We start from the raw sequence: 56,206 nt of genomic DNA, 5'->3' as shown, positions 1-56,206 counted from the left end.
ACCAACGTAGCGCTGCTGCTGAACAGCCATCCTGAACTGCACAGCAATATCGCCCGTATCGTCATCATGGGCGGGGCAATGGGGCTGGGGAACTGGACGCCAGCCGCGGAGTTCAACATCTTTGTTGACCCGGAAGCCGCAGAAATCGTCTTCCAGTCGGGCCTGCCGATTGTGATGGCGGGGCTGGACGTTACCCACCGCGCACAAATTATGGCGCAGGACATCGAACGATTTCGTACTGTGGGTAACCCGGTTGCAACAACCGTGGCAGAGCTGCTCGATTTCTTTATGGAGTATCACAAAGCCGAGAAGTGGGGATTCCACGGCGCCCCGCTGCATGACCCATGCACAATCGCCTGGCTACTGAAGCCGGAAATGTTTACCACGGTCGAGCGTTGGGTTGGTGTGGAAACACAGGGGAAATATACCCAGGGAATGACGGTGGTGGACTATTACTCGCTGACGGGAAACAAGCCGAATACCACAGTGATGGTGGATATCGATCGGAAAGCGTTTGTGGATTTGCTGGCGGAGAGGCTGGCTTATTATATTTAGGCCGGCAAGCAAAAAAACAATTGGGCATTCCAGGCAGTTCTGTCGCCTGATGCCACGACATATCTCTCTCCTGCAAAGAATCTCCTGAAATCAATGTTCATAAAGTAAGCAAATAAAAAATCCTTTATGATTTTAGCTAACCCCTCAAGCTTTCATTCATAACAACAATTATTACTTACGACCAATTCAACTCAATAATAAATAGGAGACATTTTTTGCGATTTTTTTCAAAAATGAGATAAGCATCGCTTTGTTTAATAATGACATGCTCGATGATCGAATGATCATAGCAAAGGAGCAGTTATGTATTACAGCGAAGAGATCATTAAGCGCATTGGAACTGATAAAGAGCTAGCTGTTCGTTTAGATAAAGCATTAATGGGGGTTAAACAGGGTGTTGTAGATTATGTAAACGGTCTTGGTGACGCCACAACACGGTTACTTTATTATACATCCTGTCTTACAGACAACTATCAGGATGTATGTAAAAAACTTGGGTCTGAAGATATAAGGTTTATTTGCGCTCTGTATGAACTTATCAAGCATAGAGATATTATATTCAGGATGTTGAAAATATATATTGAAACTATCCTAAAAAATAAAAACGAGACCGAAAAGAAAACAATTCTTCAGAAACTAACACCATTTACAACAAATTATTCTATTAAATACATTTCAAAAAATGGTTTAATTTACGCTGTAGCGTCGTATATATGCTACGGGAACAAGATGAATTTAGCTGTACAAAATGCATTAATGAAAAAAAATAGTAAGCAGAGTCGGGTGGATTGTAGGGGGATTAAATATTTATGGAATTGTACAACGTGCTGCTGAGAGTGCAGATAATCTGAAAAATTTCTGTCCTTTATTTTATAATGCATTATACATGGAAGGTTTAGAAATGATGTATTTTTTAATAGAGCCCATAATCATGAAGTCAGGTTATTTAAATATTAACACGGCATCTGATGAAGAAATTGTCAGAGCACTAAAAAGAATGATGTGACAATGCTTACTTTAATAAATAGCTTTTTGAGGAGTTGTATACGCCGTTTTTTTAATAGCATAAAAGATGATTGCATTAATAATATTATAGGTTTTGGAATGGTTTCCCTTATCGCCATAATTTCCATTTCTGTTTCGGCTCTCATCGACAATAATAAAATAGCATTCGGAATTATCGCTTTAATAGTGACACTTATACTTTTGCCAATATTGTTTTATAAAGGAAAATAATCAAATGTCTATACCGGCGCATATTTGGTTCACCGATGACAACGGCTCACCTTTGATTGGTGAATGTTTAATGCCAACACGATTGGGTTCAACTGAACTTAAATCGTTCAACCATTCCGTATGGATCCCGACAGATCATAACACCGGCAAACTCACGGGAACTCGCCTTCATGTGCCGATCAGGTTTGAAAAAGAAATAGACCGTCTAACACCATACTTATTCAGGGCTGTATGTCAGGGAAGAATATTGAAAGAAGCTGTAATAAAAATGTATAAGATTAATGACGCTGGAATCGAGATGGAATATTTTAATATAATACTGGAAAACGTAAAGATAACACAAATTTCTCCTGTTCTATTCCCAATAGGTATTGCAAGTAAACATATGGAAGAAGTTGAAATTCGATATGAATCTATAGAATGGAAATATACTGATGGAAATATAATGTTCAAAGATTTGTGGAATGAAAGAGTCATAGCATAAAAGAAAAGGACTGCTGGAGTTGCTTTCTGTTTTGCTTTTACCTTGTGCGGCCTGATGCCCTCACCCCGGCCCTCTCCCACAGGGAGAGGGAGCAGACACTAAAAACGGCAACGACGTTGCCGTTTTGCTTTTACCTACGGCTCAAACGGCCGACGCTGGAACTGGTCGTGCCCGCATTTCGGACACAGCGACAGCACCTCCGGCGTATAAACGGCGATATGGTGGTGGCACTTCTCACACACCAGGTTCCCCAGCCCCACCACTTCGCCGCTGTGATAGACACCGTGGTGGTTTAAATCCTGGAACACCTCGCGCCACTCCAGTTGGGTTTTATCGGTAATATCCGCCAGCTCCTGCCACAGGCTCTCTTTAATTACCCGCATAAAAACACTGTCGGCGATTTCGTCCTGGCTCTCTTCATAGCTTCGCGCAAACTCTTCCAGGTCGCGGCGCACGGCGCGCGTCACCTCTTCCACTTCGGTTCGCGATAACTCACCCGTTTGCGTCACGCGTGCGCGTGCCTGTTCGACCAACGCGTCGATATCACGCTCGCCATTACGCAGCCTTTCCGTCAGAGTCGCTACCAGTTCACGGTAAAATTGAGCAACCTTGTTCATCATTTTGCCTCCCGGGTAAGTAACTGTCTCTAATAATAGACCTTATTTCGTCGCCGCTTTGTCAGGTGAAGCACAGACCCGGTAAATTCCTGCAAAGTGCATTTGCGTGAAAGGCTGTTTTGACGCGGGCGTTTGGGCTATGCTATGCGGATCTGAATTACCACATCCATTGGCTACATTTGTAGCTGTATTGAACACAGGACCACTGGCTGCCATGCAAGAGCAATACCGCCCGGAAGAGATAGAATCAAAAGTCCAGCAACACTGGGACGAGAAGCGCACCTTTGAAGTAACCGAAGACGAGAGCAAAGAGAAGTATTACTGCCTGTCGATGCTTCCCTATCCTTCTGGTCGACTACACATGGGCCACGTGCGTAACTACACCATCGGTGACGTGATTGCACGCTACCAGCGTATGCTGGGCAAAAACGTACTTCAGCCTATCGGCTGGGATGCGTTCGGCCTGCCTGCTGAAGGCGCGGCGGTGAAAAACAACACGGCACCGGCTCCGTGGACGTACGACAACATCGCGTACATGAAAAACCAGCTGAAAATGCTGGGCTTTGGCTATGACTGGAGCCGCGAGCTGGCAACCTGTACCCCGGAATACTACCGCTGGGAGCAGAAGTTCTTCACCGAGCTGTATAAAAAAGGCCTGGTCTACAAGAAAACGTCCGCCGTTAACTGGTGCCCGAACGACCAGACCGTTCTCGCGAACGAGCAGGTTATCGATGGCTGCTGCTGGCGCTGTGACACCAAAGTAGAGCGTAAAGAGATCCCGCAGTGGTTTATCAAAATCACCGCCTACGCTGACGAGCTGCTGAACGATCTGGATAATCTGGATCACTGGCCTGACACCGTTAAGACCATGCAGCGCAACTGGATCGGCCGTTCCGAAGGTGTGGAAATTACCTTTAACGTAGAAAACTACGACCAGACGCTGACCGTCTACACCACCCGTCCGGACACCTTCATGGGCGCGACCTACCTGGCCGTGGCCGCAGGTCATCCGCTGGCGCAAAAAGCGGCGGAAAACAATCCGGAGCTGGCGACCTTTATCGACGAATGCCGCAACACGAAAGTGGCCGAAGCCGACATGGCGACGATGGAGAAAAAAGGCGTTGATACCGGCTTCAAAGCGATCCACCCGCTGACGGGCGAAGCGATCCCTGTCTGGGCCGCCAACTTCGTACTGATGGAATACGGCACAGGCGCCGTGATGGCCGTGCCGGGTCACGATCAGCGTGACTACGAATTTGCCACCAAATACGGCCTGACCATCAAGCCTGTGATCCTGGCGGCTGACGGTTCTGAACCCGATCTCTCTGAGCAAGCGCTGACTGAAAAAGGCACCCTGTTTAACTCCGGTGAGTTCAGCGGCCTGAGCTTCGAAGAGGGCTTCAACGCCATCGCCGACAAACTGGCCTCCCTGGGCGTGGGCGAGCGTAAAGTGAACTACCGTCTGCGCGACTGGGGCGTTTCCCGTCAGCGTTACTGGGGTGCGCCAATCCCAATGGTGACCCTGGAAGACGGCACCGTGATGCCAACGCCGGAAGATCAGCTGCCGGTGATCCTGCCGGAAGACGTGGTCATGGACGGCATCACCAGCCCGATCAAAGCCGATCCTGAGTGGGCAAAAACCACCGTCAACGGTCAGCCAGCGCTGCGTGAAACCGACACCTTTGACACCTTTATGGAATCCTCCTGGTACTATGCGCGCTACACCTGCCCGCAGTACAAAGAAGGCATGCTGGATTCCGATGCTGCAAACTACTGGCTGCCGGTAGACATCTATATCGGTGGCATTGAACACGCCATCATGCACCTGCTCTACTTCCGCTTCTTCCACAAACTGATGCGTGACGCAGGCCTGGTCAACTCCGACGAACCGGCAAAACAGCTGCTGTGTCAGGGTATGGTGCTGGCAGATGCGTTCTACTACGTTGGCGCGAACGGTGAACGTAACTGGGTTTCTCCGGTTGATGCGATTGTGGAGCGCGACGAGAAAGGCCGTATCGTGAAGGCGAAAGACGCCGAAGGTCATGAACTGGTTTATACCGGCATGAGCAAGATGTCCAAGTCTAAAAATAACGGTATCGACCCGCAGGTGATGGTTGAGCGTTACGGCGCTGACACCGTGCGTCTGTTCATGATGTTCGCCTCCCCGGCAGATATGACGCTGGAATGGCAGGAATCCGGCGTTGAAGGGGCAAACCGCTTCCTGAAACGCGTCTGGAAACTGGTTTACGAGCACACCTCACAAGGTGATGCGCCAGCGCTGAACGTGGCTGCACTGAGCGAAGATCAGCAGGCGCTGCGTCGTGATGTTCATAAAACCATTGCGAAAGTCACCGATGATATTGGTCGTCGTCAGACCTTCAATACCGCAATTGCGGCTATTATGGAACTGATGAACAAGCTGGCGAAAGCCCCGCAGGACGGCGAGCAGGATCGCGCGTTAATGCGCGAAGCGCTGCTGGCGGTCGTTCGCATGCTGAACCCGTTCACGCCGCACGTTAGCTTCACCCTGTGGCAGGAGCTGAAAGGCGAAGGGGATATCGACAACGCGCCGTGGCCAGTGGCGGATGAATCCGCTATGGTGGAAAACACCACGCTGGTTGTGGTGCAGGTTAACGGTAAAGTGCGCGGTAAAATTACCGTCGCGGTCGACGCAACCGAAGAACAGGTTCGCGAGCGCGCAGGCCAGGAGCATCTGGTCGCGAAATACCTTGAGGGCGTTACCGTACGTAAAGTGATCTACGTACCCGGTAAACTGCTGAATCTGGTCGTTGGCTAAGCGCGGGAGGAAACGTGCGACACCTGGCAACAATACTCTTATCTCTGGCGGTGCTGGTCACCGCTGGCTGCGGCTGGCACCTGCGCAATACCACGGCAGTGCCTGCTCAGATGAAAACAATGATCTTCGACTCATCCGATCCGAATGGACCGCTGAGCCGGGCCATTCGTAACCAGCTGCGTTTGAACGATGTTGAGCTGATCGAGAAGGGAACCCTGCGTCAGGATATTCCTTCGCTCCGCGTCCTGAAATCAACGCTGTCACAAGACACGGCATCGATCTTCCAGGATGGACGAACCGCGGAATATCAAATGGTGCTTACCGTTGATGCGGCCGTTTTAATGCCAGGTAAAGATATTTACCCTATCAATACCAAAGTCTACCGCTCGTTCTTCGATAACCCGCAGACGGCCCTGGCAAAAGACGCCGAACAGCAGATTATCATCAAGGAAATGTATGATAAGGCCGCGGAGCAACTGATCCGCAGACTGCCTGCCATTGCCGCGTCGACGAAAAAAGGCGCTGACGTTATCGAAACACCGGATGCCAGCACGCCGGATATGCCAACGTCGCTGGGTAACTGATGATCAGGTTGTATCCTGAACAACTCCGCGCGCAGCTCAACGAAGGGCTGCGCGCGGCCTATCTGCTACTCGGCAATGACCCCCTGTTACTTCAGGAAAGCCTTGATGCGGTTCGCCATGCGGCAGCCGCGCAGGGTTTCGATGAGCATCATACGTTCCAGATCGATAACAGTACCGACTGGAACGCTATCTTCTCGCTTTGTCAGGCCATGAGCCTGTTTGCCTCTCGTCAGACAATCCAGATCGTGCTGCCAGAGAATGGTCCTAACGCGGCCATCAATGAACAGCTGACCATGCTGGTGAGTTTATTACACGGCGATCTGCTGCTTATCGTACGCGGTAACAAGTTCACGAAAGCGCAGGAAAACGCGACCTGGTTTACCCAGCTTGCTACCAATGCGGTACTGGTCACCTGCCAGACGCCAGAACAGGCGCATCTGCCAAAATGGGTTGCCGCGCGCGCAAAGCTGCACAATCTGCAACTGGATGATGCCGCCAGCCAGCTCCTTTGCTATTGCTATGAAGGCAACCTTCTGGCACTGGCGCAGGCGCTGGACAGGCTCGCCCTGCTGTGGCCCGATGGCAAGCTGACGCTACCGCGCGTGGAACAGGCGGTGAATGATGCCGCGCACTTTACTCCCTTCCACTGGGTTGATGCGCTGCTGTCGGCGAAAAGTAAGCGAGCCCTGCACATACTGCAACAGCTGCGCCTGGAAGGGAGTGAGCCGGTCATTCTGCTCCGCACGCTCCAGCGCGAATTACTGCTGCTGAACAACCTTAAACGTCAGTCGGCACATACGCCCCTGCGCGCCTTATTCGATAAACATCGCGTCTGGCAGAACCGTCGGGCGATGACCACGGAGGCGATAAACCGCCTGAGCCAGGAGCAGTTGCGTCAGGCAGTGCAACTTCTGATGCGCGCCGAACTGACGTTAAAACAGGACTACGGCCAGTCTGTCTGGGCGGAGCTGGAGAGCCTCTCTTTGCTGCTCTGCCATAAGGCGCTGGCAGACGTATTTATCGATGGGTGATATGCATTCTTTACAGGCAATGTATGGCGGGACCTTCGACCCGGTACACTATGGGCATCTTAAGCCGGTAGAAATCCTCGCGAATTTGATTGGGTTGCAGCGGGTAATCATCATGCCCAACAATGTTCCTCCGCATCGTCCTCAGCCAGAAGCAACCAGCGAGCAGCGCAAAGCGATGCTCGCGCTGGCTATCGCAGATAAGCCTCTCTTCACGCTGGATGAGCGCGAATTGCGCAGGGATACCCCTTCCTGGACATCGCAAACGCTGCGGGAGTGGCGCGCTGAGCAGGGGCCCATGCAACCGCTGGCGTTTATCATCGGCCAGGATTCCTTGCTCAACTTTCCCAGCTGGTACCAGTACGAAACCATTCTGGAAAACAGTCATCTGCTGGTCTGCCGCCGTCCGGGCTACCCGTTGACCATGCGCGACGCGCAGCATCAGCAGTGGCTTGACGCGCATCTGACGGACAATATAGAAGACCTGCACAGTCTACCCGCCGGGAAAATTTACCTCGCTGAAACGCCGTGGTTTGATATTTCCGCGACCCTCATCCGCGAGCGTCTCCAGCAGGGTTTAGACTGTGACGATCTCCTGCCCTCGCCCGTGCTGGCCTATATCCACGCACACGGTTTGTATCAGAAAAGTACAGATGCCTGATCATCACCGGCGAAATTGTCTGTTAATGTTTATCCTGCCTTGACAGGCTAAGCCATACTGATATCCTCCGCTGCCAGACTTTCCCGCCGATCGCTGCTTTACAGAAATTGTTTTACAAAAATGGCGATGCAATCTCAGGCGGAGGGTGGGATGATACCCGCCTTCAAAAGCCGGGCGGTGACATTTGTCCCGCGACTGGCGTCAGTTCAGGTATACTGACTGGCCACGAATTCATAGTTGTACAATCTCATTCACCCAGGGGGAAAACTTGCAGGGTAAAGCACTCCAGGATTTTGTTATCGACAAAATTGATGACCTGAAAGGTCAGGACATCATCGCTATCGACGTTAAGGGTAAATCCAGCATCACCGACTGCATGATCATCTGCACCGGGACCTCAACTCGTCACGTTGTTTCGATTGCTGACCATGTTGTTCAGGAATCGCGCGCGGCAGGGCTGCTTCCGCTGGGCGTTGAAGGTGAAGCGACCGCTGACTGGGTGGTTGTCGATCTCGGCGATGTGATTGTCCACGTCATGCAGGAAGAGAGCCGTCGCCTGTATGAGCTGGAAAAACTCTGGGGTTAATGCGTGAAGTTGCAACTGGTCGCCGTCGGCACCAAAATGCCGGACTGGGTACAAACCGGTTTTACTGAGTATCTGCGTCGTTTCCCAAAAGATATGCCGTTCGAACTGGTGGAGATCCCAGCAGGAAAGCGCGGCAAGAACGCAGATATCAAACGTATTCTCGATAAAGAGGGAGAGCTGATGCTGGCTGCCGCAGGCAAAAACCGCATCGTGACCCTCGATATCCCGGGAAAACCCTGGGATACGCCGCAGCTGGCGCACGAACTGGAGCGCTGGAAGCAGGATGGTCGTGATGTCAGTCTGTTGATTGGCGGACCAGAGGGGTTATCTCCCGCCTGCAAAGCGGCAGCAGAACAAAGTTGGTCACTCTCGGCGCTGACGTTGCCCCACCCGCTTGTGCGGGTTCTCGTGGCAGAAAGTTTGTATCGCGCATGGAGCATCACTACCAACCACCCTTATCACCGCGAGTAATGACTGACCAGGGTAATTTAAGCAGCGGATGAAACTACAGAATTCTTTTCGCGACTATACGGCTGAGTCCGCGCTGTTTGTGCGCCGGGCGCTGGTCGCCTTTACGGGGATTTTGCTGCTTACCGGCGTGCTGATCGCCAACCTCTATAATCTGCAAATTGTCCGCTATACCGATTACCAGACCCGCTCAAACGAAAACCGTATCAAGCTGGTGCCCATCGCGCCCAGCCGCGGCATTATCTACGATCGTAACGGCACCCCGCTGGCGCTAAACCGCACCATCTACCAGATAGAGATGATGCCGGAGAAAGTGGATAACGTGCAGGATACGCTGAACGCGCTGAGAAGCGTTGTCGACCTGACTGATGACGACATCGCTGCGTTCAAAAAAGAGCGCGCACGTTCTCACCGCTTCACCTCTATTCCGGTAAAAACCAACCTGACGGAAGTGCAGGTCGCCCGTTTTGCCGTTAACCAGTACCGTTTCCCCGGTGTGGAAGTCAAAGGCTATAAACGTCGCTACTATCCTTACGGCTCCGCGCTGACGCACGTCATAGGCTACGTCTCCAAAATTAACGATAAAGACGTCGAACGCCTTGATAAAGACGGCAAGCTGGCTAACTACGCCGCAACCCATGATATTGGCAAGCTTGGGATTGAACGTTATTACGAAGATGTCCTGCACGGTCAGACCGGGTATGAAGAGGTTGAAGTTAACAACCGTGGCCGCGTGATCCGTCAGCTCAAAGAGGTTCCCCCACAGGCGGGACATGACGTTTATCTGACGCTCGACCTGAAGCTACAGCAGTATATCGAAACGCTGCTGGCGGGTAGCCGGGCCGCCGTGATCGTGACCGACCCGCGTACCGGCGGTATTCTGGCGATGGTTTCTATGCCAAGCTACGATCCGAACCTCTTCGTGGATGGCATCTCCAGCAAGGATTACTCCGGCCTGCTCAACGATCCAAACACCCCGCTGGTGAACCGCGCCACGCAGGGGGTTTATCCTCCAGCCTCAACGGTAAAACCGTATGTCGCCGTTTCTGCGCTGAGCGCGGGCGTCATTACCCGTAATACCAGTCTGTTTGACCCTGGCTGGTGGCAGTTACCTGGCTCTGAAAAACGCTACCGTGACTGGAAAAAATGGGGTCACGGCCATCTAAACGTGACCAAATCACTGGAGGAGTCGGCGGATACCTTCTTCTATCAGGTCGCCTACGACATGGGTATTGATCGTCTGTCTGAATGGATGAGCAAATTCGGCTACGGACATTACACCGGTATAGATTTGGCGGAAGAACGTTCCGGCAACATGCCAACCCGCGAATGGAAGCTGAAGCGCTTTAAAAAACCCTGGTATCAGGGTGATACCATTCCGGTGGGGATCGGCCAGGGCTACTGGACGGCAACGCCGCTGCAAATGAACAAGGCGATGATGATCCTCATCAACGATGGCGTTGTGAAAGTACCGCACCTGCTGCAAAGCACCGTAGAAGACGGCAAAAAAGTGCCATGGATACAGCCGCACGAGCCGCCGGTGGGTGACATTCATTCCGGGTACTGGGAAATCGCGAAAGACGGGATGTATGGCGTAGCCAACCGCCCTAACGGGACGGCGCACAAATATTTCGCTGGCGCACCGTATAAGGTTGCCGCGAAATCAGGTACGGCTCAGGTCTTCGGTCTGAAAGCGAATGAAACCTATAACGCACATAAAATTGCCGAACGTCTGCGTGACCACAAGCTCATGACGGCGTTTGCCCCTTATGATAACCCGCAGGTTGCGGTGGCGATGATTCTTGAGAACGGCGGCGCAGGCCCGGCGGTGGGTACCATCATGCGTCAAATCCTCGACCACATCATGCTGGGTGATAACAACACCGAACTGCCAGCTGAAAACCCGGCAGCCGCTGCGGCGGAGGACCAATAATCATGACGGATAATCCGAATAAAAAATCGCTGTGGGACAAGATCCACATCGACCCTGCCATGCTGCTGATCCTGCTGGCTCTGCTGGTGTACAGCGCCCTCGTTATCTGGAGCGCCAGCGGCCAGGATATCGGCATGATGGAGCGTAAAGTTGGCCAGATCGCCATGGGTCTGGTCATTATGGTGGTGATGGCCCAAATACCACCGCGCGTGTATGAGGGCTGGGCGCCTTATCTCTATATTTTCTGTATCATTTTGCTGGTGGCAGTAGATGCGTTCGGTGCTATCTCGAAGGGGGCGCAACGCTGGCTGGATCTGGGGATTGTCCGCTTCCAGCCGTCAGAAATCGCCAAAATCGCCGTTCCGCTGATGGTGGCGCGCTTCATTAACCGCGACGTCTGCCCGCCGTCGTTGAAGAATACCGCCATTGCGCTGGTGCTGATTTTCCTGCCGACGCTGCTCGTGGCCGCACAGCCTGACCTCGGTACCTCGATTCTCATCGCCCTCTCCGGCCTGTTCGTCCTGTTCCTGTCCGGCCTGAGCTGGCGTCTGATCGGCATCGCGGTGGTCCTGCTGGCTGCCTTTATTCCTATTCTCTGGTTCTTCCTGATGCATGATTACCAGCGCCAGCGCGTGATGATGCTGCTCGATCCCGAGACCGATCCGCTGGGAGCAGGCTATCATATTATTCAGTCGAAGATTGCGATTGGCTCCGGCGGCCTGCGCGGAAAAGGCTGGCTGCACGGGACTCAGTCGCAGCTCGAATTTTTACCGGAACGCCACACCGACTTTATCTTTGCCGTTCTGGCTGAGGAGTTAGGGCTGGTTGGCATCCTGGTTCTGCTTGCACTCTACGTGCTGTTGATCATGCGTGGGCTCTACATTGCCGCACGCGCACAGACCACCTTTGGCCGGGTTATGGCGGGTGGATTAATGTTGATTTTGTTCGTTTATGTCTTCGTAAATATTGGTATGGTGAGTGGTATTCTGCCGGTTGTTGGCGTACCGCTGCCGCTGGTGAGTTACGGGGGCTCGGCACTGATCGTGTTGATGGCCGGGTTTGGTATCGTCATGTCGATCCATACCCACAGGAAAATGTTGTCCAAAAGCGTATAAAAATAAGGGGATCGCAATGCGTAAGCAGTGGCTGGGGATCTGCATCGCAGCAAGTTTACTTGCCGCCTGTACAAGTGATGATGGTCAGCAACAGGCAACCGTCGCGCCGCCGCAGCCTGCGGTCTGTAATGGCCCGATTGTTGAAATTAGCGGTGCCGATCCCGTTTATGAACCGCTGAACGCCAGCGTGAATCAGGATTATCAGCGCGACGGTAAAAGCTATAAAATCGTTCAGAATCCTTCCCGTTTCAGCCAGGCCGGCTTTGCTGCCATCTATGACGCTGAGCCAGGCAGCAATCTGACCGCGTCAGGTGAAACCTTCGATCCGATGCAGATCACGGCGGCACACCCGACACTGCCTATTCCAAGCTATGCGCGCATCACTAACCTGGCGAATGGCCGGATGATCGTGGTACGTATCAACGATCGTGGCCCTTACGGCAACGATCGCGTGATCTCCCTGTCACGCGCGGCAGCCGACCGTCTGAATACCTCAAATAATACAAAAGTGCGTATCGACCCGATTATCGTGGCTCAGGATGGTTCGCTGTCTGGCCCGGGCACGGCCTGTACCACGGTCGCGAAACAGACCTACGCCCTGCCCGCGCGCCCGGATCTAAGCGGTGGTATGGGGGGCGCTTCAATGCCAGCAGAGCCCGCGCAGCCGCAGGGTGAAGTGCACGCCATCAGCAACGATACGCTACAAAGTGAAGATGCGACAGGCGCCCCGGTGAAAAGCAGTGGTTTCCTTGGTGCACCCACCACGTTAGCGCCGGGCGTGATTGAATCAAATGAACCTGCCCCAGCGCCTGCGCCCGTTGTTGCTGCACCCGCTACACAACCCGCCCCGGTGACCGCACCGGCTGCTACGCAGACTGCGGCGCCTGCGACGGCGAGCGGCAGCTACGTGGTTCAGGTTGGCGCCGTCAGCGATCGGGCCCGTGCAGAGCAGTATCAGCAGCGTTTAAGCCAGCAGTTTGGCGTGCCAGGCCGCGTTGAGCAAAACGGTGCGGTATGGCGTATCCAGATGGGTCCGTTTGCCAGCAAATCGCAGGCAGCGTCCCTGCAACAGCGTTTGCAGAGCGAGGCGCAGCTCCAGTCGTTTATCGCTGTTGCGAAGTAATTAATCGGTGGTATCCGAAATGTCAGTTTGTGTAAACCACGTTAACACTCTCATGATGAAAGTCGGATGCCTGCCCGTATAGCATTTGCTATAGTAAGGCACTTTTTTTAATTCCATCACGGATGTCGTAGTTCTGACCATGAAGACCACTTTTTCTGCTCGTTTTGTGCAGCGCATGGCGCTGACCACGGCCCTTTGCGCTGCTGCGTTCTCCGCAGCTCACGCGGATGACCTGAACATCAAGACCATGATCCCTGGCGTTCCGCAGATCGACGCGGAATCCTACATCCTGATTGATTACAACTCCGGCAAAGTTCTGGCAGAACAGAACGCCGATGCCCGCCGCGACCCGGCCAGCCTGACCAAAATGATGACCAGCTATGTTATCGGCCAGGCCATGAAAGCGGGTAAATTTAAAGAAACCGATCTGGTGACTATCGGTAACGATGCGTGGGCAACCGGCAACCCGGTGTTCAAAGGTTCATCGCTGATGTTCCTGAAGCCAGGCATGCAGGTTCCGGTCTCTCAGCTTATCCGTGGCATCAACTTGCAGTCCGGTAACGACGCCTGCGTGGCAATGGCCGATTTTGCAGCGGGCAGCCAGGACGCGTTTGTGGGCCTGATGAACAGCTACGTCTCTGCGCTGGGCCTGAAAAACAGCCACTTCCAGACCGTTCACGGCCTGGACGCCGAAGGTCAGTACAGCTCCGCGCGTGACATGGCGCTGATCGGTCAGGCGCTGATCCGCGACGTGCCAAACGAGTACTCTATCTATAAAGAGAAAGAGTTCACCTTCAACGGCATTCGTCAGACCAACCGTAACGGCCTGCTGTGGGACAATAGCCTGAACGTCGACGGCATCAAAACTGGTCACACCGACAAAGCCGGCTATAACCTGGTGGCTTCTGCCACTGAAGGCCAGATGCGTCTGATCTCTGCCGTGATGGGAGGCCGCACGTTTAAAGGACGCGAAACGGAAAGTAAAAAACTGCTGACCTGGGGCTTCCGCTTCTTCGAAACCGTGAATCCGCTGAAAGCCGGTAAAGAATTTGCCTCTGAACCTGTCTGGTTTGGCGATAACGACCGTGCTTCCCTGGGTGTGGACAAAGATCTCTATCTGACGATCCCACGCGGTCGTATGAAAGATCTGAAAGCCAGCTACGTGCTGAATACCACCGAGCTGCACGCCCCGCTGCAAAAGAATCAGGTCGTGGGTACCATCAACTTCCAGCTGGATGGAAAAACCATCGATCAGCGCCCGCTGGTGGTGCTGGAGGAAATTCCTGAAGGCAATTTCTTCGGCAAAATCATTGATTACATTAAGCTGATGTTCCATCACTGGTTTGGTTAAAAATTGAACACTTGAAAGTGTGATTTTGATCCCCATATACTACGTATCAGTAAAACTCCCGCCCCGTGGCGGGAGTTATTATTTTTTATACACACGCCGGAGCTGACATGAAAACCAAACTTAACGAACTGCTTGAATTCCCTACCCCTTTTACTTACAAAGTAATGGGTCTGGCGAAACCTGAGCTGGTTGATCAGGTGGTTGAAGTGGTACAGCGCCATGCGCCGGGCGACTACTCTCCTTCAGTCAAACCGAGCAGCAAAGGTAACTACCACTCGGTCTCAATCACCATCACTGCGACACACATTGAGCAGGTTGAGACGCTGTACGAAGAGCTCGGCAATATTGAAATTGTTCGTATGGTGCTGTAGTCCTTCTGCGGTTACCCGGTTTGCCGGGTAACCCACTTCCCCGCTGTGATATACTCCCCGTTACCTATTCTCCCTTGTCTTCGGAGACATCCTTTTGTACCAGGATAAAATTCTTGTCCGCCATCTTGGGCTACAGCCTTACGAGCCTGTCTCTCAGGCTATGCATGACTTTACCGACAGGCGCGATGACACCACGCCTGATGAAATCTGGCTGGTTGAACACCTGCCGGTGTTCACTCAAGGCCAGGCAGGAAAAGCCGAACATTTATTGATGACGGGCGATATCCCGGTGATCCAGAGCGATCGCGGTGGACAGGTGACCTACCACGGCCCGGGCCAGCAGGTGATGTATGTTCTGCTTAACCTGAAACGCAGAAAGCTGGGCGTGCGTGAGCTCGTGACCTTACTGGAGCAAACCGTGGTGAATACGCTGGCTGAGTACGATATTGACGCTCACCCTCGCGCCGATGCCCCGGGCGTTTATGTGGGAGAGATGAAGATCTGTTCGCTGGGGCTGCGTATCCGAAAAGGCTGCTCGTTCCACGGGCTGGCGCTGAATATCAATATGGATTTGGCCCCCTTCCAGCGCATCAACCCATGTGGGTATGCCGGTATGGAAATGACGCAAATGCGCCAGTGGGTCGATACCGCCACGCCTGACAATATCCGGCCCGTGCTTCTGAAGAACTTTTTAGCACTGCTTAACAATCCCACCTACGAATATATTGCTGCTTAACTTACCTCGGGCAGTGGCTCAATTATTTGACCAGCCACTGCTTAATTACCGCATTTACGCTTTACAATAAACCGCATATTCTATATTTTCGAGTCGCCCATATATTAGCGTCACATATTAATTAGAACCTTAATAGAACCATCACCGGGTTTCGTGTAACGTGCGTGACAATCACCCAACTGCTTGTTTTCGATAAATAATGGAAACTTACTAAACACTTTACGAATCTCTGCAAGCATAATAAATAAATTCAACTATCATTCATATTGTGAATGGATACGGAGTAAGAGCGTGGAGCCTACTAATTTACCAGCCAAACGCCTGAATGAAACCAGCGGCGAAGATAAGCCGCAAATTTTTCGGACTTTACGTAATATTGATCTCAATTTATTGACTATTTTTGAGGCGGTATATGTCCATAAAGGTATCGTTAATGCTGCGAAAATTCTTAATCTCACGCCCTCTGCTATTAGCCAGTCAATTCAAAAATTGCGCGCGATATTTCCCGATCCGTTATTTATTCGTAAAGGCCAGGGCGTAACCCCAACTGCGTACGCCACCCATCTGCACGAGTACATCAGCCAGGGTCTGGAATCAATACTGGGCGCGCTGGATCTCACCGGCAGTTATGATAAGCAACGAACTATCACCATAGGCACCTCTCCCTCAGTGGGCGTTCTGGTCATGCCGGCCATCTATCAGGCGGTGAAACAGCATGCGCCACAGTTGCTTATTCGCAACGTGCCCGTCACCGATCCGGAAACACAGCTGGCGCAATTCCAGACGGACCTGATCATCGACGGCAATAGCTTTACGGCCAGAGCGTTAGGGCATAACGTACTTTATACCGACACGCTGGCGCTCGTTTGTCGTCAGGCTCACCCTGCGTTGAGCGCACCTTTGACGCCAGAAAATTTGCGCCATTACGAACATGCGACATTTATGTCCGAAGGACAGGGTCAGGATCCTCTGCGACAACGTATTGACGAACTCTTCCCGGACCGTCCGATCAGCTTTAGCAGTTACAATATGTTTACCCTCGCGGCCCTGATTGGCAGCAGCGACTTGCTCTGTATCATGCCTGTGCGTCTCTTCACTTTGCTTCAAAAGTGCTGGCCACTGGAGAGCATTCCATTAAGTCAACTTACGACGGAATCTATTGAAATCTACTGCATTACAACAAGCTAAGCCTGCGCGATCCGGTGCTGGAAAACGTCATCAATGTGATCCGCCAGACTTTTTGATCCGCCTTTCAGCGTAAGGCCCTGCCGCATGCGGGGCAAAAGGCACAAAACAACAACTATTTTACAAATTGGCGACCTGGCAGGCTGCTTTACCGCCCCTTTAAATGTTATACTGCCTGTCGTTCGTTCAAAAATAGTTGATAATTACAACATTCCCTTGAATTGAAACGCTTTCCTTCGATATTCGCAACTGGAACACGCACGCTATGAGTAAACCCATTGTGATGGAACGCGGTGTTAAATACCGCGATGCCGATAAAATGGCCCTTATCCCGGTTAAAAACGTGGCTACAGAGCGCGAGGCGCTGTTAAGAAAACCGGAATGGATGAAAATTAAACTTCCGGCTGACTCTTCGCGTATTCAGGGGATCAAAGCGGCGATGCGCAAAAATGGCCTCCACTCTGTCTGTGAAGAGGCCTCCTGCCCTAACCTTGCTGAATGTTTCAATCACGGTACCGCGACGTTTATGATTCTGGGTGCCATCTGCACCCGCCGCTGTCCGTTCTGTGACGTTGCTCATGGCCGTCCTGTTGCGCCTGACGCTAACGAACCGCAAAAACTGGCGCAGACCATTGCCGATATGGCGCTGCGTTATGTTGTTATCACCTCCGTTGACCGTGACGATCTGCGCGATGGCGGTGCTCAGCATTTCGCTGACTGCATTACCGCCATCCGCGAAAAAAGCCCGAACATTAAGATTGAGACGCTGGTGCCGGACTTCCGTGGCCGTATGGACCGCGCGCTCGATATCCTGACCGCGACGCCACCAGACGTGTTCAACCACAACCTGGAGAACGTACCGCGTATCTACCGTCAGGTGCGTCCAGGTGCAGATTACAACTGGTCGCTGAAGCTGCTGGAGCGCTTTAAAGAAGCCCATCCGCATATTCCTACCAAGTCTGGCCTGATGGTGGGACTGGGTGAAACCAACGCTGAGATCATTGAAGTGATGCGCGATCTGCGCCGCCACGGCGTCACCATGCTGACGCTGGGGCAGTACCTACAGCCAAGCCGTCACCACCTGCCTGTACAGCGTTACGTGAGTCCGGATGAGTTCGATGAAATGAAAGCCGAAGCGATGGCGATGGGCTTTACCCACGCTGCGTGCGGTCCGTTTGTTCGCTCCTCTTATCACGCCGATATGCAGGCGAAGGGCGAAGAAGTGAAATAAAGCTGTAAAACTTATTTACAGTAAAACAAAAAACCGGCCTCGTGAGCCGGTTTTTTTATGCAAGCCTTGCAGCATTGCCATTACTCTTTGTGTGAAAGCTTCTGTGCTGCGATGTCATCTTCGGCACTTTTCTTCGCTGCCGCGTCGTCATCGTTCATTGCTTTCTTAAAGCCTTTAATGGCAGCACCCAGGTCTCCACCCAGCGTGCGTAACTTCTTGGTACCGAACAGCAGGACGACCAGTGCGGCAACCACCAGCAGTTTGGTAATACTAATCTCACCCATAAATACCTTCTTTACATGAAACAGGCTGCATTCAGCGCCAAAGAAACCTGAACGTATTAACGGTCATCAGGCGCGCGCACACAATAGCAATCTGTAACAAGGTGAATCAAGCATTGTTGAAAAAAACATCATATTAATTGCGGTGGCGCAAACCTGCGGTTGCGCAGAACAGGTAATTGCTGACGCGCAAGCGTTATTCGTGCTGACGTTATCTCTGTCAGCAGTAAAGCAGGCGCTTCCGCCGCCGCGGCTACGGTCACTCCCAGCGGATCGACAACCCTGCTCTGCCCGATATTTTTATTGCCACATTCACCCGCAGCCACTACATAGCAGGTGGTGTCCAGCGCGCGTGCGGCCAGTAGCGTTACCCAGTGATGCTCCTTAAGCGGTCCTCTGACCCACGCGGCGGGCAGAACCAGCACCTCGGCCCCCTGTAGTGCCAGGTTCAGCGCCAGCTCCGGAAAACGGATATCGTAGCAGGTCATCAGGCCAACCTTAAAACCCTCCACCTCAATCAGCGGCGGAATTACACTCCCCGGATCGACCAGTCGCGACTCCTGGACGCTGAACGCATCATACAGATGAAGTTTGGCGTAGCTTGCGACAATTGTGCCTTCACGTATCGCCACCAGCGTGTTCACCGCCCGCCCCGGCGTGGAGGGAACATGGATAGTCAAAATGGTGGTGAGCGCGTTACCGACGCTTTCGGCCAGCAGTCGTTTCAGAAACGCCCCTTCCAGCATTTGCGCAGACTTTACCGACAGGTCCGGATCGCCATCATCGCGCGCCAGTAACGCTTCAGGAAGCACCAGCAGCGCCGCCCCTTTTTGCTTCGCCTGGTTCATCAGGGAGATGCACTTGTCCGCGTTTTCATTCCAGTCCGGCGTCACCGCAAACTGCCCTACTGCAACATACATAATTGTCTCCCGGTTAAAAACAGCGTTACACTCGACGCACTTACACAGCAAATAGCAGGTATTGACAGTGTTACAACTACTTATAGCCGTTTTTATTGGTGGGGGCACGGGTAGCGTTGCGCGCTGGCTCTTAAGCATGCGGTTTAACCCGCTGCATCAGGCCATTCCGATGGGGACACTGGCGGCAAACCTGATCGGGGCATTTATCATCGGGATGGGGCTGGCGTGGTTTAATCGCATGACCAACATCGACCCTATGTGGAAGGTATTGATTACGACCGGTTTCTGCGGCGGTTTAACGACGTTTTCTACCTTCTCTGCGGAGGTGGTGTTTCTGTTTCAGGAAGGCCGGATGGGCTGGGCGCTGACGAACATTGCCGTTAACATGCTTGGCTCGTTTGCGATGACTGCGATCGCATTCTGGTTATTTTCCTCCGCCAGCGGACATTAAGCGCGACAACCTTAATGTTGGCTTAATTTTTCTCTGTCATTCTTGGCTCAATATTGAACGAGGGTGATAGCATGAGAGAGAATCTGTCATGCGTGGGTATGGTATTGCTAAGCGTCGCGATCGTCGCCAGCTTTCTGAAGATCTATCTTTTTGGTTGATTCATAACGAAAAAAACCCGCTCATTGAGCGGGTTTTGAAATTCTTGCTGACGCGTCTGAATTACAGAGCGATTACGTTAGCAGCAGAAGGGCCTTTGGCACCGTTAGTGATTTCGAACTCTACGCGCTGACCTTCAGCCAGAGTTTTGAAACCATTAGACTGGATTGCAGAGAAGTGTACGAACACGTCTTTGCTGCCATCTTCAGGAGTAATGAAACCGAATCCTTTGGACTCATTAAACCACTTAACGTTACCTTTAATCTTAGACATCAAAATTACCTTTACATTAAAAAACGACACAAATGCTGTGTCGGGTATCAGTACAACAATTGTGAGGCGTTTTGTCCAGCGGATCTTTGATAAAAAGTGACAAAAGTCGCGTTAATTTTCGCTGTCCGATTTTTATCCTTTACATTTCAATGTCTGTGCGTTTTTTGGCCGATTTACCAGACAAATGCAGTTAAAACTGAAACCGCATCCAGGCAAAGTAAACGTTACCGTTGTTATACGTACCCGGTATGTAGGTCATCTGAAACGTTGCCGGACCATAGCCGATGGAGGCAAGCGGCAACAGTACCGGAACAGGAATGTATTTCCAGTTATCACGCGCCGTAAACCCTGCCGTATAGCCCAGTCCCAGACGGAAGTTGTCGTCTGATAACGGACGCCAGGTTTTTTCCCAGCCGTAGCCACCAATAGGCTCCCATTTATTGTAGGAGTCCTTAAACGCCATCAGGTACAGGCCATGCCAGTTACCTTTTTCATCCCAGCGAGACTGACCGAAACCAGCCCCCCACGGACGCTCGTTATAACGGTCTGTTTTTTCTTTATCGTAGGCAAAACGTGCATGCCACGTAATGGCCGGAATATAGAGATCGTAATGTTCAGGTTCGTTCCATGTTTGCGCAACGTTATCCGTGAAGGTGGTGAACCCGCTTTTATCCGCTGTATTGCTCTGTGCATTAACAGCAGACGCAAATGATAACTGCGCAATAATAAACAATAAAATCAGGGGGAATTTAATTCGTACAATCACAATGCCATTACCATATTTAGTATTCGGTGCAGACCTTAGCACAGAATACTTGAATGAACGCTTAACAGCATGGGTGTTATTCCTAATTACCATCCCGTTCCTGAGAATAGTCTGACGATACATAAACTGCATGCCTGAATAAGCACATGCAGTTGACATTTTTAACGTTGATGTAACAATTTGTAGAGTGCGGGAATAACTAACATCGACAATAACGGTGCAGTAACCATGCCACCAATCATCGGTGCAGCAATACGTTGCATCACCTCCGAGCCACTCCCATTGCCCCACATGATGGGCAGCAGTCCCGCCATAATCGTGGCGACCGTCATCACCTTCGGACGCACGCGCAGCACGGCACCTTCGTGGATCGCCCGCAATAGCACCGTATTTCCCCCTTCTGGCTCAAGCCTGTGATATTTATCAAGCGCATGATTCAAATATAGAACCATAATTACGCCGAATTCTGCTGCCACCCCGGAAAGGGCGATAAAGCCAACGGCCCCCGCCACAGACAAATTATATTCAAGCAGCCATAATAACCACACCCCACCAATAAGCGCGAAAGGCAATGTCCCCATTATTATCAGGACATTTGATATCCGCCTGAAGGTTAACCATAAAAGGATGAATATAATCATCAGCGTGACAGGTAAGACTATTTTAAGCGTCGCGGTCGCCCGTTCCAGATATTCAAACTGCCCGGACCAGGAGAGAGATACGCCCTGCGGCAATACCACCTTCTCCTCCACCCGTTTTTGCATTTCATCTACGGCGGACTTCAGATCGCGCCCGCGTAAGTCCACGTAGATCCAACTGGAAAGGCGCGCGTTTTCACTTTTTAGCATCGGTGGGCCTTCCGTCACGACGATATCGGCCAGTTCCCCCAGCGCCACCTGGCTACCGCTGGCGGTTACTACCGGCAACACCCGCAACGTGTCGACGTTATCACGCAAATCGCGGGGATAACGCAGGTTGATGGGGTACCGCTCGCGTCCCTGGATCACCTCACCAATGTTATCGCCCCCGACCAGCGTGGAGACAAGGCTTTGCAGTTCATCGACGGAAACGCCGTAGCGCGCGGCTTTTTGCCGGTCGATACGAATATCCACGTAGCGCCCGCCCTCCAGTCGCTCCGCCAGCGCCGAGGAGACGCCAGGAACGTCCTTCACCACCTGCTCAATCTGCCGGGCCACGCGCTCAATGTCGGCAATATTATTGCCGTTCACCTTAATGCCGACCGGGCTTTTGATCCCGGTTGCCAGCATGTCCAGACGGTTACGGACAGGGGGCACCCACACATTGGCAATGCCCGGCAGCGACACGGTTTTATCGAGCTCCTCCACCAGCTTTTGCGGCGTCATTCCAGGCCGCCACTGCTCTCGGGGCTTAAAGTGGATAGTTGTTTCCAGCATGGTTAATGGCGCGGGATCGGTTGCCGACTCCGCCCGACCAGCTTTGCCAAACACGCTCGCCACCTCCGGTACGCTTTTGATCAAGCGGTCCGTCTGCTGAAGCAGCCGCGATGCCTCGCGAGCAGAGATCCCCGGCAGCGTGGAGGGCATATAGAGTAAATCCCCTTCATCCAGCGGCGGCATAAACTCACTCCCCAGGCGGCTCAGCGGCCAGAGCGTGGCGATCAGCAGCAGACATGCCAGTGCCAGGGTCGTTTTCGGGAAGGTCAGTACCTTATCAAGCAGCGGCTCATACAGGCGGATCAGGAGGCGGTTTATCGGGTTTGCCTTCTCATCCGGGATTTTCCCGCGAATAAAGAAGCCCATTAGCACCGGCACCAGAGTGATCCCAAGCCCGGCGGCCACGGCCATCGACCAGGTTTTGGTGAACGCCAGCGGCGAGAACATTCGCCCCTCCTGCGCTTCCAGCGAAAATACCGGTATAAATGACAGCGTGATGATTAACAGGCTGCAAAACAGCGCCGGTCCCACTTCAACCGCCGCCTTTTCCGCCAGACGCCAGTACTCTCCCGACGCAGGCTCCTTGCCCGGATTATCATGCCGCCACTGCTCCAGCACCTTGTGCATGTTTTCAATCATGACAATTGCCGCATCCACCATCGCTCCGATGGCAATGGCGATCCCGCCGAGCGACATCATATTCGCGTTAATGCCCTGATAGTGCATCACCACAAAAGCCCCGAGGATCCCCAGCGGCAGAGAAACCATCGCCACCAGCGCGGAACGCAGGTGGAACAGGAACAGCGCGCACACCAGTACCACCACGGCAAACTCTTCGAGCAGCTTGTGCGTCAGCGTTTTGACCGACTCCTCAATCAGCGTGGAGCGATCGTAGACCGGAACAATCTCGACGCCCTGCGGCAGCGTTTTTTGCAGCTCGCTCAGTTTCGCTTTTACCGCGCGAAGGGTTTCCAGCGCGTTCTGCCCGTAGCGCATCACGATTACGCCGCCAGCAACCTCCCCTTCACCGTTAAGCTCCGCCACGCCCCGGCGGATCTCCGGGCCAATGCCAATGGTGGCGACATCTTTCAACAGGACAGGTACGCCATCGCGGGTGGCGATCACCACATTGCGAAAATCCTCCAGCGAGCGCAAATAGCCCGTTGTCCGCACCATATACTCCGCTTCGCCCATCTCCAGCAGGGCGCCGCCGCTCTCTTTATTGGCGGCCTGCACCGCGCCGGATAGCTGGCTGTGGGTAATATTCAGCGCGCGCATTTTCGCCGGGTCCGCCACGATCTGATACTGACGCACCATTCCGCCAATGCTTGCCACTTCAGATACATTCGGTACCGTCTTAAGCTCGAACTTAAGCGTCCAGTCCTGAAGGGCCCGCAGATCTGCCATGCTGTGTTTTCCACTACGGTCGATCAGCGCATATTCGTAGATCCAGCCCACGCCCGTCGCATCCGGCCCCAGCGACACCTTCACGCCCGGCGGAAACTGCGCCTGTACCTGGCTTAAATATTCCAGCACCCGGGATCGCGCCCAGTAGAGATCGGTGCCATCCTCAAACAGCACATACACATAAGCGTCACCAAACATTGAAAAACCGCGCACGGTTTTGGCACCCGGCACAGACAACATGGAGGTTGTCAGCGGCCAGGTCACCTGATCTTCAATCACCTGCGGCGCTTTCCCGGGGTAACTCGCTTTGATAATGACCTGCACATCAGACAGATCGGGCAACGCGTCCAGCGGCGCGCGCTGCACCGCCCACCAGCCCCAGCTGGCCATCATCAGCGCGGCCAGGATCACCAGCAGGCGGTTACGCAACGAGGCGCGAATCACAGCGGCAATCATGGCGTCACCTCCGGCATCACGCTACGCAGGCTGGCTTCGGAATCAATCAGGAATTGCCCGGACGTCACCACCTTATCGCCCTCTTTGACCCCGGACAGGATCGCCGTCCAGCCCTGCGCCGTCAGGCCGGTTTTCACCGTCACAGGCTGAAAATAACCGTCCCCGGTAGCCAGCAGCAGACGCGCAGACTCTCCGCTGTTAATCACCGCTTCTTCCGGCACCGCCAGCACCGGCGGGCCTTTCAGCTCTTCCGCACGGCTGACGGAGAGGTACATGCCCGGCTTCAGCTTATGTGCGGAATTTTCCAGCACGATACGGGCTTTCAGGGTTCGCGTGGCCGCCTCCATCTGCGGCAGCAATTCGCTGACCGTGCCGTGGAACTGCTCCCCCGGCCAGCTTTCTGAGGTTGCTACCACCTTGCTGCCCACCGCCAGAGACTGCGCCTGCGTTTGCGGGTAGTCGACCACCAGCCAGACCGGATCGAGGCTGGCGATCTCAAACAGCGGCGCCGTTGCGGTGATTTGCGCCCCTTCCCGCACGTCCAGCTTCACCACATAGCCCGCCCGGTCGGTGCGCAGAATGAGCGTGGTCTGCGGCTTACCGCTACGCTCCAGCAAACGAATGACCTCTTCTGGCATAAACTGCAACGCCAGCCGCTCGCGTGCGGCGCGGGTCAATGCGGCATCGCCAAGCTGACGAACCGCGAGATACTCCTGCTGGGCGGCGGTCCACTGCGGGATCCACAGTTGCGCCAGCGCCTCTCCGGCTTTTACCTGCTGCTGCGGCGCATTAACAAACAATTTTGACACCACGCCATTGGCCGGGGCTGACAACACCGAGACGTTACGTTCATCCGTTGCAACCGTGGCAAAGGCCGAGAACGGCGAAACCAGCTGGCGCATCTCAACGTTGGCGGTTTTCATCCCCAGGTTTTGCTGCTGTTGAGTGCTGATGGCCACGCCTGACGCCGCCTGCGCTTCATCGGCGTAGCGTGGGACCAGATCCATATCCATAAAGGGGGATTTACCCGGCTTATCGAAGCGCTGACCGGGCACCATGGGGTCGTACCAGTAAAGCACCTTGCGTTCTGAGGGTTGTGAAGCCGCATCCGGCTGATGCGTCTGCTTCTGTCCGACAAAATAGCCGCCAACGGCAGCTATCGCGATGGCAATCGCCATTAACGTTGTTTTTTTCATTGCGCCAGCTCCTGCGGGATCAGCCAGTTCACGGCAGCCCAGGTTCGCGCCATTTCGCGCTCCGCCTGGTTCACCGCCAGTTCCGTATCCAGTACGCCACGACGCGCCTCCAGCAGGGCCGGAAGCGCCGACTGTCCAGAACGATATTGCGCCGTCAGCACCGCCAGCCGTTGTCGCTGCAACGGTAGTACCTCATCCCGCTGACGCTGCCACACCGTTTGCGCAGCCTGATACTGCGCCACCAGCGTTTGCACCTGGGCAATGTGTTCGCGTTTGAGCAGCGTCAGTTGATCCACCGCCTGCATTGAGCGGGAAACATCGGCGGCGTAATCCTTGTCCTGACGTTTTGACTGGAACAAAGGCAGATCCACGCTGAACATCACGCCAGCCATATCGTCATAGCCTTCGGCGCGGTGGGCGTAATAGACCTCCACATCCACATCGGGTAGCGCTGCCACGGCAGATTGCGCTGAACGCGCTTTCGCGGTCTCTGCTTCACGTCGCGCGGCCTCCACTTCCGGGTGTCTGGCAATCCCCTCCTGCAACGTTTTTTCATCGGCAGGAAGGCGCTGATAGCGCGGCAGCGGACCGCGAACCGCCGTAATAGCGTGCCCTGTTAGCTCCAGCAGACGGCTTTGCGCCAGCTGCACATCCCGCTGCGCCAGCGTCTCTTTGTCGCGCATGGCGCTGAGGATCATTTGCAGGGCCAGTGCGCTGTCCGGCGTTGCGCCTCCCGCCCCGACGCTCGCCTTCTGCACGCCCCGCTGGCGTTCCGTTTCACGGACCAGCGTTCTGGCCGTTTTCAGCGCCTGCTGTGCCAGCGCCAGATCCAGCCAGGCCTGGGCGGTATCACGCTGAAGCGCGGCACGTACGGCCTCGGATTTTGCCAGCACGCTTCGCGCCTGCGCCTGAAAAGTCTGTGCTTTACGTTCCCGCTTCTCTGAGCTGACGTAGCTTTGCATGATGCCAACCTTCTGCATGGTCATCCCTTCGCGCGTAAGCCGCCGATCGTTGCTGCCCTGTACCGGCACGTTTTCAATACCGAATTTCAGTTTTGGATCAGGTAATTGCGTGGCGGAATCCGCCATCGCATCCAGCGCCTGCGCTTCGTTACGGCTGGCGGAGAGTTCTGCCGAGTAGCGCTGGGCTTCGGTCAGGGTGTGTTCGAGCGTCCACGGCTCCGCCTGCGCGGCGGAGGTTAACAGGCCGAACAACACCCCACCGAGCCACAGGCTCAGTGAGTGTTGTTTCATGGTGACCTCGCTTAGCGCGCTGGCGTCAGCGAGATAATCTGGAAACCGTCACCCGCACGCTCAAGCGTGAAGGTCACCTCATCCCCCGGTTTGGCGCCATTCAGCGTGGCGCCGGCAGATAAAGTAAACGGCATGGTCATCGCTGGCCATTTTAGTTCCGGTATGGCCTCGTGACGGAGCATGACGGCATTGTCAGAGATCGACTGAACCACGCCGCGGCCCTGCCAGGTCTGGTTTGCCTGAACGGTATAAGAAGCGAAAGAGATGGACGCGCCAACCAGCGCGGAAAGGAATAGGGTACGCATGATAAAACTCCTGTTAAACGTTAAGTAAATAAAATCAACGAATTAACAGGTTTTTACTCCCGAAACCGGCAATAGCGGATCGTTGCCGGCGGCCCCACAGCAGGAGGGGTAACAGACCACGCAGAATGGCTTGCAGATGAACACTCTGGCGTCGTTAAGGTCAGCGTCATGGCGGCAGGCAGCGCCACCAGATGCGGCTGGGCAGGTTCTTTTTGTACCTGATCCGGCACACAATGTTTTTCACACAGCGGTGAAGCACCGGCAGCATAATGCAGCCCCGGTTCCGCCATCATATCCATATGCTGGATGGTGGCCACCTCACCGCGCAAATCCATTGAACATTGATGGGAGGCGACGGCCACCTGACTCTGGATTAACAGCCAGCCAAACGCCAGCAAAAACATCAGCAGATGTTTTTTGATAAAGCGCATACGATACGTCCAGCTGGCGTGCATATTCAGATCGTCGGATAGGGTAAAAGTGAACCGAGTATAAGCAGGCAAAAGAATGAAAGAGAAGTAGTTTTAAAGAGATTTACGTTTTTAAATCGATTGTCGGCAAGTAATACTCAAAACCTTAACACTTCACCATCAATTTAATGACATATAATATCTATTCATCAGGTCAATAACGTCTTAATATAAATGACGCAGGGTTAGCAAAAATATCGTCATCATTGCCTTTAGTAGTCTCTTTCTTGATTTTAATCAGCAAGGACTGGCCATTTATTCGGCACATTTCAGGCTTCTTTTTTATTGATTATTTGTCTCTCGGGCAGCAAGGATACAGGGGAAATCATGCTTACTTTTCTCGAACTCCTCATTGGAGTCGTGGTCATTGTCGGTGTAGCACGCTACATCATTAAAGGTTACTCAGCCACCGGTGTGCTATTTGTCGGCGGCCTGACGCTGCTGATCATTAGCGCGCTAATGGGTCATCAGGTTTTACCCGCCAGCGAAGCCAGCACCGGATATACCGCTACCGATATTGTGGAATATATAAAAATTCTGCTGATGAGCCGCGGCGGCGACCTGGGCATGATGATCATGATGCTCTGCGGATTTGCTGCCTATATGACCCATATCGGTGCGAATGATATGGTGGTGAAGCTGGCTTCTAAGCCGCTGCAATATATTAACTCCCCCTATCTGCTGATGGTCGCGGCTTATTTCCTGGCCTGTCTGATGTCATTAGCCGTTTCCTCAGCAACAGGCCTTGGCGTGCTGTTAATGGCGACGTTATTCCCGGTAATGGTTAACGTCGGGATCAGCCGTGGCGCAGCGGCGGCTATTTGCGCCTCTCCGGCGGCGATTATTCTCTCCCCTACTTCCGGTGACGTGGTGCTGGCCGCGAAAGCCGCGGAAATGTCGCTGATTGACTTCGCCTTCAAAACCACACTGCCAATCTCCATCACCGCTATTCTCGGCATGGGCGTGGCGCATTTCTTCTGGCAACGCTACCTCGATAAGAAAGAGAACGTCAGCCATGAGATGATGGACGTCAGTGAAATCACCACTACCGCCCCGGCGTTTTATTCCATCCTGCCCTTCACGCCGATTATTGGCGTGCTTATTTTTGACGGCAAATGGGGCCCTCAGCTGCACATCATCACTATCCTGGTGATCTGTATGCTGCTGGCGGCCATCCTGGAATTTGTTCGTGGTTTTAATACCCAGAAGGTGTTCACGGGTCTTGAAGTCGCCTTCCGCGGCATGGCGGATGCCTTCGCGGGCGTGGTGATGCTGCTGGTTGCCGCAGGGGTGTTTGCTCAGGGGCTGAGCACAATCGGCTTTATCCAGAGCCTGATCTCTATCGCCACCTCGTTCGGCTCGGCCAGCATTATCCTGATGCTGGTGCTGGTGGTACTGACCATGCTGGCGGCGATGACTACCGGCTCCGGTAACGCGCCGTTCTATGCGTTTGTTGAGATGATCCCTAAGCTGGCACACTCCTCCGGCATCAACCCGGCTTACCTGTCCATTCCGATGCTCCAGGCCTCCAACCTGGGTCGTACCATTTCTCCGGTATCGGGCGTGGTGGTTGCGGTTGCAGGGATGGCAAAAATCTCTCCGTTTGAAGTGGTAAAACGCACGTCAGTGCCGGTGCTGGTTGGCCTGATTATCGTTATTATCGCCACCGAAGTGCTGGTTCCCGGCGCTGCCTAAGCGAAATTCCTGCTTTCCAAAAAGCGCCTGCGGGCGCTTTTTGTGCTTTAATAACCTCCAGAAATTAATCGCGCCCAACCAATCAGGAAAGCAAATGTTCAGGAAGGATATCGTTATCCCGTCTGGCGCAGTAGCGCTTGCACTCTGTGTCTTCTCAATTCAGGCAGATCCGCTTAAGCCAACCCAGTATGGCGATTTCGATCGCTACGTTCTGGCTCTTTCCTGGCAAACGGGATTTTGCCAGAGTATGGTCGAACGCAACCGTGACGAACCGGAAGAGTGTCGCCTGCAAAAAGAGAGCAGCAACAAAACCGATTTTCTGACCGTCCACGGCTTATGGCCAGCGCTGCCGAAATCTATTGCCGCTCGCGGAGTGGATGAACGCCGCTGGATGCGCTTCGGCTGTGCCACTCGTCCGGTTCCGAATATGCCGGAAGCAAAAGCCAGCCGCAAATGTGACGCCGCAGAGACCGGACTATCGCTAACGGGCGCGGCGAAGCTGAACAGCGTGATGCCCGGCGCGGGCGGCAACTCCTGCCTTGAACGTTATGAATACGCGAAACACGGCGTCTGCTTTGGTTTTGATCCCGACGCTTACTTCGGCACCATGGTGCGCATGAACCAGGAAGTGAAAAATAGTGCGGTTGGGGAATTTCTGGCGGAAAACTATGGCAAGACCGTCCGCCGTAGCGATTTTGATGCAGCCGTGGCCAAAAGCTGGGGGAAACAGAACGTAAAAGCGTTCAAGCTTACCTGCCATGGCAATCCGGCTTATCTGACCGAGATGCAGATCTCGCTAAAATCCAGCACCATTAACAACTCGCTCTCAGCCAGCACCTTTGCGCCACAGCCGCATCCGGGCAACTGCGGCAAACAGTTTGTTATCGATAAAGCCGGTTACTGATTGTTCCTGCGCGCATCCGGGCGTACCAGATCGAAGCGATGGCTGTCGCTGATGCCGTAGTAGGCGGACGGTCCACCCGCACGCAGAATGGGCTGCGCTTTCGCGGTCTGGTAAATCCCCTCTTCCAGCAAACTCTCAGCGATATGGACGCCCACCACTTCGCCGAGCACCAGCCAGGTATCAATCGGTGTCCCATCCGCGCCGGTCAACTGAATGCACTGTGACAATCGACACTCGAAATTCACCGGGCTTTCCGCCACGCGCGGCGAGCTCACAAGCTGGCTGGCTACGGGCGTCAGGCCGGCAAAGGTAAATTCATCCTCGCCATGAGGGAGTGTGGCGGAGGTTTCATTCATCGCCTCAGCCAGATCGCGCGTTGCGAGGTTCCAGACAAACTCTTGCGTTTCGGTAATATTCCGCACGCTATCCTTCCAGTCGTTGCTGGAAAAACCAATGATCGGTGGGCGATAGTTAAAGCAGTTAAAGAAGCTGTACGGGGCAAGGTTCAGTTGACCGGCCTTATCACAGGATGAAATCCAGCCAATCGGACGTGGACCGATAATGGCGTTCAGCGGGTCGTGCGGCAGACCGTGCCCCTGAGACGGTTGGTAAAAGTACATATCGCTCTCTCTACGCTGGGGCTGCAACGCGCATTGCCCGGTTTAAGTTTTACCAGCGTAACGAAATTTCCGTTCAGCGTGAATCGGGATGCCGGGTTTATTGCCAAAAATTCATATGGCGCACGAATGTGACCTTCATCACTTCAAACTTAGGGTTTCAGACAGTATCATCAGATAAGTTAAACCCTCGCTGCCAGACGGCGAGGGTTTTCTTTTGGATTGGTTTCTGCGTTACACGCAGCATTAACGACATGGAGTAAAAATGTCCAGACCTACGATTATCATCAATGAACTCGACGCAGAACGTATTGACCGACTGTTGGAGAAACCAGAATTCGCCTCGCTGCCGGTTGCCGATGCGCTGAACGAAGAGCTAGACCGGGCGCAGATGTGTACGCCTGAGACCATGCCGCATGATGTGGTCACCATGAACAGCCAGGTGAAGTTCCGCAACCTGACCACCGGGGAGGAACTCACCCGTACGCTGGTCTATCCGGCGCAGATGACCGACAGCAGCATGCAGCTTTCGGTGCTGGCACCCGTGGGCGCGGCGCTGCTTGGACTGCGCACGGGCGATACTATCCACTGGGAACTCCCGGGCGGCGCCTCAGCCCATCTGGAAGTACTTGAGCTGCTCTACCAGCCCGAAGCCGCTGGCGATTACCTGCGTTAATCCCTTCTGAACAAGCGACCCCGCTTTGCACAGAGGATGCACCTGCATCCTCTTTCCGCAAATTCACCCGATTGTCTTATATCGGACAAAAACCGCTTAATCCACGCTTACTCTGTTGTAGTGCCATGGGGACGAAACCTCACACAACGCCGCCGGGGAAGGCATTCACCAGTCCCTTCACTTTCTGCTGCGCTGCCTCCGGGGTATCTGCGCCAGGCACCAGGATCACCTTGCGGCACTCCTCCTCCCGTTTTTCGAAGATCTTATAGGCGCGCTCCGCATCAGCCAGCGGAAGATAGTGGGTCACAATATCTTCCGGTGTAAGCAACCCTTTTTCGATAAGCGGCAGCAGCTCTCCCAGCCAGGCGTGGACGTGCGTCTGCCCCATCTTAAAGCTCAGCCCTTTATCGAAGGCATCGCCAAACAGGAAGCCATGGATGAAACCGGCGTACACGCCCGGCACGCTGACCACGCCGCCGCGTCGCACCGCAGCAATGCACTGGCGCAGGGCTTTGCCGCTGCTGCCTTCAATTTTCAGGTTACTGAGGATCGTTTCCGTCGTGCTGCCTTTGGCCTCAAACCCGACGGCATCAATCACCGCATCCACCCCGCGCTGCCCGGCCGTTTGCTCAATGATTTTCTCCGCCGCGTCGTTATCGTCATCAAAGTTAATCGGGATCGCGCCGTAGCGCTCCTGGGCAAACCGCAGACGATAGGGATGATGGTCAACCACAAAAATCTGCTCTGCGCCGAGAAGCCGCGCGCAGGCAATGGTCAGTAACCCCACCGGCCCGGCCCCGAATACGGCGACGCTGGAGCCTTTCTGGATCTGCGCATTTTTCGCCGCCTGCCAGGCGGTAGGCAGAATATCTGACAGGAAAAGCGCTTTGTCGTCTGACAGCAGCTGAGGCACTTTAAACGGCCCCACGTTGCCTTTCGGGACGCGCACATACTCCGCCTGTCCGCCCGGCACGCCGCCGTAAAGATGGCTGTAGCCAAACAGCGCGGCAGGGGCGGGAATTTGCTTTTTGTTCAGCGCCGCGCCCTGCCCGCGGTTCGTGTTTTCGCAGGCCGCGTACTGTTGCATCTGGCAAAAGAAGCAGTCACCGCAGGCAATCACAAATGGGATCACCACCCGGTCACCTTTCTGCACGTTTTTCACTTCGCTCCCGCACTCCACCACCTCGCCCATAAATTCATGACCAAAGATATCGCCGTGCTGGACCTTGGGAATTTTTCCGCGATAAAGATGCAAATCAGAACCACAGATCGCCGTGGCCGTTACGCGCAGGATGATATCGTCAGGCTGTTCGATGCCCGGATCGGGGACATTATCGACCCGAACATGATGTGGACCGTGATAGGTGAGAGCTTTCATGCAACCTCCGAAAGGGTGTGGGTAAGCTTATAAAAGGGTAGCTACCTCTCGGGATCTGCCCCGGAATCCGGCTGTTTTGAGATTTATCCTGGCGAGATAAAAAAGTGCTGTCGGGATTACAGAAACCTTTTATATTTTGTGGTTGAATGATTTCAGCGTTTATAAACAAGGAGAAACGGTTATGTATCAAACAATCATTATGCCGGTTGATGTTTTCGAAATGGAACTGAGTGATAAGGCTGTACGTCATGCGGAATTTCTCGCGCAGCAGGACGGAGTTATTCATCTTCTGCATGTTTTACCGGGCACTGCCAGCCTGAGCCTGCATCGTTTCGCTGCTGATGTGCGTCGTTTTGAAGAGCATTTACAGCATGAAGCCGAGACGCGCCTGCAAACCATGGTCGGGCACTTCAGCATCGATCCTTCCCGCATAAAAACCCACGTCCGGTTCGGTAGCGTGCGTGACGCCGTAAATGAGCTTGCCGGGGAATTAAATGCCGACGTGGTAGTGATTGGTTCGCGCAACCCGTCTATTACCACGCACCTGCTGGGGTCGAACGCCTCCAGCGTGATACGCCACACCCACATTCCGGTGATGGTCGTCAGATAAAAAAAGAGGCCACCTTTTGGTGGCCTCTTGTATTGCAGGTGTCGTCTTGCTTTCTTTTATTATGCAGTTTTGGTGCGGATCAGGTAATCAAACGAGCTCAGCGAGGCTTTCGCACCTTCACCGGTAGCGATGATGATCTGCTTGTACGGCACGGTGGTGCAGTCGCCCGCCGCAAATACGCCCTTCACGCTGGTTTCGCATTTCGCATCGATGATGATCTCGCCCATGCGGTTGCGCTCAATTGCGCCTTCCAGCCAGGTGGTGTTTGGCAGCAGGCCAATCTGAACGAAGATCCCCGCCAGCGGTACGCTGTGAATATCGCCACTCACGCGGTCACGGTATTCCAGACCGGTCACTTTGCTGCCGTCGCCTTTCACTTCTGTCGTCTGGGCATTGAGCACAATGTCGACGTTATTCAGGCTACGCACTTTATCCTGCAACACCTGGTCCGCTTTCATCTCAGGGGCGAACTCCAGCAGGGTAACGTGTTCAACAATTCCCGCCAGATCGATAGCCGCTTCCACACCGGAGTTACCGCCGCCGATCACCGCTACGCGTTTACCTTTGAACAGCGGGCCGTCACAGTGCGGGCAATAGGTCACGCCTTTGGTGCGATACTGATCTTCGCCCGGCACGTTCATGTTGCGCCATTTCGCGCCAGTGGCAATGATCACGCTGCGCGCCTTCAGCACCGCGCCGGACGCCGTTTCAATCTGGTGCAAACCACCCTCGACCGCGGCCGGAACCAGTTTGCTGGCGCTCTGGCTGTCAATGACATCCACGTCGTAGTCGCTGACGTGCGCTTTCAACGCCCCGGCCAGCTTCTGGCCTTCGGTTTTCGGCACGGAAATGTAGTTTTCAATGTCTACGGTATCCAGAACCTGACCACCGAAACGCTCGCCCATCAGACCGGTACGGATCCCTTTACGTGCGGAGTAAACCGCTGCCGCCGCGCCCGCCGGGCCGGAGCCAACAATCAGCACGTCGTACGCATCACGTTGGTTCAACTCTTCCGCCGCACGTTTTTCTGCGCCGGTATCCACTTTGGCGACGATTTCGGTCAGCGTCATACGCCCCTGGCCGAACTCCTGACCATTCAGGTAAACCGCCGGAACGCCCATCACGTTGCGCTCGGTGATTTCGTTCTGGAACGTACCGCCGTCAATCGCCGTGTGCTTAATGCGTGGGTTGAGCACTGACATCAGGTTCAGCGCCTGCACCACGTCCGGGCAGTTGTGGCAGGAGAGCGAGTAATAGGTTTCAAACTCAAAATCACCGTCGATATCGCGGATCTGCTCCAGCAGCGCCTGCGCTTCTTTTGACGGATGACCACCGGTCCACAGCAGCGCCAGCACCAGGGACGTAAATTCGTGCCCCAGCGGAGAACCCGCGAAACGCGGCCCCTGGTCAGACCCTGGGTTGGCGATCAGGAAAGAAGGCTTACGGACTGCCAGCGTGTTGTCTTCTTTGAAGGTCACTTTCGGCGACAGCTCAGCAATCTCTGTCAGCAGCGCTTTGATTTCTGCCGATTTCGCGCTGTCGTCCAGCGTGGCAATCAGCTCAACAGGTTTGGTCAGTTTCTCAAGGTAGGCCTTGAGCTGGGTTTTCATGTTAGTGTCGAGCATTATTCTTCCCTCTCTTAAAACGTCATCATGCAAGCCGCCTTATACGGGCTGCCTGAATGCAACTTGCATCATGGTGCTGGAATGAAATGGGCGCGGGGAGCGCCCATTGATTGCCGGGTGGCACTTCGTTTACCCGGCCTACGATACTGTAGGCCTGTGCAAGCGTAGCGCCGCCAGGCTTTACAGACTTAGATCTTGCCGACCAGGTCCAGAGATGGAGCCAGCGTCGCTTCGCCTTCTTTCCATTTCGCCGGGCACACTTCGCCTGGGTGAGAAGCAACGTACTGAGCCGCCTTCACTTTGCGCAGCAGGTCAGATGCATCACGGCCGATACCTTCAGCGGTAACTTCGATAGCCTGGATAATGCCCTGCGGGTCAACAACGAAGGTCGCACGGTCAGCCAGGCCTTCATCTTCACGCATGTTGTCGAAGTTACGGGTCAGGGCGCCAGTCGGGTCGCCGATCATCGCGTATTTGATTTTCGCGATAGTTTCAGAGCTGCTGTGCCACGCTTTGTGGGTGAAGTGGGTATCGGTAGAAACAGAGTAAACGTCTACGCCCAGCTTTTGCAGTTCTTCGTAGTGGTCTGCAACGTCGCCCAGTTCGGTCGGGCAAACGAAGGTGAAGTCAGCTGGATAGAAGAAGAACACGCTCCAGCGGCCTTCGGTATCTTTCTCAGTAACTTCGATGAACTCACCGTTTTTGAACGCCTGGTTTTTGAAAGGTTTAATTTTGGTGTTAATCAAGGACATCTGTACTTCCTCCGTGTTTTCGTTGAGGTGTAAGGTAACCAACTTTGTTCATCGGGGCTAATGCGTATGCTTTATCAAATCAATCAGCCAAACCTTACAACAGCAACAAGACAGCAAGGTGAACCTTTTACAGGAAAGCCTGAAAGTAAAAAGGCCGCCTCAACGGGCGGCCCTGATACCTGAATTCCCCGCAGGTACATTCAGTGCCAGCCGAAGCTGGCGTTGCGTTGCGCTCTACATACCTTGTATCAAGGCCGTAACAGCGGTTTGATTACAGCACCCCTGCGCGCAATGAGCAATGCATAAGAGGGATAGTCCTGCCTATGGCTGTGATAGGCAGATTCGAACAGGTCATTGAAACATTAAAAATTTAATTTCATTATGGGTTTCACGCTATATATAAACGCCATTTGTCATTCAAATAATTCAATCACACTTTAAAGATAAAATTATCTTAATAACTCTTGAAGATATGTTTCAATAATCCAAAGCCGTGATATATTAAGATCACTTAAATTTTAAATTAAGCGAGTTATTCACACGGATTGTAAAGGGTAACTACACTCTGTCGTACTCCATGGTGTGATAACGACAGCAAACTCAACTCACTCAGGACGAAACATGGCAAACCTCTACGACCTAAAAAAATTCGATCTCAATCTGTTAGTTATCTTCGAATGCATTTACCAACATCTCAGTATCAGTAGGGCTGCCGAGACGCTTTATATCACACCATCCGCCGTCAGCCAGTCGCTGCAACGCCTGCGCGGTCAGCTTGATGACCCCCTGTTTATCCGTTCAGGGAAGGGAATTACGCCCACCACGGTAGGTACCAACTTGCATCATCATCTGGAAAAAAATCTCAATCAGCTTGAGCAGACGATCAACATGATGCATCACTCGGACATCAAGAAAAAGTTCGTTATCTATTGCACTCAAATGGTGTCTCCTGGTTCGATGCTGGAACCGTTGAAGCTTTTAATATCTGAGGAGAATTATGAGATAGAACAAAGAGATATGCTTATTTCCTCCGAATCAGCGGAAGATTTGTTGGCCTATCGTAAAGCCGATCTCATCTTCTCTATCGCACCTATCCACAATCGCTCTGTGGTCTGCACCCACTTCACTACGGTGCCGATAGCCTTAATCTGTAGAGCAGACCACCCAAGGCTCGCTGACACAGCTACGGTGGACGCGCTATACCAGGAGAAATTCACTTTTTACCAGAGTGCTCATCCGGGTGTAAAAGAGTTCCAGAGTCGGGCCAATGACGCTTTTCCGGAAAGAAATATTGCTTTTCGCACCGACTCCCTTAGCTCTCTCATCTCTATGGTCAGTTCATCTGATTTGTTAGGCTATATCCCCGTGTCGATCTATGAAACATTTAAAGAATCTTTGAAATTAAAAAGGCTTGAGCCACCGTTTGCGCTGCCTGAATTAAAGATCTATATGCTCTACGGCCGTTCATCACTGAATAGCTCTGTTTTTTCAACATTCATTGAAAAAATGCATAAGCTCTGCGTTTCTCCGCCGTCTGCGTAAAATACATTTGCATGGTGAATATAATTAAAGCGAACCGAAAAAAATGACTCCGTGAAATTAAGGATAAATAATTCCATAATATCGTTTTGATTTTCCCAAGACATTTAACACGCAGGACGCAATTAATCATGTCGAACTATAAAATCCCTTTACAGGAAAATGTTTTAGACGCTTCTGCGGAACGCATACACTGGACGCTTAACAATTTCCCCAGGGTATGCGTTTCCTTTTCCGGTGGAAAAGATTCTACCGTGATGCTGCATCTTGTTGCCCAGAAAGCACGGCAATTAAAGCGAAAAATAGACGTCATCTTTCTGGACTGGGAAGCGCAATTCTCGTCGACCATTCAGCATGTTGACGCTATGAAAACGCTCTATCGGGATGTTATCCACCAGTTCTGGTGGGTAGCGCTTCCGCTCACGACCCAGAACGCCCTGTCACAGTTTCAACCTGAATGGCAGTGCTGGGAACCCGGAACAAACTGGGTTCGCCAGCCACCAGAAGATGCCATTACCGATTATCACTATTTCGATTTTTATCAGCAGGGAATGACGTTTGAAGCCTTCGTGCGCGAGTTTGCCGAATGGTATGCGCAAAGACGTCCTGCCGCAGTCATGGTGGGGATCCGCGCCGATGAATCTTACAACCGCTTTCTGGCTATCGCGTCGGCGCGTAAGCAGCGCTTTTCTGACGATAAACCCTGGACGACCGTCGCCCCGGGTGGGCACGCCTGGTATATCTACCCACTGTACGACTGGAAAACCGCCGACATCTGGACGTGGTTCGCGAAATCAAAATGTTGCTATAACCCGTTATACGACCTGATGTACAAGGCTGGGGTGCCGCCGCGTTATATGCGCATCTGCGAACCGTTTGGTCCGGAACAGCGTCAGGGCTTATGGCTCTATCATGTCATTGAACCCGAACGCTGGGCGGCTATGTGTGAACGCGCCTGCGGCGTGCGAAGTGGAGGTATTTATGCCGGGCACGATAACCATTTTTATGGCCACCGGAAGATCCTGAAACCTGACCATCTCGGCTGGCGCGAATACGCCATGCTGCTACTCGACAGCATGCCGCAAAATACGGCGGAACATTACCGAAATAAAATCGCAATTTATCTCCACTGGTATCAAAAGCGAGGCCTGGAGGATATTCCCGATACGCAGGAGGGTGACATTGGCGCAAAAGATATCCCTTCCTGGCGACGCATTTGCAAGGTTTTACTCAACAATGACTACTGGTGCCGGGCTCTCTCATTTAGTCCAAACAAACCTAAACACTATCAACGCTACAGCGAAAGAGTGAAAGCCAAACGCAAGGAATGGGGGATTTTATGCAGCAGCAAATAATCAGAGAAATGCATCCGTACCTGCAGGCCCTTTCTGAAGAAGAGAAAATCGGCGCTATTAATGCCTTTCGCCAGGCATTACACGAAATCAGCCCTTTTAATAATCAACCCGTCGACTGCGTATTGTGGATAAAACAAACTGACATCACCGCCAATGACTACAACCCAAATAATGTCGCTCCGGCGGAGAAGCGGTTGCTCAGCAAATCACTGGAGCTGGATGGATTCACACAACCTATCGTTGTGACGGAAAATGCGCCTGAGAGCTATGAAATTGTCGATGGATTCCATCGCCATGAGCTTGGCAGTCATCGGGCTATTCTGAAGCGTCAACTTAAAGGTTACCTCCCTGTTACCTGCCTGCGTAAAGCACGCCAGGAAAAGTTCGATCGCATGGCTACAACCATTCGTCACAACCGCGCGCGTGGACGCCACCAGATCAATGCCATGTCAGAAATCGTGCGAGAACTGGTGCTTATGGGCTGGAGTGAGCAGAAAATTGGCCTGGAGTTGGGTATGGACAGCGATGAAGTGCTGCGACTGAAGCAAATCAACGGTCTGCTGGAACTCTTCGCGGACCGTCGTTTTTCAGAAGCCTGGACGGTTGAATAGTCAGAGCGAATTTAAGCGCGCAGCCGCTGCCAGCAGCGTCGCCTCCTGCTTCGCAAAGCAAAGACGAATCAGTTTATGCGGGAAGGGATCGGCGCAGAACACCGACAGCGGAATGGCCGCCACGCCCACCTCTTTCGTCAGCCACTGGCAAAAACTGACATCATCCAGATCGGAAATCGCGCTGTAGTCCGCCAGCAGGAAGTAGGTGCCTTCGCATGGCAGGATCTCCAGCCGACTCTCGCTCAAGGCAGTCACAAACCGATCCCGCCGCGCACGGTAAAAAGCTGGCAGGTCCCGGTAATGTTCAGGTTCAGCGCGCAGCATATCCGCCAGCGCCAGCTGGGCGGGTGTGTTTACGGCAAACGTCAAATACTGGTGCACTTTACGCAGCTCAGCACTGATGGCGGCGGGCGCCACGCAGTACCCTACCTTCCAGCCGGTCATATGGTAGGTTTTCCCAAATGATGATACCGCGATTGCGCGCTCGCGAAGCTGCGGATGCGCCAGCACGCTGGCATGACCCTCTTCGGCAAAGCAGATGTGCTCATACACCTCGTCGCTCAGAACATAGATTTCACGTTCGGCGATGGCCTGCCACAGGGCGGCAAAATCGCTTTTCTGCCACACCGTCGCCGATGGGTTGTGTGGCGTATTCAGGATCACCAGCCGGGTTTTATCGCTCAGCAGCGCGGCAAACGCCTGCCAGTCCGGACGAAAATGCGGCGGCTGGAGCGCCACGCGTTTCACCACGCCACCGGCCAGTTCAATCGCCGGGGCGTAGCTATCGTAGCTCGGGTCAAAACAAATCACCTCATCGCCCGTACGCACCAGGGCGGTTATCGCCGCATACAGCGCTTCGGTCGCCCCTGCGGTTACCGTGATATCGCTGTTCGCGTCAGGCTTATGGCCGTATAACTCCGCCGTTTTATCCGCAATGGCTTCACGCAACGCCTGCACGCCGGTCATCGGCGCATACTGGTTGGCTCCCTGCGCAACGTGGTACGCCAGACGCTCCTGCAAATATTTCGGCCCGTCAAAATCCGGGAAACCTTGTGAGAGGTTAATGGCGTTGTGCTGCTGCGCCAGGGCGCTCATCTGCGTAAAAATCGTCGTGCCGAGATTCGGAAGTTTACTCTGCGGGATCAACGGGTTATTGCTCATTGTAGTATGCCTGCCTGTAATACTTATGTTGCTGACACTATAACACGATGTTAGTCTCTGGCAATCAAGACGCTTAGACGTCTAAATGATATAAATATTCCTGACCGAGAGGGTAAAAGGAAATGACAGACAACCTGCAACTCACACACCTGGTCGAGGCCTGCCGCTGGATTGGCGCTAAAGGCTGGGCGCCCGCTACCGGCGGCAATATGTCCGTGCGTCAGGATGAACATCTGTGCTGGCTGAGCGAATCCGGAAAAGACAAAGGCAGCCTGACCACCGCCGATTTTCTACAGGTTGAAATCGCCACCAACCGTGCGCCTTCTGGCCGTAAACCGTCGGCAGAGACCGGGCTGCATACCCTCATCTATCGCCTGTTCCCGGAGGCTAACGCCGTCCTGCACGTTCACACCGTCAATGCCACGGTGCTGTCGCGGCTGGTCAACGAGACCGAGCTGAAGATCTCCGGCTTCGAGATGCAAAAATCCCTTACCGGACAGACCACGCATCGGGATACGGTGGCCATCCCGGTGTTTGATAATGACCAGGACATCGACGCCCTCGCCTCTCGAATCGCCCATTACGCGCAGGAACGCCCGCTTAATTATGGTTTTCTTCTGCGCGGTCATGGCTTAACCTGCTGGGGACGCGACGTGGCCGAAGCCCGCCGTCATCTGGAAGGTTTAGAATTCTTATTTGAATGCGAAATGCGTTTACGACAATGGGAGAGAGTATGATTCGCGCGATTGTGACGGATATTGAAGGGACCACCAGCGATATCCGTTTTGTCCATGATGTTTTGTTCCCCTACGCGCGTGAGCGGCTGGCGGCCTTTGTGACCGCGCAGCAGTACGCCGAGCCGGTCAAATCGATTCTGGACAACCTGCGCGATGAAATCAGCACTCCGCATGCCAGCGTCAGCGATCTCATCAACGTGCTGTTTACCTTTATGGATGAAGACCGCAAATCGACGGCGCTCAAAGCCCTGCAAGGCATCATCTGGCAGGACGGTTACATTAACGGTGACTTTACCGGCCATCTCTACCCTGATGTACTGCCCGCGCTGGAAAAATGGAAGGCACAAGGGATTGATCTCTATGTTTATTCCTCTGGCTCCGTCGCCGCGCAGAAACTGTTATTTGGCTACAGCGACGAAGGTGATATTACTCATCTGTTCAGCGGCTATTTTGATACCCGCATCGGTGCCAAGCGTGAGGTGCAGTCTTATCAAAATATTGCGGCGCAAACGGGCATCGCCCCGTCGCAGATCCTGTTCCTGTCAGATATTCATCAGGAGCTGGACGCGGCTGAACAGGCGGGTTTTCGCACCCTGCAACTGATACGCGGTGAAGATGACGGCGCAAGCCATCACCATCAGATCCATCAGTTTGACGAGATTAATCCGGAGCAGATCCCTTCATGAGCGCATTGACCATTTATTCCGATAAAGACGCCAGTCATCACCTGTGGCACAGCACCGACGCCGTCGAGATCGCCCGACAGCTCAACGCCAAAGGCGTGCGGTTTGAACGCTGGGCGGCAGACCGTGATTTAGGGCAGGATCCCGCGCCTGAAGCCGTGATTGAGGCGTATCAGCATGCAATCGACAAGCTGGTGGCAGAGAAAGGTTATCAGAGCTGGGACGTGATTAGCCTTCGCGCCGACAATCCGCAGAAAGAGGCGCTGCGCGCGAAGTTTCTCAACGAGCACACCCACGGCGAAGATGAAGTGCGCTTTTTCGTGGAAGGGGCGGGACTATTCTGCCTGCACATCGTCGATGAGGTGTATCAGGTGCTGTGCGAGAAAAACGACCTCATTTCCGTACCCGCAGGCACGCCGCACTGGTTTGACATGGGTTCAGAGCCGAACTTTACGGCGATTCGTATTTTCGACAATCCGGAGGGATGGGTGGCCCAGTTTACGGGTGATGGGATTGCGGATGCGTATCCACGCCTAAAATAATGTCCAAATAAACAAGTAAAGTTCCTTCAAGATGAAGGAACTTTTATAAATTATATCTTACTCTTAAATTTGAGAAGCAAATCACAAATACTTCACTTCATTAAGACAAAAACACTACTAATATTCTATAAAAATAAATTTACCGTTAATGATTATTACTTATTTCCAAAGAGATTAACATGGCAAAAAACCCAATAATAATACGACAAAACTTAAGGATTGGCGAACTCGATGCTGAATCCGATACACAATTACTTGATGAATGCTTTGTAGATAGTGGATATCTATCAAAATTACTAGATACTAATGATACTTCGTCTATTGTTGTAGGAAGAACTGGAGCAGGGAAAAGTGCATTATTGCACAAAGTCATGAACAAAGCATATAGATACAAGAAGCTTGATCCTAACGATATATCTATTCGTTTTCTTGAACACTCAGATATTATTTCTTTTTTTGAAGCGCTAGACGTAAATTTAGATTTATTTTATAAGATACTCTGGCGGCACATACTTATAATGGAGTTTTTAAAAATACGTCATGATATAAACAGCGAGAGTGACACAAGAAATTTCCTTACCAGCTTAGCGAGTTTTTTAAGAAAAGATGAGATCAGGAAGCGCGCATTAGAATATTTTAGAGAATGGGGGGATAAATTTTGGATTGATACAGACACACATTTGAGAGAAATAACAAAAAAACTTGAAAATGACACTAAAGCTAAAATAGGCACAGCACTTCATGGTATTGAATTAAATGCTGAGACAGCTAAGAGAATATCTGAGGAAGATAAGCATGAAATAAAGAAAAGAGCTTCTGAAGTTGTTAGTGGAATGCAAATTCAAAAATTAAATGAAGTTCTCGACATGCTTGCAGAACATTCATTTTCCGATCTTCAAAAGAAACATTACATTGTAATAGATCAGCTTGATGAAAACTGGGCCGAAAACAACACTCGATATAAATTCATAAGAGCATTAATTGAAGAGATAAAAGTATTCAGACGTATCAAGAACGTCAAGGTAATAGCTGCTTTAAGACATGATCTTCTTAAATCTGTATTCAATATTACTCGAGGCTCTGGATTTCAAGAGGAGAAGTATGAATCATATATCCTTGATCTTCAATGGACCGCAAATCAACTTAATGAATTAGTTTCAAAGAGAATCCAAGAGGTTTTCAAAAAACAATATACAAGAGAAAACGTCGAAATTAACGATCTTTTCCCTTCCCCCAAAGGAGGGAGTAAGGGAATGTTGCCAATCGAGTATATCATAGAGAGAACACTATATCGGCCAAGGGATGTTTTACAGTTCGTAAATGAATGTTTTAAAATAGCACTTAATAGAGAACGAATCTCCTGGGATTCCATTCATAAAGCTGAAAGTATTTATTCTGAAAAAAGATTGCGTTCTTTAAAAGAAGAATGGGGAGACATATATCCATCTTTCGAAGAAACTATAGAAATTCTCAGAGAAGTTCCAGAAAAATTCACCCGAACACTTATTCCTAAAAATAACATAGAATCTGTAGCATCGGAACTCGCCATTCAAAATACTAATGACCCATGCGCAATCATCGCATCTAAAATGCTCAATAGCGAAGTAAGAGAATCTGATGTTGTTAACGAGATATTTTTATGCTTATATAATATTAGTGCGATAGGATTCAAAGTTAGCCCTTTAACACCATATAAATGGTCTTTCAGAGATAGCAGCCCTGTAAATAAAGCTGAAATAAAGAGGGCAAGCCATATCAAAGTACATAAAATGTTGCATAAAGCATTAGATATAAAAATTGCAATATCTGATATTTATAATAAAGATGATGGAGACGACGAGATAAATTGATGATTTTTTTGAGTTAGGGCGCTATAAATATAATGCGCCCATTATTTTAACATCTTAAAGATTGTAAAATAGTAAGGACCTCTTCGTTACTTAAGCTAAGTAATCTCGCCACATGCACAAACTCCACCACGTCTAACCTGCGCTCACCGCTTTCCACTTTAGCGATAAACGACTGCGGTTTGCCCAGCGCTTCCGCAAGCTGCGCCTGAGTCATCCCCTTCTCTTTACGCGCTTTCTTCAACGCATTGATAACACGCTGGTATTCATCCGAGTAAACTGAAGCCATTGTTCCGATTCCATACAAATATCCTGAAATCGAATATCCTCCCGCTGCCTTTTTATCCCAAAATAGGATAATTGAGCGCGTAACGAACACATGTAAGGAGAACACAATGCAACATCAGAACTGGCACCCGGCCGATATTATCGCTGCACTAAAGAAACATGGAACAAGCCTGGCTGCGTTGTCCAGAAAGGCTGGCCTTTCCTCATCCACACTGGCAAATGCGCTTACCCGACCATGGCCTAAAGGTGAACTGCTTATCGCTCAGGCGCCAGACATTCCACCCGATGTGATATGGCCGGAAAGATACTTTGATGAAAAGGGAGAGCGAGTATTTCGTCAGATGAGGAATACCAAAAAGAGAAATCTGTCTTCAACATAATCAATGAATTCTCCCCCCTCACCCCAGCCCTCTCCCTCAAGGGAGAGGGGGTCTAAGAGCACTACCGTTTTAGCCCTTTCACATACCCCACCAGTTGATCCAACACCACGCCCCACCCTTCGTGGAAGCCCATCTGTTCATGCTGCTCGCGGATCTCCTTCGTTGGGTGACGCGCTATCGCCGTGTAGCGGGTCTTGCCCTCCCCCACATCTTCCAGCAGCAGGATCGCTGTCATAAACGGCTTTTCAGCCGGCTTCCAGCCCTCAGTATAGCCATCGGTAAAGACCAGCTTGTTCCCCGGATCGATTTCAAGAAATACGCCCCGGTTATCCATCCGCTGCCCGTCCACCTCAAACGCGGTATTGAACCGCCCACCCACGCGCAGATCGAGGTCGCATTCAGTCACCTTATGGGGAGCAGGAATGAAGAAGTTTTTGATGTGCTCCGGTGTGGTCCAGCAGAGCCACAGCAGGTCGCGCGGTGCGTCCACCACGCGTTCCAGTTTTAAATCTGTTTCAGGATCGAGCGTCACGATAACGTCCTCTAAAGGGAACCCCTTACAAGGATAGTCCCACTCAGGCGAATTTCCCTTTCGCTACCTCTTCAGGGGTGACCACGCCCGTATCCAGCACCCAGCCGCTAATCAGCGAGGCGGGGGTAACGTCAAACGCCGGGTTATAGACCTGCGCCTCTTGCGGCGCCCACTGCACCGCGCCAAAGCTTCCCGCCACGCCCGTCACTTCGCTGGCCGCTCGCTGCTCAATCGGGATCGCGTCACCGTTCGGGCAGTCCCGGTCGAGGGTCGTTTGCGGGGCGGCGACGTAGAACGGAATACCGTGGAACTTCGCCAGCACCGCCAGGGAATAGGTGCCGATTTTGTTCGCCACATCGCCGTTAGCGGCAATGCGGTCTGCCCCCACCCACACGGCATCCACCTGCCCTTTTGCCATCAGGCTGGCGGCCATGGAGTCAGTAATCAGCTGATAAGGCACGCCCAGCTCGCCCAGCTCCCATGCGGTCAGCCTGCCGCCCTGCAACAGCGGACGGGTTTCATCCACCCAGACGTTGCTGACGTTGCCTTCCTGATGCGCGCGGGCAATCACCCCCAGCGCCGTACCGACGCCCGCCGTTGCCAGCCCGCCGGTATTGCAGTGGGTCAGCAGGCGGCTGCCGGGCTTCACCAGCGCGCTACCCGCTTTCGCAATCGCGTCGCAAAGCCGTTTGTCTTCATTAATCAGGCGCAGCGCTTCAGCCACCAGCGCCGGAACGAACGCTTCCTGCCACAGCGCAATCTTCATGCGGTCGAGATTGTTCATCAGGTTCACCGCCGTCGGGCGGGAGGCACGCAGGGTCTCCAGCGCCGCCGCCAGCTCGTCGCGGCTTTTACCGCTTTCCGCTAACAGCGCCAGCAGCAGGCTTGCAGAGAGACCAATTAACGGCGCGCCACGCACCCGCAGAGCGTGGATATGCCCAACCAGCGCCTCCACCGTCGAGGCATCCAGCCAGCGTTTCTCCTGCGGAAGCGCCTGCTGGTCGAGAATAAAGAGCTGATTATTCGCCACCCGCAGGCTGGTCGTCTGTAATGTCTGCATGTCGTTAATTCCCTGTTGCGTTGTTGTAGCACATTGTGTCAGGATGAAATCCAGATGTATAGACGTCTACATGTCTTAATTAGCTAAACTGAGGAGCAGGCCATGTCGCAATACCGTACCTTTACCGCTCAGGACGCCGTGGAGTATGCCAGGCAGTTTGGCGGACTTGACGATCCGTCATCGCTGGTGGAGGCGCAGGAAATCGGCGACGGCAACCTCAACCTGGTCTTTAAAATATTCGATAGCGCGGGGGTGAGCCGCATCGTCGTTAAGCAGGCGCTGCCCTATGTGCGCTGCGTCGGCGAGTCCTGGCCGCTGACGCTGGATCGCGCTCGCCTGGAGGCGCAAACCCTGGTCGAGCATTACAAGCACAGCCCTGAGCACACGGTGAAAATCCACCACTTTGACCCGGAACTGGCGGTGATGGTGATGGAAGATCTCTCCAGCCATCGCATCTGGCGCGGCGAGCTGATTAACAACATTTACTACCCGCAGGCGGCGCGGCAGCTGGGTGAATATCTGGCTCACACCCTGTTCCACACCAGCGATTTTTATCTGCATCCGCACGAGAAAAAAGCGCAGGTGGCAAAATTCATCAACCCGGAGATGTGCGAGATCACTGAAGATCTATTCTTTAACGATCCGTACCAGATCCACGCACGCAACAGCTACCCGGCCGATCTGGAGAACGATGTTGCCGCCCTGCGCGACGACGCCCAGCTTAAAATCGCTGTGGCCTCCCTGAAGCACCGCTTCTTTTCGCATGCCGAAGCCCTGCTGCACGCGGACATTCACAGCGGCTCAATTTTTGTGGCCGACGGCAGCCTGAAAGCCATCGACGCCGAGTTCGGCTACTTTGGCCCGATTGGCTTTGACATCGGCACCGCCATCGGCAACCTGCTGCTGAACTTCTGCGGCCTGCCGGGGCATCTGGGCATTCGCGATGCCGCCGCCGCGCGCGAGCAGCGCCTGACCGATATTCAGGAACTGTGGAACACCTTCGCGGAGCGCTTCCAGGCGCTGGCGAATGAGAAAACGCGCGACGCCGCGCTGAGCGCGCCGGGCTATGCCTCTGCGTTCCTGAAAAAGGTCTGGCATGACGCCATCGGATTCTGCGGCACCGAGCTGATTCGCCGCAGCGTCGGGCTTTCCCATGTGGCGGATATCGACACCATTCAGGATGAAGCGATGCGTCACGAATGCCTGCGCCACGCGATATCCCTCGGCAAGGCGCTGATTGTGATTGCCGACCGCATCGACAGCGCGGAAGAGCTGGTCGCGCGGGTGCGGCAGTACAGTTGAGAACGTTTGCCCGGTGGCGCTGCGCTTACCGGGCCTACGGGTGCAAAATGTAGGCCGGGTAAGGCGAAGCCGCCACCCGGCAAAAACTCACCCCAGATACTCAATCACTGACATCCCACCGTTATAATCCGTGCTGTAAATAATCCCCTGCGCATCCACAAACACGTCGCACGACTGGATCACCTGCGGGCGATTGGGCCGCGTATCCATCATCTTTTCCGGCGCCGCGGGCACCAGCGCCCCCGTTTCTACCGGGCGATACGGATTGGAAATGTCATACGCGCGCACGCCCGCGTTCTGGTACGTCGCGAAGATCAGCGTTGAGCTGACAAAGCTCCCCGGCCGGTTCTCGTGCAGGTTGTGCGGGCCGAAATGCGCCCCTTTCGCCACGTAGTCGGTTTCATCCGGCTGCGGGAAGGTAGAAATGCTCACCGGGTTCGACGGCTCGCGGATATCAAACAGCCAGATCAGCTTCTCGCCGTCCTGCTGGTTATCCAGCACCGCCTCGTCCAGCACCACCAGCAGGTCGCGATCCGGCAGCGGAAGCGCGGTGTGCGTCCCGCCGCCAAACGGCGGGCTCCAGTTACGGTGGCTAATGAGCTTAGGCCGGGTGCGGTCCTTCACGTCCAGCAGCGTCAGGCCACCGTCGCGCCAGCTGCCGTACGCGGTATCGCCTGCAATAATCGCATGGTGCAGGGCGTAGCGTTTGCCTTCCGGCCAGTTCGGCTGTTCGCCTTCGGCCTGATTCATCCCCGGCAGCCACCAGCGTCCCGCCACTTCAGGCTTGCGCGGGTCCGCCAGATCGATGGTCAGAAAGATGTAGTCGGTAAAGCCGTCTATCAGCGCTGAGACATACGCCCAGCGGCCACCGACGTACCAGATGCGGTGAATGCCGATGCCGCTCAGCGATAAAAAGCCTATCTCGCGTGGCCTGTCCGGTGTGGAGATATCAAAGACGCGAAGCCCGGCGCTCCAGCCTTTATCCTGCACATCGCTGACGGTCTCCCCCACCTGGCGGGTGTAGTAGACCTTCTCGTCGGCAAAACGCGCATCGGCAAACAGATCCCGGGCGTTGATCACCAGCAGCAGGTCGTCATGCGCCTGGAGATGCACATTCCAGGTACCCGGCGGCGCAGGCACGTATCCTGCGGCTTTTGGTTTTTTCGGGTCGCGCACATCCACTATCGAAAAGCCCTGCGACACCATATGGCCGATATAGGCGAAACCGCGGTGCACCATCAGCTGCACGCCGTCCGGGCGACCGCCCTGATCGCTATGGCCAATCAGCCGCATATTGCGGCTGTATTCGGGTTGAGGTAATGCAGACATGTATAAGTCCTTTCGCCGGATGGCGGCTACGCCTTATCCGGCCTACAACACCGTAGGTCCGGTAAGCAAAGCGCCACCGGCCATTATTTTGACCTGGCTTCCAGCGTCGCAAACCACGGCGCAACAAAATCTTCCGTCTGGCCCCAGCCCGGAATGATTTTCCCCAGAGACGCCACGTTCACCGCGCCCGGCTGGGCGGTCAGCAGCGCCTGCGGAATGGCCGCCGCTTTGAAATCGTAAGTGGCAGGCGTCGCTTCTCCGGCAATCTTATTGGCAATCAGGCGTACGTTGGTCGCGCCAATCAGCTTCGGATCCACCGCCACGCTCACTGCCCATGGGCTACCCGGCTCGCGCATCAGCTGTAAATCCTGGTTGGAGATGTCGATGCTGTAGAGTTTGATCTCGGTTCGGCCGTTCTCTTTCAGCGCCTTATACGCGCCCTGGCTGAAGGCATCCCAGGTACCCCAGATGGCATCGATTTTACCTTTCGGGTATTTCGCGAGGATCGCGCCCACCTTGTTGGCAGTGTCGCCCTGCACGTCAGAGGAGACCGCGCCGATGGACTCCAGCTCTTTAATCTCCGGGTACTGCTTTTGCAGTTCTTTGTAGGCCGCCTGACGGCGCTCCATCGGCGGGAAGCCCGCGACCCATAGCTTGACGATATTGGCCTTGCCGTTGAAATCTTTCGCCAGCTGGCCGAAAGAGAGGTTGGTCAGGGAGGCATCGTCCTGCTGGGTAACGGTTACGCCCGGGATCTCGCCGTTCACAGCGGTATCAAACACCGAAACTTTGATCCCGGCATCCACCGCCTTCTTCACCAGCGCGGTGGAGTACGGATCGCGCCCCTGAGAGAGAATAATCCCGTCGTATTTCTGGCTGATGGCCTGGTTAACGAAATCCTGGAATTTGGCGTCGTCCCCGTTACTTAAAAAGGTGCTGACCTTAAAGCCGAGCTTTTTCCCTTCCTGAATCGCCCCGGCAACAAACTGCGTGGTGTTGTCGTCCGAGCCCAGGTTGCGGATCACCGCGATGCGGATCGGGCCGTCATGGCTGGCAATGGCGGTCGGAACCGGCGCGGGGGTAGCCGCCAGGCCCGGCAGAGAAGTGAGTAACCCAAGAGCTACCAAAGAGAGCGCAATCTTTTTCATTTATTATCCCGTTGTGTTGTCAGCGTTTTTGTATGTAGGTAATCGCCAGCGCTACCGCGAGCACCAGCCCTTTTATAATGTCCATGGCGTAATACGGCACGGAGAGCATCACCAGCCCGTTCGACAGCACGCCGAGGATCACCGCCCCCACCAGCGTACCCAGCGCGTTCGGCTTGCCGGATCCGGCCAGCGAGAAGCCGATCCACGCCGCCGCCACCGCGTCCATCAGGTAGCCGCCGCCCGCATTCACCTGCGATGAACCAATACGCGAGGCCAGCAGAATGCCGCCCAGCCCCGCCAGCAGAGAGGCAATCACGTAGGCTGCCACTTTGTAGCGGGTGGTGCGAATGCCGGAGAGGCGCGCGGCTTCGGGGTTGCCGCCAATGGCGTACATCCGGCGTCCATGGGTGGTCAGCGACAGGCCCAGCTGTGCCAGAATCGTCACCACCAGCATGACGATCACAATGGTCGGCACCTGCCCGAGCAGGCCAAACGCCGCCGGAATGGTCCCTTCCGCCATGTCGCCGCTCGGCAGCACCATGTTCTCGGTAATCGACCCGCCGTAGCTGTAGGTCATCGCCACACCCTGGATGACAAACAGGCTGGCAAGGGTCGCGAGCATGTCCGGAATGCGCAGGATGACGATCAGAAAGGCGTTAAACAGGCCGACCAGCGTACAGAGCGCGAGGGTCAGCAGAATCGACTCGGTGGTGCCGAAGCCGTGCCAGACGAAAAGCGAAATCACCAGCGCGTTCGCCAGCGACGCGGTAGATCCTACGGAGAGGTCGAACCCGCCGACGGTCAGCGAAATCGAGACGCCAACGGCAATCACCGTCACGATAGCGATCGAGCGCAGAATGTTGATGATGTTGTTCGGGTCGAGGAAGCTGTCCGACGCCAGGCCAAACACCGCCACCAGCGCGACGACGGTCAGCAGCATGCCCCACTTATAAAGAAAATCGAAAATCTGCTGACGGCCAGACGCCGCCGTGGTCACTGAAAGGGCCTTGCTCACGACGCCGTTCCTCCGGTTGAATAATAAAGTAGTGTTTCTTCCCGGGCCTCTGCCCCGGCGATTTCCGCCACGATGCGACCGTCCCACAGCACGCAGATGCGGTCGCAGAGCCCGACCAGCTCGGCAAATTCACCCGAGGCGTAAATCACCCCTTTGCCCTCGCGCGCCAGGCCGTCGATCAGCTGAAACAGATCGGTTTTGGCCTTCACGTCCACGCCTTTGGTCGGCTCGTCGAATATCAGCACGCTGGCGTCATTGCGCAGCCATTTCCCGATGGCGACCTTCTGCTGGTTACCGCCGGAAAGCCGACGCAGCACCTGCCCCGGCCCGCGCGTGCGCACGCCGACGCGGGCAATCACCTGTTCCGCCCAGCGCCACGCCTGACGATGACCAAACAGGCTCCAGCGCGAGAAACTGTTATCGGCGCACACGGCAAGGTTCATGCTCACCGGCTCGTCGATAAAAATGCCCTCTTTGCGCCGCTCCTCCGGCACCAGCGCCAGACCGCGTAGCACCGAGTCTGCCGGATCGCGCGGTTTCCAGGCCTGATGGTTCAGCTCGCCGCGCGCCACGCGGCTTTTGCTGGCGCCAAACAGCGCCTTGCAGAGTTCCGTTTTCCCCGCCCCCGCCAGCCCGGCAATGCCGAGGATTTCACCTTTGCGCAGATGCAGGGAGATATCTTTCAGCAGCGCGTCGTCGTGCAGGCCTTCCACCCGCAGCAGCATCTCTTCACCGTGCGGCGGTCGCGGGGGCGGATAGATATCGCTCAGCTCGTGGCCGAGCATCTTCTCGACGATCTCCTCTCCGCTCAGATCCGCCATCGGGCCGGACTCAATCAGCCTGCCGTCGCGCAGCACCGTCAGGGTGTCGCAGATGGCCTTCAGCTCGTGAATGCGGTGAGAAATAAACACCACGCCAATGCCCTGCTGTTGCAGACGTCTTACTACCGCAAACAGACGCTCGCTTTCGTGCGCGTCCAGCGGCGCGGTGGGCTCATCAAGAATGAGAAAACGGCAGTGGTGCGAGAGCGCCCGCGCCAGCAAAATCTGCTGCTTTTCAGCCAGCGTGCAGCTGTCGATGGAACGGCGAACGTCCAGCGAAACATCCAGCTGCGCCAGCGCCTGCCGCGCCTGCTGACGAATCGCGCGCCAGCTGTAGCGGTGTCCCGGCTGCGCCAGCTGGTCGAGCATAATGTTCTCCGCAATGCTCAGCCCGGGGATCAGCGCCACGTCCACCTCCTGCTGCACAAGGTGGATACCCAGCCGTTTAGCATCCAGCGGCTCGCGGATGCTTACCGGCTGGTTGTTAATGCAGATTTCGCCTTCATAACGATCGTGCGTCCCACACAGCACCGCCATCAACGTCGATTTTCCCGCGCCGTTGGCGCCGGTCAGCGCATGCACCGACCCGCCATTCAGGGTGAAATCCACGCGCGACAGGGCCTGAAAGCCGGAAAAGGCCAGGCTGATACCGCGCATCTCAAGGCGACTGGAAACCATCCGCGTAAATCCTTCATTACTCTTCTGATTTAGCGAATTTTTCACAGCTCCGGTTGACTGACAACGACGGAAAAGGCATAAGATAAAGCGAAATATTATTAGCCATCCGGGTGTCCAGACATAACATCGGGTTAGCGCTTGCTAAAAAAGGACAACTTCATGAGCAACACCAATATCCGCGTCGTGCCCGGCCCGGCGAACTACTTCTCTCATCCGGGAAGCCTTGCGCACCTGGATGATTTCTTTACTCCGGAACAGCTTTCCCGCGCGGTGTGGATCTACGGCGAGCGGGCTATCGAGGGCGCACGCCCTTATCTGCCGCAGAGTTTTAACGCGACGGGGGCAAAACATCTGCTGTTTAAGGGCCATTGCAGCGAGCGTGACGTCACTCATCTGGTGAACGCGTCGGGTGGTGAAGCCAGCGTGGTGATTGGCGTGGGCGGCGGTGCGGTAATGGATACCGTCAAGGCCGTGGCGCGTCGTCTGGGCGTGCCGTTCGTGGGCATTCCCACCATCGCCGCCACCTGCGCGGCGTGGACCCCGCTCTCCGTGTGGTACAACGATGCCGGGCAGGCGCTACAGTTTGAGATTTTTGACGACGCCAACTATCTGGTGCTGGTGGAGCCGCAAATCATCCTTAACGCCCCGGCGGAATACCTGTTGGCAGGCATCGGCGATACGCTGGCGAAGTGGTACGAAGCGGCGGTACTCGCCCCTGAACCGGAAAACCTGCCGCTGACCGTGCGTCTTGGCCTGAACGGTGCGCTGGCGATCCGCGACGTGTTGCTGGAGCGCAGCGAAGAGGCGCTGGCCGACCAGCAGCGCGGCGACCAGACGCAGGCGTTTCGGGACGTGGTGGACGCCGTTATCGCCGGTGGCGGTATGGTCGGCGGTCTGGGCGAACGCTATACCCGCGTGGCGGCGGCACATGCGGTGCACAACGGCTTAACCGTGCTGCCGCAGACGGAAAAATACCTCCACGGCACCAAGGTGGCCTACGGCATTCTGGTGCAGAGCGCCCTGCTCGGTCAGGAGGACGTGCTGACGCAGCTGGTGGCGGCATACCAGCGTTTTAACCTGCCGACCACGCTTCGCGCGCTGGAGGTCGATATCCATAACCGCGACGAGCTGGACAAGGTCATTGCTCACACCCTGCGCCCGGTGGAGTCTATTCACTTTTTACCGATTACGTTAAGCCCTGACGTTCTGCGCGCCGCGTTTGAGAAGGTGGAATCCTTCAGCCGTTAATCGCGCCGACGGGCTATACCTAATGATGATTCTCTCCACTCTTACAACGAGGTCATCATGCAGATCGATTTAACAGGTAAAAAGGCGCTGGTCACCGGCGCCAGTCGTGGGCTGGGTCGGGCGATTGCGCTGTCGCTGGCACGTGCCGGTGCCGATGTGGTTATTACCTACGAAAAATCCGTCGATAAAGCCCAGCAGGTCGTCGATGAAATCAACGCGCTGGGGCGACACGGCGAGGCGATTCAGGCCGACAGCGCCAGCGCGCAGGCGATTCAGGATGCGGTCACGCAGGCGGCGCGCTCCCTCGGCGGGCTGGATATTCTGGTCAATAACGCCGGGATTGCACGCGGCGGCCCGCTGGAGTCCATGACCCTGGCGGACATCGACGCTCTGATCAACGTCAATATCCGCGGCGTGGTGATCGCCATTCAGGAAGCGCTGGTGCATATGTCTGACGGCGGACGCATCATCAACATCGGCAGCTGTCTGGCGAACCGCGTGGCGCAGCCGGGGATCGCCGTCTACTCGATGACCAAATCGGCCCTAAACTCCCTTACCCGAGGTCTGGCCCGCGATTTAGGCCCGCGCGGCATTACCGTCAACCTGGTTCATCCCGGCCCGACCAACAGCGATATGAACCCGGAAGACGGCGAGCAGGCGGAAGCCCAGCGCCGGATGATCGCGCTTGGTCATTACGGCCAGCCGGAGGATATCGCAGCGGCGGTCACCTTCCTCGCCAGCCCGGCTGCGGGGCAAATTTCCGGCGCCGGTCTGGATGTGGACGGCGGTCTGAACGCCTGATCGCAAATTTACTGTATGCCTCTGTCGCCCGGCAGAGGCCTGTTCGAGTCGCCTCGACGATTCGCGTTTTGCCGCTTTCTCGCGGTTTTTCTCCGCTCTACAGTACCCCATAAGAAATTCGGAATTTATCTAATAGCCTTATTATTTCCTTATGTTTTGTGTGGGCGTACAGTGGAGGTACGGATGAAGATTGTCTGGTCTAAAACAGCAGAGAAGCAGTTTTCTAAAATCGATCCTCGATATCAGAACCGCATTAAATTCAGGCTGGAGAAGATGGACGATAAAACATCACCTGTCGCGGATATCAAGAAATTATCTTCTCCCGAAAACCACTACAGGTTGCGATTAGGTGATTACAGGGTCATTTACACCTTCGGGGATCCGCCGGGTGATATCTGCTACGTAGTGGCAGTAAAACGCCGGACAACCACTACCTACCTTCATGAGGAGCATACGGAATATGACTATTCAGTTCATCAAGGATGAAGAAGGAAAAAAACAGTATGTTGTCATACCCTACGGTGAATATTTTCGCATGCGTTTAGCCATGCTTGAGTACGATGACGATGATGAAAACGACTGGGAAGACATCCCTTACGAATCAGACATCTACGATAACGTAGGTTTACCGGGTGAAGTGTGCGACATCATGCATAACGAGAACGTCAGCCTACAGGCCGCCTGGCGCATTTTACGCGGTATGTCCCAGCAGGAGGTGGCGGAGAAGCTTGGCATCAGTCAGTCCGCCGTGTCACAGCTGGAGGCGCTGGACTCCCGACCGCAAAAGCGCACCCGCGAAAAGCTGGCGGCAATTTACGGCTGTAAACAGGAGCAAATCAGCCTCTATTTACCGAAAGAGGGTTAACAGCACTTCGCCCCGCCCTTGCCGCCGTAACGGGCGTCCTGGCGGTCGCGGAAAAACTCTTCGTAGGTCATCGGCGTCTGGTCCGGGTGGTTGACGCGCATATGCTCGACGTAGTTATCGTAATCCGGCACGCCAATCATCATTTTAGCGGCCTGGCCCAGGTATTTACCTGCTTTGGAAAGGGTGTCGAACATAATCAGTTTCTCGTTTGTTTCCCTCACCCCGGCCCTCTCCCGGAGGGAGAGGGAGGATAAGAAATGTAGGCCGGGTAAGGCGAAGCCGCCACCCGGCACACGGGTTAATGCGCCCCTTTCGCCTGGGTGACAATCTCGTCCAGGTTCTCAGGCATTGGCTCATACGGCGTCTCTTTCGCCGTTGGCGTGTCGACTTTCAACGCCGCCAGCGCGGTTTTCAGAGAATACAACGCCAGCACCACAACCACCACCATAAAGAAGATGGTCAGCCCGGCGTCCAGGCGGTTGTTAAACACCAGCTGGGACAGCTGAGATTCGGTGTACTGCGCCGGGATCTTGCCGCTGTCGATCATCGCCTGGAACTTGTTGGCAATGGCCAGGAAGCCCACCTTGTTGTCCGGGC

Annotated in this window: 58 protein-coding genes and 1 pseudogene (2 of these 59 only partly in view); 35 read left to right on the top strand and 24 right to left on the bottom strand. The window is 54.0% G+C overall.

Annotated elements, in window-relative coordinates; translation table 11 throughout:
• The 3 genes from rihA to ACQG11_RS16485 form a co-directional block, all read left to right on the top strand.
• On the top strand, positions 1–555 hold the 3' portion of the coding sequence (gene rihA, locus ACQG11_RS16495; RefSeq protein ID WP_023299593.1) for a pyrimidine-specific ribonucleoside hydrolase RihA. Its footprint begins 381 nt before the window's first position; only the last 555 of its 936 coding nucleotides appear in the window; the start codon falls outside the window, past its left edge; it ends in the stop codon at positions 553–555.
• Between the two features lie 303 nt (positions 556–858).
• Positions 859–1,389 carry a hypothetical protein gene (locus tag ACQG11_RS16490; protein ID WP_426728590.1) on the top strand — a complete coding sequence of 177 codons (531 nt, stop codon included), beginning with the start codon at positions 859–861 and terminating at the stop codon, positions 1,387–1,389.
• Positions 1,390–1,795: 406 nt separating this feature from the next.
• Positions 1,796–2,275, top strand: coding sequence for an Hcp family type VI secretion system effector (locus ACQG11_RS16485; RefSeq protein WP_022647434.1), 480 nt, complete (start codon positions 1,796–1,798; stop codon positions 2,273–2,275).
• Between the two features lie 134 nt (positions 2,276–2,409).
• On the opposite strand, the gene ACQG11_RS16480 is transcribed toward ACQG11_RS16485, so the two are convergent.
• Positions 2,410–2,892, bottom strand: coding sequence for a zinc ribbon-containing protein (locus ACQG11_RS16480; protein ID WP_032621827.1), 483 nt, complete (start codon positions 2,890–2,892; stop codon positions 2,410–2,412).
• A gap of 214 nt (positions 2,893–3,106) precedes the next feature.
• Here ACQG11_RS16480 and leuS point away from each other — a divergent pair, with 214 nt between their 5' ends.
• The 14 genes and pseudogenes from leuS (at position 3,107) to lipA (ending at position 18,061) form a co-directional block, all read left to right on the top strand.
• Positions 3,107–5,689 carry a leucine--tRNA ligase gene (gene leuS / locus ACQG11_RS16475; protein ID WP_015571136.1) on the top strand — a complete coding sequence of 861 codons (2,583 nt, stop codon included), beginning with the start codon at positions 3,107–3,109 and terminating at the stop codon, positions 5,687–5,689.
• Between the two features lie 14 nt (positions 5,690–5,703).
• On the top strand, positions 5,704–6,273 hold the full coding sequence (gene lptE / locus ACQG11_RS16470) for an LPS assembly lipoprotein LptE (protein WP_426728589.1): 570 nt from the start codon (positions 5,704–5,706) through the stop codon (positions 6,271–6,273).
• Positions 6,273–7,304, top strand: a complete 1,032-nt coding sequence (gene holA, locus ACQG11_RS16465; protein ID WP_063138041.1) for a DNA polymerase III subunit delta — start codon at positions 6,273–6,275, stop codon at positions 7,302–7,304. The genes lptE and holA overlap by 1 nt, the downstream gene beginning before the upstream one ends.
• A complete protein-coding gene (gene nadD / locus ACQG11_RS16460; protein ID WP_023299589.1) occupies positions 7,297–7,962 on the top strand; it encodes a nicotinate-nucleotide adenylyltransferase in 666 nt (221 codons plus the stop codon). Before holA ends, nadD begins: the two co-directional genes overlap by 8 nt.
• Before the next feature lie 268 nt (positions 7,963–8,230).
• Positions 8,231–8,548, top strand: coding sequence for a ribosome silencing factor (gene rsfS / locus ACQG11_RS16455; protein WP_003858696.1), 318 nt, complete (start codon positions 8,231–8,233; stop codon positions 8,546–8,548).
• Positions 8,549–8,551: 3 nt separating this feature from the next.
• Complete coding sequence (gene rlmH, locus ACQG11_RS16450) at positions 8,552–9,019, top strand: 23S rRNA (pseudouridine(1915)-N(3))-methyltransferase RlmH (RefSeq protein ID WP_003858701.1); 468 nt, start codon at positions 8,552–8,554, stop codon at positions 9,017–9,019.
• A 28-nt stretch (positions 9,020–9,047) separates the two neighbouring features.
• Positions 9,048–10,949, top strand: coding sequence for a peptidoglycan DD-transpeptidase MrdA (mrdA, locus tag ACQG11_RS16445; RefSeq protein ID WP_015571138.1), 1,902 nt, complete (start codon positions 9,048–9,050; stop codon positions 10,947–10,949).
• A 2-nt stretch (positions 10,950–10,951) separates the two neighbouring features.
• Positions 10,952–12,064, top strand: coding sequence for a peptidoglycan glycosyltransferase MrdB (gene mrdB / locus ACQG11_RS16440; RefSeq protein WP_022647428.1), 1,113 nt, complete (start codon positions 10,952–10,954; stop codon positions 12,062–12,064).
• Positions 12,065–12,080: 16 nt separating this feature from the next.
• Positions 12,081–13,187: an endolytic peptidoglycan transglycosylase RlpA gene (rlpA, locus tag ACQG11_RS16435; protein WP_426728588.1), complete on the top strand. Its 1,107-nt coding sequence runs from the start codon at positions 12,081–12,083 to the stop codon at positions 13,185–13,187.
• 139 nt (positions 13,188–13,326) lie between these two features.
• Positions 13,327–14,538 carry a D-alanyl-D-alanine carboxypeptidase DacA gene (gene dacA, locus ACQG11_RS16430; protein ID WP_003858714.1) on the top strand — a complete coding sequence of 404 codons (1,212 nt, stop codon included), beginning with the start codon at positions 13,327–13,329 and terminating at the stop codon, positions 14,536–14,538.
• 107 nt (positions 14,539–14,645) lie between these two features.
• A complete protein-coding gene (gene ybeD, locus ACQG11_RS16425; RefSeq protein ID WP_003858718.1) occupies positions 14,646–14,909 on the top strand; it encodes a DUF493 family protein YbeD in 264 nt (87 codons plus the stop codon).
• A gap of 94 nt (positions 14,910–15,003) precedes the next feature.
• A complete protein-coding gene (gene lipB / locus ACQG11_RS16420; RefSeq protein ID WP_023299587.1) occupies positions 15,004–15,645 on the top strand; it encodes a lipoyl(octanoyl) transferase LipB in 642 nt (213 codons plus the stop codon).
• Between the two features lie 291 nt (positions 15,646–15,936).
• Positions 15,937–16,889, top strand: a pseudogene (locus tag ACQG11_RS16415) (YbeF family transcriptional regulator).
• A gap of 206 nt (positions 16,890–17,095) precedes the next feature.
• Positions 17,096–18,061, top strand: coding sequence for a lipoyl synthase (lipA, locus tag ACQG11_RS16410; RefSeq protein WP_006809637.1), 966 nt, complete (start codon positions 17,096–17,098; stop codon positions 18,059–18,061).
• Positions 18,062–18,141: 80 nt separating this feature from the next.
• On the opposite strand, the gene tatE is transcribed toward lipA, so the two are convergent.
• Both tatE and ACQG11_RS16400 read right to left on the bottom strand, forming a co-directional pair.
• A complete protein-coding gene (gene tatE, locus ACQG11_RS16405) occupies positions 18,142–18,345 on the bottom strand; it encodes a twin-arginine translocase subunit TatE (protein ID WP_022647424.1) in 204 nt (67 codons plus the stop codon).
• Between the two features lie 128 nt (positions 18,346–18,473).
• Positions 18,474–19,262, bottom strand: a complete 789-nt coding sequence (locus ACQG11_RS16400; RefSeq protein WP_023299586.1) for a deaminated glutathione amidase — start codon at positions 19,260–19,262, stop codon at positions 18,474–18,476.
• Positions 19,263–19,329: 67 nt separating this feature from the next.
• On the opposite strand from ACQG11_RS16400, the gene crcB reads away from it, so the two are divergent.
• Entirely contained in the window at positions 19,330–19,713 is a 384-nt protein-coding gene (gene crcB / locus ACQG11_RS16395; RefSeq protein ID WP_017382474.1) for a fluoride efflux transporter CrcB, read from the top strand.
• 219 nt (positions 19,714–19,932) lie between these two features.
• Here the strand turns inward: crcB and cspE are convergent, their stop codons facing one another.
• From cspE to ACQG11_RS16360, 7 genes are all read right to left on the bottom strand, one after another.
• Positions 19,933–20,142, bottom strand: coding sequence for a transcription antiterminator/RNA stability regulator CspE (cspE, locus tag ACQG11_RS16390; RefSeq protein WP_002439184.1), 210 nt, complete (start codon positions 20,140–20,142; stop codon positions 19,933–19,935).
• A gap of 190 nt (positions 20,143–20,332) precedes the next feature.
• Positions 20,333–20,908 (bottom strand): lipid IV(A) palmitoyltransferase PagP, encoded by a 576-nt coding sequence (pagP, locus tag ACQG11_RS16385; protein ID WP_426728587.1) that lies wholly within the window; start codon positions 20,906–20,908, stop codon positions 20,333–20,335.
• A gap of 161 nt (positions 20,909–21,069) precedes the next feature.
• A complete protein-coding gene (locus ACQG11_RS16380) occupies positions 21,070–24,186 on the bottom strand; it encodes an efflux RND transporter permease subunit (RefSeq protein WP_426728586.1) in 3,117 nt (1,038 codons plus the stop codon).
• Positions 24,183–25,382 carry an efflux RND transporter periplasmic adaptor subunit gene (locus tag ACQG11_RS16375; protein ID WP_063948643.1) on the bottom strand — a complete coding sequence of 400 codons (1,200 nt, stop codon included), beginning with the start codon at positions 25,380–25,382 and terminating at the stop codon, positions 24,183–24,185. Before ACQG11_RS16375 ends, ACQG11_RS16380 begins: the two co-directional genes overlap by 4 nt.
• A complete protein-coding gene (locus ACQG11_RS16370) occupies positions 25,379–26,635 on the bottom strand; it encodes a TolC family protein (RefSeq protein WP_126503691.1) in 1,257 nt (418 codons plus the stop codon). The genes ACQG11_RS16375 and ACQG11_RS16370 overlap by 4 nt, the downstream gene beginning before the upstream one ends.
• Positions 26,636–26,646: 11 nt before the next feature.
• Positions 26,647–26,940: a copper-binding protein gene (locus ACQG11_RS16365; RefSeq protein ID WP_023299583.1), complete on the bottom strand. Its 294-nt coding sequence runs from the start codon at positions 26,938–26,940 to the stop codon at positions 26,647–26,649.
• 53 nt (positions 26,941–26,993) lie between these two features.
• Positions 26,994–27,395: a hypothetical protein gene (locus tag ACQG11_RS16360; RefSeq protein WP_426728585.1), complete on the bottom strand. Its 402-nt coding sequence runs from the start codon at positions 27,393–27,395 to the stop codon at positions 26,994–26,996.
• 342 nt (positions 27,396–27,737) lie between these two features.
• Between ACQG11_RS16360 and dcuC the strand changes: the two genes are divergently transcribed.
• Positions 27,738–29,105 carry an anaerobic C4-dicarboxylate transporter DcuC gene (dcuC, locus tag ACQG11_RS16355; RefSeq protein WP_017382481.1) on the top strand — a complete coding sequence of 456 codons (1,368 nt, stop codon included), beginning with the start codon at positions 27,738–27,740 and terminating at the stop codon, positions 29,103–29,105.
• Between the two features lie 94 nt (positions 29,106–29,199).
• Positions 29,200–30,009, top strand: a complete 810-nt coding sequence (gene rna, locus ACQG11_RS16350; RefSeq protein ID WP_032624674.1) for a ribonuclease I — start codon at positions 29,200–29,202, stop codon at positions 30,007–30,009.
• Here rna and ACQG11_RS16345 read toward each other — a convergent pair.
• Positions 30,003–30,629, bottom strand: coding sequence for a flavin reductase family protein (locus ACQG11_RS16345; protein WP_395036423.1), 627 nt, complete (start codon positions 30,627–30,629; stop codon positions 30,003–30,005). The two genes, rna and ACQG11_RS16345, sit on opposite strands and share 7 nt — an antisense overlap.
• 262 nt (positions 30,630–30,891) lie before the next feature.
• Here ACQG11_RS16345 and rnk point away from each other — a divergent pair, with 262 nt between their 5' ends.
• Positions 30,892–31,302: a nucleoside diphosphate kinase regulator gene (gene rnk / locus ACQG11_RS16340; protein WP_022647414.1), complete on the top strand. Its 411-nt coding sequence runs from the start codon at positions 30,892–30,894 to the stop codon at positions 31,300–31,302.
• 139 nt (positions 31,303–31,441) lie between these two features.
• Here rnk and ACQG11_RS16335 read toward each other — a convergent pair whose 3' ends face one another.
• A complete protein-coding gene (locus ACQG11_RS16335; protein ID WP_015571156.1) occupies positions 31,442–32,680 on the bottom strand; it encodes a zinc-dependent alcohol dehydrogenase in 1,239 nt (412 codons plus the stop codon).
• A 181-nt stretch (positions 32,681–32,861) separates the two neighbouring features.
• Here ACQG11_RS16335 and uspG point away from each other — a divergent pair, with 181 nt between their 5' ends.
• Entirely contained in the window at positions 32,862–33,290 is a 429-nt protein-coding gene (uspG, locus tag ACQG11_RS16330; RefSeq protein WP_023299578.1) for a universal stress protein UspG, read from the top strand.
• Positions 33,291–33,349: 59 nt separating this feature from the next.
• Here the strand turns inward: uspG and ahpF are convergent, their stop codons facing one another.
• Both ahpF and ahpC read right to left on the bottom strand, forming a co-directional pair.
• Positions 33,350–34,915 (bottom strand): alkyl hydroperoxide reductase subunit F, encoded by a 1,566-nt coding sequence (gene ahpF, locus ACQG11_RS16325; RefSeq protein ID WP_022647412.1) that lies wholly within the window; start codon positions 34,913–34,915, stop codon positions 33,350–33,352.
• A gap of 188 nt (positions 34,916–35,103) precedes the next feature.
• Positions 35,104–35,667, bottom strand: coding sequence for an alkyl hydroperoxide reductase subunit C (ahpC, locus tag ACQG11_RS16320; RefSeq protein WP_014882974.1), 564 nt, complete (start codon positions 35,665–35,667; stop codon positions 35,104–35,106).
• A 621-nt stretch (positions 35,668–36,288) separates the two neighbouring features.
• Between ahpC and citR the strand changes: the two genes are divergently transcribed.
• From citR to ACQG11_RS16305, 3 genes are all read left to right on the top strand, one after another.
• Positions 36,289–37,209, top strand: coding sequence for a DNA-binding transcriptional repressor CitR (citR, locus tag ACQG11_RS16315; RefSeq protein WP_022647411.1), 921 nt, complete (start codon positions 36,289–36,291; stop codon positions 37,207–37,209).
• 128 nt (positions 37,210–37,337) lie between these two features.
• On the top strand, positions 37,338–38,561 hold the full coding sequence (locus ACQG11_RS16310; protein ID WP_063146997.1) for a phosphoadenosine phosphosulfate reductase: 1,224 nt from the start codon (positions 37,338–37,340) through the stop codon (positions 38,559–38,561).
• The gene (locus tag ACQG11_RS16305) at positions 38,546–39,172 is read left to right on the top strand and encodes an IbrB-like domain-containing protein (protein ID WP_426728584.1); all 627 of its coding nucleotides are present in this window, start codon (positions 38,546–38,548) and stop codon (positions 39,170–39,172) included. Before ACQG11_RS16310 ends, ACQG11_RS16305 begins: the two co-directional genes overlap by 16 nt.
• Here ACQG11_RS16305 and ACQG11_RS16300 read toward each other — a convergent pair whose 3' ends face one another.
• Positions 39,173–40,333, bottom strand: coding sequence for a pyridoxal phosphate-dependent aminotransferase (locus ACQG11_RS16300; protein WP_022647408.1), 1,161 nt, complete (start codon positions 40,331–40,333; stop codon positions 39,173–39,175). It lies immediately after the preceding gene.
• Positions 40,334–40,455: 122 nt separating this feature from the next.
• Between ACQG11_RS16300 and ACQG11_RS16295 the strand changes: the two genes are divergently transcribed.
• From ACQG11_RS16295 to ACQG11_RS16280, 4 genes are all read left to right on the top strand, one after another.
• A complete protein-coding gene (locus tag ACQG11_RS16295; RefSeq protein WP_022647407.1) occupies positions 40,456–41,070 on the top strand; it encodes a methylthioribulose 1-phosphate dehydratase in 615 nt (204 codons plus the stop codon).
• Positions 41,067–41,756, top strand: coding sequence for an acireductone synthase (mtnC, locus tag ACQG11_RS16290; protein WP_023305674.1), 690 nt, complete (start codon positions 41,067–41,069; stop codon positions 41,754–41,756). The genes ACQG11_RS16295 and mtnC overlap by 4 nt, the downstream gene beginning before the upstream one ends.
• Complete coding sequence (locus ACQG11_RS16285) at positions 41,753–42,295, top strand: 1,2-dihydroxy-3-keto-5-methylthiopentene dioxygenase (RefSeq protein ID WP_426728583.1); 543 nt, start codon at positions 41,753–41,755, stop codon at positions 42,293–42,295. The genes mtnC and ACQG11_RS16285 overlap by 4 nt, the downstream gene beginning before the upstream one ends.
• Before the next feature lie 179 nt (positions 42,296–42,474).
• Complete coding sequence (locus ACQG11_RS16280) at positions 42,475–44,145, top strand: P-loop ATPase, Sll1717 family (protein ID WP_426728582.1); 1,671 nt, start codon at positions 42,475–42,477, stop codon at positions 44,143–44,145.
• A gap of 46 nt (positions 44,146–44,191) precedes the next feature.
• On the opposite strand, the gene ACQG11_RS16275 is transcribed toward ACQG11_RS16280, so the two are convergent.
• Complete coding sequence (locus tag ACQG11_RS16275; RefSeq protein WP_426728581.1) at positions 44,192–44,431, bottom strand: helix-turn-helix domain-containing protein; 240 nt, start codon at positions 44,429–44,431, stop codon at positions 44,192–44,194.
• A gap of 106 nt (positions 44,432–44,537) precedes the next feature.
• On the opposite strand from ACQG11_RS16275, the gene ACQG11_RS16270 reads away from it, so the two are divergent.
• Positions 44,538–44,810 (top strand): helix-turn-helix domain-containing protein, encoded by a 273-nt coding sequence (locus ACQG11_RS16270; protein WP_032624682.1) that lies wholly within the window; start codon positions 44,538–44,540, stop codon positions 44,808–44,810.
• A gap of 61 nt (positions 44,811–44,871) precedes the next feature.
• Here the strand turns inward: ACQG11_RS16270 and ACQG11_RS16265 are convergent, their stop codons facing one another.
• Both ACQG11_RS16265 and mtnA read right to left on the bottom strand, forming a co-directional pair.
• The gene (locus ACQG11_RS16265) at positions 44,872–45,342 is read right to left on the bottom strand and encodes an SRPBCC family protein (RefSeq protein WP_155024316.1); all 471 of its coding nucleotides are present in this window, start codon (positions 45,340–45,342) and stop codon (positions 44,872–44,874) included.
• Between the two features lie 43 nt (positions 45,343–45,385).
• A complete protein-coding gene (gene mtnA, locus ACQG11_RS16260) occupies positions 45,386–46,402 on the bottom strand; it encodes an S-methyl-5-thioribose-1-phosphate isomerase (protein WP_063138048.1) in 1,017 nt (338 codons plus the stop codon).
• A 102-nt stretch (positions 46,403–46,504) separates the two neighbouring features.
• Here mtnA and mtnK point away from each other — a divergent pair, with 102 nt between their 5' ends.
• Positions 46,505–47,704: an S-methyl-5-thioribose kinase gene (gene mtnK, locus ACQG11_RS16255; protein WP_426728580.1), complete on the top strand. Its 1,200-nt coding sequence runs from the start codon at positions 46,505–46,507 to the stop codon at positions 47,702–47,704.
• An 87-nt stretch (positions 47,705–47,791) separates the two neighbouring features.
• Here mtnK and ACQG11_RS16250 read toward each other — a convergent pair whose 3' ends face one another.
• From ACQG11_RS16250 to ACQG11_RS16235, 4 genes are all read right to left on the bottom strand, one after another.
• On the bottom strand, positions 47,792–49,033 hold the full coding sequence (locus ACQG11_RS16250) for an LVIVD repeat-containing protein (protein WP_023299569.1): 1,242 nt from the start codon (positions 49,031–49,033) through the stop codon (positions 47,792–47,794).
• An 83-nt stretch (positions 49,034–49,116) separates the two neighbouring features.
• On the bottom strand, positions 49,117–50,181 hold the full coding sequence (locus ACQG11_RS16245; RefSeq protein ID WP_023299568.1) for a sugar ABC transporter substrate-binding protein: 1,065 nt from the start codon (positions 50,179–50,181) through the stop codon (positions 49,117–49,119).
• Between the two features lie 19 nt (positions 50,182–50,200).
• Positions 50,201–51,196 (bottom strand): ABC transporter permease, encoded by a 996-nt coding sequence (locus ACQG11_RS16240; RefSeq protein WP_022647397.1) that lies wholly within the window; start codon positions 51,194–51,196, stop codon positions 50,201–50,203.
• Positions 51,193–52,695 carry a sugar ABC transporter ATP-binding protein gene (locus ACQG11_RS16235; RefSeq protein ID WP_171936020.1) on the bottom strand — a complete coding sequence of 501 codons (1,503 nt, stop codon included), beginning with the start codon at positions 52,693–52,695 and terminating at the stop codon, positions 51,193–51,195. Before ACQG11_RS16235 ends, ACQG11_RS16240 begins: the two co-directional genes overlap by 4 nt.
• Before the next feature lie 159 nt (positions 52,696–52,854).
• Here ACQG11_RS16235 and ACQG11_RS16230 point away from each other — a divergent pair, with 159 nt between their 5' ends.
• The 4 genes from ACQG11_RS16230 (at position 52,855) to ACQG11_RS16215 (ending at position 55,609) form a co-directional block, all read left to right on the top strand.
• A complete protein-coding gene (locus tag ACQG11_RS16230) occupies positions 52,855–53,943 on the top strand; it encodes an oxidoreductase (protein WP_063150844.1) in 1,089 nt (362 codons plus the stop codon).
• 57 nt (positions 53,944–54,000) lie between these two features.
• Positions 54,001–54,744: an SDR family NAD(P)-dependent oxidoreductase gene (locus ACQG11_RS16225; RefSeq protein ID WP_038415642.1), complete on the top strand. Its 744-nt coding sequence runs from the start codon at positions 54,001–54,003 to the stop codon at positions 54,742–54,744.
• 183 nt (positions 54,745–54,927) lie between these two features.
• Positions 54,928–55,230, top strand: coding sequence for a type II toxin-antitoxin system RelE family toxin (locus tag ACQG11_RS16220; RefSeq protein WP_022647393.1), 303 nt, complete (start codon positions 54,928–54,930; stop codon positions 55,228–55,230).
• Positions 55,205–55,609: a helix-turn-helix domain-containing protein gene (locus ACQG11_RS16215; protein ID WP_022647392.1), complete on the top strand. Its 405-nt coding sequence runs from the start codon at positions 55,205–55,207 to the stop codon at positions 55,607–55,609. The genes ACQG11_RS16220 and ACQG11_RS16215 overlap by 26 nt, the downstream gene beginning before the upstream one ends.
• On the opposite strand, the gene ACQG11_RS16210 is transcribed toward ACQG11_RS16215, so the two are convergent.
• Both ACQG11_RS16210 and cstA read right to left on the bottom strand, forming a co-directional pair.
• On the bottom strand, positions 55,606–55,803 hold the full coding sequence (locus tag ACQG11_RS16210; protein ID WP_006809671.1) for a YbdD/YjiX family protein: 198 nt from the start codon (positions 55,801–55,803) through the stop codon (positions 55,606–55,608). The two genes, ACQG11_RS16215 and ACQG11_RS16210, sit on opposite strands and share 4 nt — an antisense overlap.
• 104 nt (positions 55,804–55,907) lie before the next feature.
• Positions 55,908–56,206, bottom strand: partial view of a pyruvate/proton symporter CstA gene (gene cstA / locus ACQG11_RS16205; RefSeq protein WP_022647390.1) — the end only. 1,807 nt of this gene lie beyond the right edge of the window; only the last 299 of its 2,106 coding nucleotides appear in the window; the start codon falls outside the window, past its right edge; the stop codon is at positions 55,908–55,910.

The organism is Enterobacter cloacae complex sp. 372C4, from assembly GCF_050030615.1.
Taxonomy (GTDB): domain Bacteria; phylum Pseudomonadota; class Gammaproteobacteria; order Enterobacterales; family Enterobacteriaceae; genus Enterobacter; species Enterobacter intestinihominis.
This window is presented reverse-complemented; position numbering and strand designations above follow the sequence as displayed.

What these genes read in the sequence shown, in the direction of transcription:
- ACQG11_RS16490 (WP_426728590.1), top strand. Translation starts at nt 859, where the DNA reads ATGTATTACAGCGAAGAGATCATTAAGCGCATTGGAACTGATAAAGAG.
- ACQG11_RS16485 (WP_022647434.1), top strand. Translation starts at nt 1,796, where the DNA reads ATGTCTATACCGGCGCATATTTGGTTCACCGATGACAACGGCTCACCT.
- ACQG11_RS16480 (WP_032621827.1), bottom strand. Translation starts at nt 2,892, where the DNA reads ATGAACAAGGTTGCTCAATTTTACCGTGAACTGGTAGCGACTCTGACG.
- leuS (WP_015571136.1), top strand. Translation starts at nt 3,107, where the DNA reads ATGCAAGAGCAATACCGCCCGGAAGAGATAGAATCAAAAGTCCAGCAA.
- holA (WP_063138041.1), top strand. Translation starts at nt 6,273, where the DNA reads ATGATCAGGTTGTATCCTGAACAACTCCGCGCGCAGCTCAACGAAGGG.
- nadD (WP_023299589.1), top strand. Translation starts at nt 7,297, where the DNA reads ATGGGTGATATGCATTCTTTACAGGCAATGTATGGCGGGACCTTCGAC.
- mrdA (WP_015571138.1), top strand. Translation starts at nt 9,048, where the DNA reads ATGAAACTACAGAATTCTTTTCGCGACTATACGGCTGAGTCCGCGCTG.
- mrdB (WP_022647428.1), top strand. Translation starts at nt 10,952, where the DNA reads ATGACGGATAATCCGAATAAAAAATCGCTGTGGGACAAGATCCACATC.
- rlpA (WP_426728588.1), top strand. Translation starts at nt 12,081, where the DNA reads ATGCGTAAGCAGTGGCTGGGGATCTGCATCGCAGCAAGTTTACTTGCC.
- dacA (WP_003858714.1), top strand. Translation starts at nt 13,327, where the DNA reads ATGAAGACCACTTTTTCTGCTCGTTTTGTGCAGCGCATGGCGCTGACC.
- ybeD (WP_003858718.1), top strand. Translation starts at nt 14,646, where the DNA reads ATGAAAACCAAACTTAACGAACTGCTTGAATTCCCTACCCCTTTTACT.
- lipA (WP_006809637.1), top strand. Translation starts at nt 17,096, where the DNA reads ATGAGTAAACCCATTGTGATGGAACGCGGTGTTAAATACCGCGATGCC.
- tatE (WP_022647424.1), bottom strand. Translation starts at nt 18,345, where the DNA reads ATGGGTGAGATTAGTATTACCAAACTGCTGGTGGTTGCCGCACTGGTC.
- ACQG11_RS16400 (WP_023299586.1), bottom strand. Translation starts at nt 19,262, where the DNA reads ATGTATGTTGCAGTAGGGCAGTTTGCGGTGACGCCGGACTGGAATGAA.
- cspE (WP_002439184.1), bottom strand. Translation starts at nt 20,142, where the DNA reads ATGTCTAAGATTAAAGGTAACGTTAAGTGGTTTAATGAGTCCAAAGGA.
- ACQG11_RS16380 (WP_426728586.1), bottom strand. Translation starts at nt 24,186, where the DNA reads ATGATTGCCGCTGTGATTCGCGCCTCGTTGCGTAACCGCCTGCTGGTG.
- ACQG11_RS16375 (WP_063948643.1), bottom strand. Translation starts at nt 25,382, where the DNA reads ATGAAAAAAACAACGTTAATGGCGATTGCCATCGCGATAGCTGCCGTT.
- ACQG11_RS16370 (WP_126503691.1), bottom strand. Translation starts at nt 26,635, where the DNA reads ATGAAACAACACTCACTGAGCCTGTGGCTCGGTGGGGTGTTGTTCGGC.
- ACQG11_RS16365 (WP_023299583.1), bottom strand. Translation starts at nt 26,940, where the DNA reads ATGCGTACCCTATTCCTTTCCGCGCTGGTTGGCGCGTCCATCTCTTTC.
- ACQG11_RS16360 (WP_426728585.1), bottom strand. Translation starts at nt 27,395, where the DNA reads ATGCACGCCAGCTGGACGTATCGTATGCGCTTTATCAAAAAACATCTG.
- dcuC (WP_017382481.1), top strand. Translation starts at nt 27,738, where the DNA reads ATGCTTACTTTTCTCGAACTCCTCATTGGAGTCGTGGTCATTGTCGGT.
- rna (WP_032624674.1), top strand. Translation starts at nt 29,200, where the DNA reads ATGTTCAGGAAGGATATCGTTATCCCGTCTGGCGCAGTAGCGCTTGCA.
- ACQG11_RS16345 (WP_395036423.1), bottom strand. Translation starts at nt 30,629, where the DNA reads ATGTACTTTTACCAACCGTCTCAGGGGCACGGTCTGCCGCACGACCCG.
- rnk (WP_022647414.1), top strand. Translation starts at nt 30,892, where the DNA reads ATGTCCAGACCTACGATTATCATCAATGAACTCGACGCAGAACGTATT.
- ACQG11_RS16335 (WP_015571156.1), bottom strand. Translation starts at nt 32,680, where the DNA reads ATGAAAGCTCTCACCTATCACGGTCCACATCATGTTCGGGTCGATAAT.
- uspG (WP_023299578.1), top strand. Translation starts at nt 32,862, where the DNA reads ATGTATCAAACAATCATTATGCCGGTTGATGTTTTCGAAATGGAACTG.
- ahpF (WP_022647412.1), bottom strand. Translation starts at nt 34,915, where the DNA reads ATGCTCGACACTAACATGAAAACCCAGCTCAAGGCCTACCTTGAGAAA.
- ahpC (WP_014882974.1), bottom strand. Translation starts at nt 35,667, where the DNA reads ATGTCCTTGATTAACACCAAAATTAAACCTTTCAAAAACCAGGCGTTC.
- citR (WP_022647411.1), top strand. Translation starts at nt 36,289, where the DNA reads ATGGCAAACCTCTACGACCTAAAAAAATTCGATCTCAATCTGTTAGTT.
- ACQG11_RS16310 (WP_063146997.1), top strand. Translation starts at nt 37,338, where the DNA reads ATGTCGAACTATAAAATCCCTTTACAGGAAAATGTTTTAGACGCTTCT.
- ACQG11_RS16305 (WP_426728584.1), top strand. Translation starts at nt 38,546, where the DNA reads ATGCAGCAGCAAATAATCAGAGAAATGCATCCGTACCTGCAGGCCCTT.
- ACQG11_RS16300 (WP_022647408.1), bottom strand. Translation starts at nt 40,333, where the DNA reads ATGAGCAATAACCCGTTGATCCCGCAGAGTAAACTTCCGAATCTCGGC.
- ACQG11_RS16295 (WP_022647407.1), top strand. Translation starts at nt 40,456, where the DNA reads ATGACAGACAACCTGCAACTCACACACCTGGTCGAGGCCTGCCGCTGG.
- mtnC (WP_023305674.1), top strand. Translation starts at nt 41,067, where the DNA reads ATGATTCGCGCGATTGTGACGGATATTGAAGGGACCACCAGCGATATC.
- ACQG11_RS16285 (WP_426728583.1), top strand. Translation starts at nt 41,753, where the DNA reads ATGAGCGCATTGACCATTTATTCCGATAAAGACGCCAGTCATCACCTG.
- ACQG11_RS16280 (WP_426728582.1), top strand. Translation starts at nt 42,475, where the DNA reads ATGGCAAAAAACCCAATAATAATACGACAAAACTTAAGGATTGGCGAA.
- ACQG11_RS16275 (WP_426728581.1), bottom strand. Translation starts at nt 44,431, where the DNA reads ATGGCTTCAGTTTACTCGGATGAATACCAGCGTGTTATCAATGCGTTG.
- ACQG11_RS16270 (WP_032624682.1), top strand. Translation starts at nt 44,538, where the DNA reads ATGCAACATCAGAACTGGCACCCGGCCGATATTATCGCTGCACTAAAG.
- mtnA (WP_063138048.1), bottom strand. Translation starts at nt 46,402, where the DNA reads ATGCAGACATTACAGACGACCAGCCTGCGGGTGGCGAATAATCAGCTC.
- mtnK (WP_426728580.1), top strand. Translation starts at nt 46,505, where the DNA reads ATGTCGCAATACCGTACCTTTACCGCTCAGGACGCCGTGGAGTATGCC.
- ACQG11_RS16250 (WP_023299569.1), bottom strand. Translation starts at nt 49,033, where the DNA reads ATGTCTGCATTACCTCAACCCGAATACAGCCGCAATATGCGGCTGATT.
- ACQG11_RS16245 (WP_023299568.1), bottom strand. Translation starts at nt 50,181, where the DNA reads ATGAAAAAGATTGCGCTCTCTTTGGTAGCTCTTGGGTTACTCACTTCT.
- ACQG11_RS16235 (WP_171936020.1), bottom strand. Translation starts at nt 52,695, where the DNA reads ATGGTTTCCAGTCGCCTTGAGATGCGCGGTATCAGCCTGGCCTTTTCC.
- ACQG11_RS16230 (WP_063150844.1), top strand. Translation starts at nt 52,855, where the DNA reads ATGAGCAACACCAATATCCGCGTCGTGCCCGGCCCGGCGAACTACTTC.
- ACQG11_RS16225 (WP_038415642.1), top strand. Translation starts at nt 54,001, where the DNA reads ATGCAGATCGATTTAACAGGTAAAAAGGCGCTGGTCACCGGCGCCAGT.
- ACQG11_RS16220 (WP_022647393.1), top strand. Translation starts at nt 54,928, where the DNA reads ATGAAGATTGTCTGGTCTAAAACAGCAGAGAAGCAGTTTTCTAAAATC.
- ACQG11_RS16215 (WP_022647392.1), top strand. Translation starts at nt 55,205, where the DNA reads ATGACTATTCAGTTCATCAAGGATGAAGAAGGAAAAAAACAGTATGTT.
- ACQG11_RS16210 (WP_006809671.1), bottom strand. Translation starts at nt 55,803, where the DNA reads ATGTTCGACACCCTTTCCAAAGCAGGTAAATACCTGGGCCAGGCCGCT.